Origin of the sequence: Streptomyces sp. NPDC020884 (assembly GCF_044333935.1) — a bacterium.
GTDB lineage: Bacteria > Actinomycetota > Actinomycetes > Streptomycetales > Streptomycetaceae > Streptomyces.
In genome coordinates, this window is sequence record NZ_JBIRRY010000001.1 from 957,363 (window position 1) to 1,015,033 (window position 57,671).

Annotated in this window: 45 protein-coding genes and 2 tRNA genes (2 of these 47 cut by a window edge); 7 read left to right on the forward strand and 40 right to left on the reverse strand. The window is 71.8% G+C overall.

Translation table 11 applies throughout. From position 1 onward, the window contains the following. On the forward strand, positions 1-22 hold the final stretch of the coding sequence (gene rpsT / locus ACH4UK_RS04455; protein ID WP_018961227.1) for a 30S ribosomal protein S20. Its footprint begins 245 nt before the window's first position; only the last 22 of its 267 coding nucleotides appear in the window; the start codon falls outside the window, past its left edge; the stop codon is at positions 20-22. A 437-nt stretch (positions 23-459) separates the two neighbouring features. On the opposite strand, the gene holA is transcribed toward rpsT, so the two are convergent. Next, positions 460-1,446, reverse strand: coding sequence for a DNA polymerase III subunit delta (holA, locus tag ACH4UK_RS04460; protein ID WP_164612057.1), 987 nt, complete (start codon positions 1,444-1,446; stop codon positions 460-462). A 77-nt stretch (positions 1,447-1,523) separates the two neighbouring features. Here holA and ACH4UK_RS04465 point away from each other — a divergent pair, with 77 nt between their 5' ends. Continuing rightward, positions 1,524-1,793, forward strand: coding sequence for a hypothetical protein (locus ACH4UK_RS04465; protein ID WP_398354474.1), 270 nt, complete (start codon positions 1,524-1,526; stop codon positions 1,791-1,793). A gap of 39 nt (positions 1,794-1,832) precedes the next feature. Here the strand turns inward: ACH4UK_RS04465 and ACH4UK_RS04470 are convergent, their stop codons facing one another. Next, positions 1,833-2,714 carry a YceI family protein gene (locus ACH4UK_RS04470; RefSeq protein ID WP_398354475.1) on the reverse strand — a complete coding sequence of 294 codons (882 nt, stop codon included), beginning with the start codon at positions 2,712-2,714 and terminating at the stop codon, positions 1,833-1,835. A 285-nt stretch (positions 2,715-2,999) separates the two neighbouring features. Next, positions 3,000-3,866 carry an arylamine N-acetyltransferase gene (locus ACH4UK_RS04475; RefSeq protein ID WP_398354476.1) on the reverse strand — a complete coding sequence of 289 codons (867 nt, stop codon included), beginning with the start codon at positions 3,864-3,866 and terminating at the stop codon, positions 3,000-3,002. 262 nt (positions 3,867-4,128) lie between these two features. Between ACH4UK_RS04475 and ACH4UK_RS04480 the strand changes: the two genes are divergently transcribed. Next, a complete protein-coding gene (locus ACH4UK_RS04480; protein ID WP_398354477.1) occupies positions 4,129-4,590 on the forward strand; it encodes a pyridoxamine 5'-phosphate oxidase in 462 nt (153 codons plus the stop codon). Positions 4,591-4,658: 68 nt separating this feature from the next. Here the strand turns inward: ACH4UK_RS04480 and ACH4UK_RS04485 are convergent, their stop codons facing one another. The 5 genes from ACH4UK_RS04485 to leuS all read right to left on the reverse strand — a co-directional run bounded on the left by ACH4UK_RS04485 (position 4,659) and on the right by leuS (position 13,511). Beyond that, the gene (locus ACH4UK_RS04485; protein WP_398354932.1) at positions 4,659-7,073 is read right to left on the reverse strand and encodes a ComEC/Rec2 family competence protein; all 2,415 of its coding nucleotides are present in this window, start codon (positions 7,071-7,073) and stop codon (positions 4,659-4,661) included. 278 nt (positions 7,074-7,351) lie between these two features. Further along, positions 7,352-8,578, reverse strand: coding sequence for a helix-hairpin-helix domain-containing protein (locus tag ACH4UK_RS04490; protein WP_398354478.1), 1,227 nt, complete (start codon positions 8,576-8,578; stop codon positions 7,352-7,354). A gap of 133 nt (positions 8,579-8,711) precedes the next feature. Continuing rightward, positions 8,712-9,557 (reverse strand): DegV family protein, encoded by an 846-nt coding sequence (locus ACH4UK_RS04495; protein WP_398354479.1) that lies wholly within the window; start codon positions 9,555-9,557, stop codon positions 8,712-8,714. A 122-nt stretch (positions 9,558-9,679) separates the two neighbouring features. After that, positions 9,680-10,465, reverse strand: coding sequence for a hypothetical protein (locus tag ACH4UK_RS04500; RefSeq protein WP_398354480.1), 786 nt, complete (start codon positions 10,463-10,465; stop codon positions 9,680-9,682). 172 nt (positions 10,466-10,637) lie between these two features. Continuing rightward, entirely contained in the window at positions 10,638-13,511 is a 2,874-nt protein-coding gene (gene leuS, locus ACH4UK_RS04505; RefSeq protein ID WP_398354481.1) for a leucine--tRNA ligase, read from the reverse strand. A gap of 534 nt (positions 13,512-14,045) precedes the next feature. On the opposite strand from leuS, the gene ACH4UK_RS04510 reads away from it, so the two are divergent. Both ACH4UK_RS04510 and ACH4UK_RS04515 read left to right on the forward strand, forming a co-directional pair. Further along, complete coding sequence (locus ACH4UK_RS04510; protein WP_398354482.1) at positions 14,046-15,563, forward strand: hypothetical protein; 1,518 nt, start codon at positions 14,046-14,048, stop codon at positions 15,561-15,563. Next, positions 15,560-17,137: an NADH-ubiquinone oxidoreductase-F iron-sulfur binding region domain-containing protein gene (locus ACH4UK_RS04515; protein ID WP_398354483.1), complete on the forward strand. Its 1,578-nt coding sequence runs from the start codon at positions 15,560-15,562 to the stop codon at positions 17,135-17,137. The genes ACH4UK_RS04510 and ACH4UK_RS04515 overlap by 4 nt, the downstream gene beginning before the upstream one ends. 91 nt (positions 17,138-17,228) lie before the next feature. Here ACH4UK_RS04515 and ACH4UK_RS04520 read toward each other — a convergent pair. The 10 genes from ACH4UK_RS04520 to ACH4UK_RS04565 all read right to left on the reverse strand — a co-directional run bounded on the left by ACH4UK_RS04520 (position 17,229) and on the right by ACH4UK_RS04565 (position 22,320). After that, positions 17,229-17,301: transfer RNA gene (locus tag ACH4UK_RS04520), tRNA-Ala, on the reverse strand. Positions 17,302-17,433: 132 nt separating this feature from the next. Next, positions 17,434-17,667 carry a hypothetical protein gene (locus ACH4UK_RS04525; protein ID WP_030585393.1) on the reverse strand — a complete coding sequence of 78 codons (234 nt, stop codon included), beginning with the start codon at positions 17,665-17,667 and terminating at the stop codon, positions 17,434-17,436. A gap of 3 nt (positions 17,668-17,670) precedes the next feature. Continuing rightward, the gene (locus ACH4UK_RS04530) at positions 17,671-17,859 is read right to left on the reverse strand and encodes a hypothetical protein (RefSeq protein WP_398354484.1); all 189 of its coding nucleotides are present in this window, start codon (positions 17,857-17,859) and stop codon (positions 17,671-17,673) included. Positions 17,860-17,991: 132 nt separating this feature from the next. After that, positions 17,992-18,064, reverse strand: a tRNA-Ala gene (locus ACH4UK_RS04535). 127 nt (positions 18,065-18,191) lie between these two features. Beyond that, the gene (locus tag ACH4UK_RS04540; RefSeq protein ID WP_398354933.1) at positions 18,192-18,848 is read right to left on the reverse strand and encodes a histidine phosphatase family protein; all 657 of its coding nucleotides are present in this window, start codon (positions 18,846-18,848) and stop codon (positions 18,192-18,194) included. Continuing rightward, positions 18,845-19,276 carry a ribosome silencing factor gene (gene rsfS / locus ACH4UK_RS04545; RefSeq protein WP_010062919.1) on the reverse strand — a complete coding sequence of 144 codons (432 nt, stop codon included), beginning with the start codon at positions 19,274-19,276 and terminating at the stop codon, positions 18,845-18,847. The genes ACH4UK_RS04540 and rsfS overlap by 4 nt, the downstream gene beginning before the upstream one ends. 161 nt (positions 19,277-19,437) lie before the next feature. Continuing rightward, positions 19,438-21,246 (reverse strand): LytR C-terminal domain-containing protein, encoded by a 1,809-nt coding sequence (locus ACH4UK_RS04550; RefSeq protein ID WP_398354485.1) that lies wholly within the window; start codon positions 21,244-21,246, stop codon positions 19,438-19,440. A 19-nt stretch (positions 21,247-21,265) separates the two neighbouring features. Continuing rightward, positions 21,266-21,883, reverse strand: a complete 618-nt coding sequence (gene nadD / locus ACH4UK_RS04555; RefSeq protein ID WP_398354486.1) for a nicotinate-nucleotide adenylyltransferase — start codon at positions 21,881-21,883, stop codon at positions 21,266-21,268. 38 nt (positions 21,884-21,921) lie between these two features. Further along, positions 21,922-22,083, reverse strand: a complete 162-nt coding sequence (locus ACH4UK_RS04560) for a hypothetical protein (RefSeq protein ID WP_018961242.1) — start codon at positions 22,081-22,083, stop codon at positions 21,922-21,924. 84 nt (positions 22,084-22,167) lie between these two features. Then, on the reverse strand, positions 22,168-22,320 hold the full coding sequence (locus tag ACH4UK_RS04565) for a hypothetical protein (RefSeq protein ID WP_032786343.1): 153 nt from the start codon (positions 22,318-22,320) through the stop codon (positions 22,168-22,170). A 111-nt stretch (positions 22,321-22,431) separates the two neighbouring features. Between ACH4UK_RS04565 and ACH4UK_RS04570 the strand changes: the two genes are divergently transcribed. Beyond that, entirely contained in the window at positions 22,432-23,577 is a 1,146-nt protein-coding gene (locus ACH4UK_RS04570) for a M48 family metallopeptidase (protein WP_398354487.1), read from the forward strand. On the opposite strand, the gene ACH4UK_RS04575 is transcribed toward ACH4UK_RS04570, so the two are convergent. The 12 genes from ACH4UK_RS04575 to rplU form a co-directional block, all read right to left on the reverse strand. Next, complete coding sequence (locus ACH4UK_RS04575; protein WP_398354488.1) at positions 23,495-24,643, reverse strand: hypothetical protein; 1,149 nt, start codon at positions 24,641-24,643, stop codon at positions 23,495-23,497. The genes ACH4UK_RS04570 and ACH4UK_RS04575 overlap by 83 nt on opposite strands. A gap of 200 nt (positions 24,644-24,843) precedes the next feature. Beyond that, positions 24,844-25,443: a hypothetical protein gene (locus tag ACH4UK_RS04580; protein ID WP_398354489.1), complete on the reverse strand. Its 600-nt coding sequence runs from the start codon at positions 25,441-25,443 to the stop codon at positions 24,844-24,846. A 158-nt stretch (positions 25,444-25,601) separates the two neighbouring features. Then, positions 25,602-26,885 (reverse strand): glutamate-5-semialdehyde dehydrogenase, encoded by a 1,284-nt coding sequence (locus ACH4UK_RS04585; protein ID WP_398354490.1) that lies wholly within the window; start codon positions 26,883-26,885, stop codon positions 25,602-25,604. An 88-nt stretch (positions 26,886-26,973) separates the two neighbouring features. Next, positions 26,974-27,465 carry a hypothetical protein gene (locus ACH4UK_RS04590; protein ID WP_398354491.1) on the reverse strand — a complete coding sequence of 164 codons (492 nt, stop codon included), beginning with the start codon at positions 27,463-27,465 and terminating at the stop codon, positions 26,974-26,976. A gap of 128 nt (positions 27,466-27,593) precedes the next feature. Next, positions 27,594-28,748, reverse strand: coding sequence for a glutamate 5-kinase (gene proB / locus ACH4UK_RS04595; RefSeq protein ID WP_398354492.1), 1,155 nt, complete (start codon positions 28,746-28,748; stop codon positions 27,594-27,596). Between the two features lie 190 nt (positions 28,749-28,938). Continuing rightward, entirely contained in the window at positions 28,939-31,707 is a 2,769-nt protein-coding gene (locus ACH4UK_RS04600; RefSeq protein WP_398354493.1) for a CDP-glycerol glycerophosphotransferase family protein, read from the reverse strand. 183 nt (positions 31,708-31,890) lie between these two features. Beyond that, positions 31,891-33,129 carry a glycosyltransferase family 2 protein gene (locus ACH4UK_RS04605; protein ID WP_398354494.1) on the reverse strand — a complete coding sequence of 413 codons (1,239 nt, stop codon included), beginning with the start codon at positions 33,127-33,129 and terminating at the stop codon, positions 31,891-31,893. A gap of 209 nt (positions 33,130-33,338) precedes the next feature. Then, entirely contained in the window at positions 33,339-35,456 is a 2,118-nt protein-coding gene (locus ACH4UK_RS04610; protein ID WP_398354495.1) for a hypothetical protein, read from the reverse strand. A gap of 225 nt (positions 35,457-35,681) precedes the next feature. Beyond that, positions 35,682-37,181, reverse strand: coding sequence for an SDR family NAD(P)-dependent oxidoreductase (locus ACH4UK_RS04615; RefSeq protein ID WP_398354496.1), 1,500 nt, complete (start codon positions 37,179-37,181; stop codon positions 35,682-35,684). Between the two features lie 492 nt (positions 37,182-37,673). Beyond that, the gene (gene obgE / locus ACH4UK_RS04620) at positions 37,674-39,110 is read right to left on the reverse strand and encodes a GTPase ObgE (protein ID WP_398354497.1); all 1,437 of its coding nucleotides are present in this window, start codon (positions 39,108-39,110) and stop codon (positions 37,674-37,676) included. 144 nt (positions 39,111-39,254) lie between these two features. After that, entirely contained in the window at positions 39,255-39,512 is a 258-nt protein-coding gene (rpmA, locus tag ACH4UK_RS04625; RefSeq protein WP_164612097.1) for a 50S ribosomal protein L27, read from the reverse strand. A 14-nt stretch (positions 39,513-39,526) separates the two neighbouring features. Further along, positions 39,527-39,847 (reverse strand): 50S ribosomal protein L21, encoded by a 321-nt coding sequence (gene rplU, locus ACH4UK_RS04630; RefSeq protein WP_003969204.1) that lies wholly within the window; start codon positions 39,845-39,847, stop codon positions 39,527-39,529. Between the two features lie 399 nt (positions 39,848-40,246). Between rplU and ACH4UK_RS04635 the strand changes: the two genes are divergently transcribed. Next, the gene (locus ACH4UK_RS04635) at positions 40,247-40,843 is read left to right on the forward strand and encodes an acyltransferase (protein ID WP_398354498.1); all 597 of its coding nucleotides are present in this window, start codon (positions 40,247-40,249) and stop codon (positions 40,841-40,843) included. Positions 40,844-40,910: 67 nt separating this feature from the next. On the opposite strand, the gene ACH4UK_RS04640 is transcribed toward ACH4UK_RS04635, so the two are convergent. The 10 genes from ACH4UK_RS04640 to ACH4UK_RS04685 form a co-directional block, all read right to left on the reverse strand. Beyond that, the gene (locus ACH4UK_RS04640; protein ID WP_398354499.1) at positions 40,911-42,194 is read right to left on the reverse strand and encodes a nucleotide sugar dehydrogenase; all 1,284 of its coding nucleotides are present in this window, start codon (positions 42,192-42,194) and stop codon (positions 40,911-40,913) included. Positions 42,195-42,198: 4 nt separating this feature from the next. Beyond that, entirely contained in the window at positions 42,199-43,815 is a 1,617-nt protein-coding gene (locus ACH4UK_RS04645) for a glycosyltransferase family 2 protein (protein WP_398354500.1), read from the reverse strand. Continuing rightward, positions 43,812-45,335 (reverse strand): glycosyltransferase family 4 protein, encoded by a 1,524-nt coding sequence (locus ACH4UK_RS04650; RefSeq protein ID WP_398354501.1) that lies wholly within the window; start codon positions 45,333-45,335, stop codon positions 43,812-43,814. The genes ACH4UK_RS04645 and ACH4UK_RS04650 overlap by 4 nt, the downstream gene beginning before the upstream one ends. A gap of 46 nt (positions 45,336-45,381) precedes the next feature. Further along, positions 45,382-46,401, reverse strand: a complete 1,020-nt coding sequence (locus tag ACH4UK_RS04655) for a Gfo/Idh/MocA family protein (RefSeq protein WP_398354502.1) — start codon at positions 46,399-46,401, stop codon at positions 45,382-45,384. After that, entirely contained in the window at positions 46,398-47,516 is a 1,119-nt protein-coding gene (locus ACH4UK_RS04660) for a DegT/DnrJ/EryC1/StrS family aminotransferase (protein ID WP_398354503.1), read from the reverse strand. Before ACH4UK_RS04660 ends, ACH4UK_RS04655 begins: the two co-directional genes overlap by 4 nt. A gap of 332 nt (positions 47,517-47,848) precedes the next feature. Continuing rightward, positions 47,849-52,075, reverse strand: coding sequence for an Rne/Rng family ribonuclease (locus ACH4UK_RS04665; RefSeq protein ID WP_398354504.1), 4,227 nt, complete (start codon positions 52,073-52,075; stop codon positions 47,849-47,851). Positions 52,076-52,303: 228 nt separating this feature from the next. Then, a complete protein-coding gene (locus ACH4UK_RS04670; RefSeq protein ID WP_398354505.1) occupies positions 52,304-53,086 on the reverse strand; it encodes a TIGR03936 family radical SAM-associated protein in 783 nt (260 codons plus the stop codon). Positions 53,087-53,207: 121 nt separating this feature from the next. After that, complete coding sequence (locus ACH4UK_RS04675; protein WP_398354506.1) at positions 53,208-54,476, reverse strand: hypothetical protein; 1,269 nt, start codon at positions 54,474-54,476, stop codon at positions 53,208-53,210. A 76-nt stretch (positions 54,477-54,552) separates the two neighbouring features. After that, positions 54,553-56,481 (reverse strand): TIGR03960 family B12-binding radical SAM protein, encoded by a 1,929-nt coding sequence (locus tag ACH4UK_RS04680; protein ID WP_398354507.1) that lies wholly within the window; start codon positions 56,479-56,481, stop codon positions 54,553-54,555. Between the two features lie 52 nt (positions 56,482-56,533). Next, a protein-coding gene (locus ACH4UK_RS04685; protein ID WP_398354508.1) for a CHAD domain-containing protein crosses the window boundary here: on the reverse strand, positions 56,534-57,671 show its 3' portion. Its footprint extends 392 nt past the window's final position; the window shows 1,138 of its 1,530 coding nt (coding positions 393-1,530); its start codon lies off the right edge, out of view; it ends in the stop codon at positions 56,534-56,536.

Sequence of the window (57,671 nt, forward strand, 5' to 3'; positions counted from 1 at the left end):
GGTTGCCGCCCTGCAGGCCTGAGCTTCTTCCCGAAGCTCACTGATGTGATCGCCGGAACCGGACCAGCGGGCCCTCTCTCCCGCCCCGGACCGGCACCCCGCGCCGCACACCGAACCTGCGTTCGCCACGCGGGTGCGGCGCACACCAAGCGTGACCCGGAAGCCCCGCCTCCTCGCTCTCCCCAGACCGAGAAGACGGGGCTTCCGTGCACCCGGAAGCGCATTCAGCCCGTCCGGGGACACATCCGGCCCGTCCAGCGGCACACTCAGCCCGTCCGGCGTTTGAGGACGGAACCGGCACTCACACGAGACCCCGCACCCTCCCAGCCTGCCAGCGGCACATCCGGCCCGCCCAGCGGCACATCCAAGCCGTCGAGGGCCACATCCAGCCCGTCCGGCGCTTGAGGACAGAACCGCCGACCACAGGCCCCCACACCCGGCGGCAAACCACCGCCCCGCCTACCGCCCCGCCCGAGCCGCACGGGCGACAACGACGACGGCCTTCTCCAGCGCGTACTCAGGGTCGTCCCCCCCACCCTTCACCCCCGCATCCGCCGCAGCCACGGCCCGCAGGGCCACCGCGACCCCGTCCGGCGTCCACCCCCGCATCTGCTGCCGCACCCGGTCGATCTTCCACGGCGGCATCCCCAGCTCCCGGGCCAGATCCGCCGGCCGCCCGCCCCTCGCAGAGGACAGCTTCCCGATCGCCCGCACCCCCTGCGCCAGCGCACTGGTGATCAGCACGGGCGCGACCCCGGTCGACAACGACCACCGCAGCGCCTCCAGCGCCTCCGCCGCCCGCCCCTCGACCGCCCGGTCGGCGACGGTGAACGACGAGGCCTCCGCCCGCCCGGTGTAATAGCGCCCCACGACCGCCTCGTCGATCGTCCCCTCGACGTCCGCGATCAACTGGGACACCGCACTCGCCAGCTCCCGCAGATCGCTGCCGATGGAGTCGACCAGCGCCTGGCACGCCTCGGGCGTCGCGGACCGCCCGTGGGTCCGGAACTCCGACCGTACGAAGGAGAGCCGCTCGGCGGGCTTGGTGGTCTTCGGGCAGGCGACCTCCCGCGCCCCGGCCTTGCGCGCCGCGTCCAGCAGCCCCTTGCCCTTGGCTCCGCCCGCGTGCAGCAGGACGAGCGTGATCTCCTCGACCGGCGCGCCGAGATACGCCTTCACGTCCTTGACCGTGTCGGCCGAGAGGTCCTGCGCGTTGCGCACGATCACGACCTTGCGCTCGGCGAAGAGCGAGGGGCTGGTGAGCTCGGCGAGCGTGCCGGGCTGCAACTGGTCGGACGCCAGATCCCGTACGTCCGTGTCGGCATCGGCGGCACGGGCGGCCGCCACCACCTGCTGCACCGCACGGTCCAGGAGGAGGTCCTCCTGGCCCACGGCGAGCGTGAGGGGGGCGAGCGGATCGTCGGTGGAATTCTTCCTGGTGGCCATCGCGATCCAGCATCCCACGCCCCACTGACAGCCCGGACGGCCCGGACAGTCCGGCCACCCCGGGGCGTGGGGCGCGGATGCCCGTACCGGAGAATGACCGGGTGAGCGACGTGAGACATGTACTGGTGCTGCCCGACCGCGACGCCGCGGAGGAGGTGGCAGGGGAACTGGCGGACCGCTTCGGGGTCGCCGAGGAGCCTCAGCTCGTACGGGACGCACTGGCCGGCGAGGACGACGCCGAGGACGCCCAGTGGCTGGTGGTCGTGGAGGACGCGGCCGCGCGCCTGGACCCGGCCGCGCTCGACGCGTTCGCCGCGGAGTACGAAGGCTGGCTGGAGAAGCCCTAGCGCCCGGCAGGCCCGGCTCTCCGGAACGATCCGGCCGGCTCAGCCCTTGGGAACGATCTGGATGTCCAGGTCGATGACGATGCTGGGCCCCACCACGGCGATCCCGCGCGCCAGCATGGTCTGCCAGGTGAGGGTGAAGTCCTCACGGTGCAGCTCGGTGGTGGCCCGGCAGGCGGCGCGCGTCTCGCCCTCGAGGCCGTTGCCGATACCGAGGTACTGGGTGTCCAGCGTCACCGTACGACTGACGCCGTGCAGGGTCAGCGCACCGGTGACACCCCAGCGGCTGCCGCCCCGGTGGACGAAGCGTTCGCTGTAGAACTCCAGCGTCGGGTACCGGCCGACGTCGAGGAAGTCGCCGGAGCGCAGGTGGTCGTCGCGCATCTGCACATTGGTGTCGATCGACGCCGCGTCGATGATCACGTGCATGGCGGAATCCTCCATGCGGTCGGCGATCCGGACCGCCCCGGCGAAGGTGTTGAACCTGCCGTGGATGCGGGCCAGGCCGATGTGCCGGGCGGTGAAGCCGATCTGTGAGTGGTTCGGCTCGATGTCCCAGTCGCCGGGGTCGGGCAGCTGCGGGGGCTGCACCACCTGAAGGGTGATGTCGCCCAGGGTGGCGTGCGCCCCCTCGGACACCGTCGCCGCCCCGTGGAACGGGGTGAAGCCCTCGGCCGTGACCGCCAGCCGGTAGTCGCCGGCCGGGACCGTGGCCAGAACGCTGCCGAACGGATCCGTCTCGCCGCCCGTCACCCTGCGACCCACGCTGTCGGTCACGACGAACTCGGCCTGCTGCACCGGTTCGTTGACCGGGTCCAGCACCCGGCAGCTGAGGACGCCCGCGGTGCGGGGTACCTGGAATCCGGCGAGGGCCCCACCGCGCCCACCCGCCTGGCCTCTGTTTCCCAGCCAACGGCCGAACATCTCTTACGTACCCCCAGGGGCGCTTCGCTCTTCGGGGCCCCTGACAGGTGGACGTCGTTGTCGGAGCAGCGGCCTACTGACGAGCATGCATTCGATCACTGTTGCGACGTTCGAGGCAAACAGAGCACCTCGGAAGGTGTTGTACGGAGGTATCACGAGGTGGACCGAGGTGAGCTGAGGTGTGACGAGGTGAGGTGAGCTGTGACGAGCTGTGCACAGGTGTTACCGAAGGTCCGAATTAACCGTTCCGCTTGTGCGGATCGGTCATCCGGGACGTTCCCGGGGTCACCTGCGGGTGCCGCTCCCCGGCAAGGCGCCTGCCTCCCGGACCTCGGGAACCCGGGAGAGCCGCACCCCGAAGTGGTCCCGGTAGGCGGCGAGCACCTCCTCGTCGGTGGCCAGCTCCGTACGGTGCCGCTCCCCACCGACCGTGGTGACCAGGGCCCGTCCGCTCAACGTCACCCGCCCGGTCTCCGTGTACCGGGAGCACACCAGGCTCCGGGTGAAGTGCGAGTCCGGCGAGGTGCGGTGGTACCAGGCCCCGCCCCGGAACTCCGGCAGCGTCCGCGGCCTCGGATCGAGCCGGAACTGCCGCGAGCCACCGCGCAGCAGATCCAGATCCCCCTGCGGCGCCTCGCGGAACCGGAACACGCCCCGGGGGTCCTCCTGCTCCGTCCGGTCGTCGAGCGCCAGGGGCCGCAGCGCGTGGTCGCCGAAACCGACGTCGGCCAGCCACGGCCCCGTGCCGTCCTCGGTCTCCACCCGCAGCGCCATGTGGTCGTACGGAATGCCCAGACGGCCACCGTCGCCGAAGACCCGGGCCTGGAGCAGGGTCACCCGGAAGCCGAGGGCACGGAGCAACGCCCCGAACGCGCCGTTCAGTTCGTAGCAGAAGCCGCCGCGCCCGCCGATCACCTTGTCCAGGAGCGCCCGTTCCTCCAGCACGATGTCCTCGCCCAGATGGACCGAGAGGTTCTCGAAGGGAACAGCGAGCAGATGCCGGTGCTGCAGGTCGCGCAGCGCCCCGGCATCGGCCCGCAGCGGCCGGTCCACGCCGATCCGGGTGAGGTAGGCGTCGACGACGGCGTCGGTGATGCCGCCATCGGGCTCCGGGACGGAGGCACCGGACGTCGTGGGCGTCTGCGAGGTCATGGGCCCAGTCTGCGCCCGTTCCCGCCGCGAGGCCCACCGCCCCCGCACCCCGCCGTCGATCCACCGCCGCCCGGCAAGCTGCACGCGGCACGCGGCACCCGGCAGGCGGCAGGCGGCAGTCGGCACCCGGCTGACAGCAGGCGGCAGGCGGCAGGCGGCACCCGGCTGACGGCAGGCGGCAGTTGGCCGCAGGTCCTAGGACTCCTGCCCGAGGCCCCTTGGCCGAGGCGCGGCGCGGTGATCCCCGTCTAGCGTGTCGGGCATGACCAAGCCCGATCCCGCGCGCAGCCGGGAACAGCGCAAGCTGGACGTCCTGGACCATCTGCGACAGGACGAGGACGCATGGGTGGCGACGGCTTCCCCGGACGGCGTCCCCACTCTCGTGCCGCTGTCGTTCCTCTGGGACGAAGCCGGCGGCGCCCTGGTGATGTCGACCCGGCGGTCCAACCCGACCGCCGTCAACGTGACCTCCGGCGGCCCGATCAGAGTCACCCTCGGCCCCACCCGTGACGTGGTGCTGATCGAGGGCGAGGCGGGCCTCGTGGAGGGGACGGACCTTCCCGCCGCGGTGGCGGACGCCTTCGCGGCGAAGCTCGAGTGGGATCCTCGCAACCGCCCCCGCTGGGTGTTCCTGCACATCACCCCCCACACCGTGCGCGCCTGGCGCGAGGTCAACGAACTCGCCGAACGCGACCTGATGCTCGCCGGGGAGTGGCTGGTCTGACCCGCACGATCCGGCCCCCGGAAGTGGCGGAGGGCAGCGACGGGCGGGCGGGACGGACTCCGGCGAGGTCATGACCGGCCCACCGCCCGCAGCTCCTTCCCGGCGCCCGTCACCGCGATCGGGCCGTCGGTGTCGGTGCGCAGGACCCGGGCCCCGGCCGCCCTGAGGGCGTCCACCGTGCGGGCCGAGGGGTGGCCGTACGGGTTGTCCGCGCCGCAGGAGATGAGCGCCAACCTCGGCCGTACGCTGTGGAGCAGCCCGGCGTCCTGGAACGCCGAGCCGTGGTGGGCCACCTTGAGGACGTCCACCGGGCCCGACGCCTCCCGCCCCCGCAACAACTCCCGCTGGGCCGACGGTTCGAGGTCCCCGAGGAGCAACAGCGTCAGCCCACCGGCCGCCCGTACGCGCAGGGTGACGCTGGAGTCGTTCGGCTCCCGCACCGCCACCGCTCCCCCGGGCCCGTCGCGCGGCCAGAGGACCCGCCAGTCGACCGGGCCCGCCCGCCGGTGCTCGCCGACCACGGCCCGTACCGTGGCGACCTGAGCCGCGGCCGCCGTCCGCCGCACGAACGCGGCCTGTTCGGGCGGCTCTTCGAGGCTCGTCGTCTGGATCGCGCCCACCGCCCTGCCCCGGAGCACGCCCGGCAGCCCGCGCACATGGTCGGCGTGGAAGTGGGTGAGGACCACGAGCGGCACCCGGGTCACTCCGAGGTCGCGCAGGCAGCGGTCGACCGCGCGCGGGTCGGGTCCGGCGTCGACGACCACCCCCGAGTCCTCGCCCACCGAGAGCACCATCGCATCGCCCTGCCCCACGTCGCAGAGCGCGAACGCCCAGTCCGGCGGCGGCCATCCGGTCATGATCCGGGTCAGCGGAACCGGCCGCAGCACCGCCAGCACGAGAAGCAGCCCGGTGGCCGCGCAGATCCAGGGGCGGCGGGCCAGCCCCGGGGCCAGCAGCACGGCGAGGACCGTCAGGCCGGCCAGCAGGGCGGCGCCGGGCCACCCGCCGGGCCACTGCGCCTCCGCCCCGGGCAGGCCCGCCCCCGTACGGGCGACCGTGGCGATCCATCTGACCGGCCAGCCCGCGATCCCGGCCAGCAGCTCGGCCACCGGCGGAGCGACCGGGGCGGTGGCCAGGGCCGCGAAGCCGAGCACGGTCGCCGGCGCCACCGCGAACTCCGCCAGCAGATTGCAGGGGACCGCCACCAGGCTGACCCGCGAGGCCAGGACCACCACCACGGGTGCGCACACGGCCTGTGCGGCCGCCGCAGCGGCCAGCACCTCGGCGAGCCTGCCCGGCACCCGCCGCGCCTGCAGGGCCACGCTCCACCGCGGCGCGAGGGTCAACAGCGCACCGGTGGCCAGGACCGACAGCAGGAAACCGTAGCTCCGGGCGAGCCAGGGGTCGTACAGCACCAGGAGGACGACTGCCGCCGCCAGGGCGGGAATCAAAGACCTCCGGCGGCCCGTCCCGATCGCGAGGAGCGTGATGAGTCCGCAGGCTGCCGCGCGGAGCACGCTCGGTTCCGGACGGCACACGACGATGAACGCGAGCGTCAGCGCACCGCCGATCAACGCGGTCCCCCGCAAGGAAAGGCCCAACAATGGTGCCAGACCACGCCGTTCCGCGCTCAGCGCCGCCCCCGGCGGGCCGATGAGGAGAAAGAGCAGCACCGAGAGGTTGGCCCCGGAAACAGCCAGCAAATGCGTCAGGTCAGTGGCCTTGAAGGCGTCGTGCAGGTCGGCCGGGACCCTGGAGGTGTCACCGACCACCAACCCCGGCAGCAGCGCCCGCGCATCCGGGGCGAGATCGTCCGTCGCCTCCCGCAACCCGGAGCGCAGCTCCCCCGCCGCGCGCTGGATCCACGTCGGGGGCCCGATGATCCGGGGTGCTCCCTCGCCGTCCACCCGCAGGACCGCGGCGAGGCGTTCACCCTCGTGTGCGGGAGGCGACAGCCGGCCGCCGAGCCGGAGCCGGGTGGACGGCAGCAGCTTCTGCCAGTCCGCCCGGTCGTCGCCTGCCGTGACCATGAGCAGCACCGGCGTACGGACCCGGGTGCTCCGGCCGTCCGGCGTCCGGGTCTCCATGATCTCGGCGTCGAGCAGGAGGAGGGCGGGGGTGCTGTGGTTGCCCCGGACCGCCGGTCCGGCCGTCCGGGGATCCGAGGTCACCCGTACGTCTGCTTCGATCCGCGCGTACTCCCGCGCCAGTCCGGGGACCGGGCCGCGCCGCACGTCGGCCCCGTGGAGCCCGGCCACGGCCGCACCCGCCGCCGCGCACAACAGCACGGCTCCCCCGGCGGCGGCGACGGCGCGGGATCGTCCGGCGGCCCTCCCTTCCCGAGAAGTGCGCGCGGCCGTCACCAGCAGAACGAGCGCCGGAACGGCACAGGCGACGGCCACTGCGGCCGCCCACCGCCCCGGCAGCCCCAGCACCGACGCCGCAGCCGCCCAGACCGCCAGGGCCGGAGGAACAAGCCGCAGGTCCGTGGGCCCCTCCCGCCACGCCCCGGCCTCCCCCGACGCACCCGAGTCACCCGAGTCACCCGGCGCACCCGGCGCACCCGAGTCACCCGACGATCCCGAAGTGCCTGGTGTACCCGCCCTACACGGTGGACCCGAGTCACTCGAAGTACCCGCCAAACCGCCCCCACCGTCTCCCCCGCTTCCCGCGGTGCCCCTGTCCCCGTACGCGTCCCTGCCCCTCTCCCTCTCCCCGCCCCTGTCCGTGCCCCGAGGTTCGAGCCGGGCCTCTCGGCTACTCATGGCCGTACGAGCGGCTGGAGGTCGGCGAAGCGGCGGTCGCCGATCCCGTTGACCTGCCGCAGCTCGTCGACGGACCGGAATCCGCCGTTCTCGGTGCGGTAGTCGATCATGTGCTGGGCCAGCACGGGCCCGACCCCCGGCAGGGTTTCGAGCTGCTCCGCGGTCGCCGTGTTCAGGCTCAGCGACACCGAGGCCCCGGGCCCGCCCGGTGCACCAGGCCGGCCGGTGGTGCCGCCTCCCACACCGGCCGCCCCGGGGGCCGACGGGACGGGCGGAAGACCCACGACGACCTGCTCACCGTCCATCAGGACCCGCGCCCGATTGAGCCCCGTCACATCCGAGCCGTCGCGCACACCGCCCGCCGCCTCCAGCGCGTCCGCCACCCGCGAGCCCGCCGGGAGCCGACGGACCCCCGGCCGGTGCACCTTGCCGCTCACATCGACGACGATCTGCCCGCTCCCGGCCCCGCCCCCGCTCCCGGCCGCGATCGGCGGCTCCCCGGCGGTCGGACGGGGCACCGGACCGGAGGCGCCGGACCGTAACGGATCCGGCGGCAACGCGGGTGCCGCCGCTTCGTCCGCGACTGGTTCCGGCGCACGCACGGTCTGCGGGCGCACGGACCAGAAGTGGAACGCGGCGACGGCCACGGCGGCGAGCAGCACCAGGCCGAGCACCACCGGCGTCCGCGGTGCGAGCCCGCAGCGGAGCCGCACCCACAACGGCAACCGCTCCCGGACGGCCGACACGAGAAGGCGCAGCCTGGACGCCCCACCGGACACCTCCCCCACAGCCCCACGCACGGATGCAGGCGCAGGCGCAGACACAGGCGCGGGTGCCGGCTCGGGTACGGGGACAGGCTCACGTACCGGTGCGGGTGCGCCATCGTCCCCCGACCCCGAGACGCCCGCCATCAGCGCATCCGCCCGACGACGCGCGGCCGCCGCGGCAAGGGCAGCACGCCCCCGAGCGGACCGCCGCCCACCGTGGCGGGCACCGGAACGAGCCCCCGGCCCCGCCCCCGCCCGGCCCCTCGGGCGCGTGCCGGAACCGTGCCGCGGCCGTACGGGCCCAGGCCCGGACAACAGATCGGACGGAGGCGGAATCGTGGACGTAGATGTGGACGATGACGTGGACGCGCACGCCGACGTGGACGATGAATCGGACGACGACGCGGAGACGGAAAGAGCATCGGGAACCGACGCCCGAGGAGATCGAAGGGCCATGCCTCACGACGTTAGGCACATCCGCCCGAACCTGCTGATCAGCATCAATTCCTGTGGACAGCACGGCAGTTGTGGACAACTCGGCCACTCCTCAGAGTGAATCCGCAGAGTGAATCCGCACACCGCAGCGGAATCACCTCAGCGAGATCACCGCACCGAGCAGCCCCGGCCCGGTATGCGCCCCGATCACCGCGCCGACCTCGCTGACGTGGAGGTCGACCAGCCCGGGAACGCGTTCGCGCAGCCGCTCGGCCAGGCGCTCCGCGCGCTCCGGGGCGGCGAGATGGTGGACGGCGATGTCCACCGGGGCCGTGCCCGCACACTCGGCGACGATCTCTTCCAGGCGGGCGATGGCCTTGGACGCCGTCCGCACCTTCTCCCGCATCTCGATCCGCCCCCCGTCGAGCTCCAGGATCGGCTTCACCGCCAGCGCGGACCCCAGCAGGGCCTGTGCCGTGCCGATGCGGCCGCCCCGCCGCAGATAGTCGAGAGTGTCGACATAGAAATACGCCGAGGTGCCGGCGGCCCGCTTCTCCGCGGCCGTCACCGCTTCGTCCAGGCCGCCGCCCGCCTCGGCGGTCTCCGCCGCCGCGAGAGCGCAGAATCCCAGAGCCATGGCCACCATGCCGGTGTCCACCACGCGTACCGGAACGGGGGCGTCCTTCGCCGCGAGCAGCGCGGCGTCGTAGGTGCCCGAGAACTCCGACGACAGGTGCAGCGACACCACGGCGTCCGCCCCGCCCTCGGCCGCCGCCCGGTAAGCCGCGGCGAAGATCTCGGGGCTGGGGCGGGAGGTGGTCACGGAGTGGCGTTTCTGCAGAGCCAGGGCGAGCGAACGGGCCGAGATCTCCGTGCCCTCCTCCAGCGCCTGGTCGCCCAGGACGACGGTCAGCGGCACCGCGGTGATGCCGTGCCGTTCCATCGTCGGGCGCGGCAGGTAGGCCGTGGAATCGGTGACGATAGCGACATGGCGGGACATGAGCCGGAGGTTACCTGGCGTGGTGGGCGTGCGGCAGCCCGGCCCCGGCCCTCTGATCGTTCATGGCCGCTTAGGAGCGTATCCGGCCGGGTCGTGGATGCGCCGGAGCCGTCGCGTGTGCGTCAGTTCGTCGTTTCCGGCCGGGTGGACTTCTGCCAGGGGTAGGTCGTGCGCAGCCGCGGGTCCGGGGCGGTGATCGCCTGCGGGCTCTCCTCGCGGGCCGGTCCGGACCACGCCTGGTCGGCCGTGCTGCTGGTCCCGGCCGACGGGTCCGCCGAGGCGGCCGGCTCGGGCCAGTCCGTCCCGGGGCCCCGGCCCGGTGCCGAGGCGGTCGCCCCCGGGCCGGATGCCTGCGACGACTCCTCGACGGTCCAGTGCCGCAGCGCGCCGGCCTCGATGTCGATCTGCGCGTTCAGCGCGTCCAGGTCGTCGTCGGCGAACTGCCGCGCCCGGTCCCGCGCCGCCCAGCGCAGCGACTCCGCCGAGTGCGTGATGCGCTGCGTGCGCTCCCTCAGCTTGGGCAGCAGGCCCGCGACCGTCGCCCGGTCCGGCTCGCGCTCCAGCCGCTTCAGCTCGTCGTCCAGTTCGAGGCCGTGCTCGCTCAGCCTCCGGAACAGTGCCACCGACTCGGCCAGGGACGCGTCCTCGGCGGCACCCGCGTGCAGGGCGTCCTGCGTGGCGCGCATGGAGGTGCGCAGGGCCAGCCGGAGCTGTGCCAGCTCACCGGCGACACCGGTCTGCCCGAAGCTCTTGGCCCGGAGCGTGGTGTCCTCCACGGTGCGCCGGGCCTGCGTGATCGTGCGGTCCACGCCTCGCTTGGCCGCGCCGACGGCCTTCACGGTCACGTAGACGCCCAGCGCGACGAACGCGACCAAGAGCAACGCCAGGATCGTGATCGCGGCTTCCATGAGTGCCCCTCGATATCTCGATGCGGCCGCCGATACCGGTCGCCCCCTCCACCGTAAACGGAACGGGCAGGCCGAGGGTTCCTTCGGAACCCCCAACCTGCCCGTAGGGGATGGCCCTCACCGTTCAGCGAGACGGTTCAAAGACACGGTCTGGAGGGACATCGAGGGAACGTCACGCGGGGACGATGTTCACCAGCTTCGGCGCGCGCACGATCACCTTGCGGATCCCCGCCCCGCCCAGGGCCGCGACGACCGCCTCGTCGGCCAGGGCCAGCGCCTCCAGCTCCTCGTCCGTGATGGAGGGCGAGATCTCCAGGCGGGCCCGGACCTTGCCCTTGATCTGGACGACGCAGGTGACGGTCTCGTCCACGACGTACGCCGGGTCCGCCACCGGGAAGTCCTGGTGGACGACCGACTCGGTGTGGCCCAGCCGCCGCCACAGCTCCTCCGCGATGTGCGGGGCCAGCGGGGCGACCAGCAGGACCAGCCGTTCGGCGACCGAGCGCGACAGCGGGCCGCCGGCCTTCGTCAGGTGGTTGTTCAGCTCGGTGACCTTGGCGATGGCGGTGTTGAACCGCATCCCCGCCATGTCCTGGCCGACCCCGTCGATGGCCTTGTGCAGGGCGCGCAGCGTGTCCTCGCCGGGCTCCGTGTCCACGACGGTGACCCCGCCGGTCTCCTCGTCGACCACGTTGCGCCACAGGCGCTGCAGCAGCCGGTACTGGCCGACCACGGCCCGGGTGTCCCAGGGGCGCGAGACGTCCAGGGGACCCATCGCCATCTCGTACAGGCGCAGGGTGTCCGCACCGTACTCGGCGCAGATCTCGTCCGGCGTGACCGCGTTCTTCAGGGACTTGCCCATCTTGCCCAGGACGCGGCTGACCTTTTCGCCCTCGTAGTAGAACGCGCCGTCGCGCTCCTCCACCTCGGCGGCGGGGACGGCGATGCCCCGGCTGTCGCGGTAGACGAAGGCCTGGATCATGCCCTGGTTGTACAGCTTGTGGAACGGCTCGGCGGAGGAGATGTGGCCCAGGTCGTGCAGCACCTTGGACCAGAAACGCGCGTACAGCAGGTGCAGCACGGCGTGCTCGGCGCCGCCGACGTACAGGTCGACGCCGCCGGTGGGCTGACCCTCGCGCGGGCCCATCCAGTACTGCTCGATCGCCGGGTCGACCAGCTGCCGGTCATTGGTCGGGTCCAGGTAGCGCAGCTCGTACCAGCAGGAACCGGCCCAGTTGGGCATGGTGTTGGTCTCGCGGCGGTACTTGCGCGGACCCTTGCCGTCGCCCAGGTCCAGCGTGACGTTGACCCAGTCGGCGTTGCGCGACAGCGGGGTCTCGGGCTGGGCGGTCGCGTCCTCCGGGTCGAAGGTGCGCGGGGAGTAGTCCTCGACCTCGGGCAGCTCCAGCGGCAGCATCGACTCGGGCAGCGGGTGGGCGATGCCCTCCTCGTCGTACACGATCGGGAAGGGCTCGCCCCAGTAGCGCTGCCGGCTGAACAGCCAGTCGCGCAGCCGGAAGTTGACGGTGCCCTCGCCGACACCGTGCTCCTTCAGCCAGTCGGTGATCCTCGCCTTGGCCTCGACGACGCCCAGGCCGTCCAGCGAGATCTCCTCGTTCGCGGAGTTGACCAGCTTCGCGTCGTACGAGCCGAAGGCGTCGTCCCACACGGAGGGGTCGGTTCCGCGGTCGTCCGACGGCTGGACGACACAACGCATCGGCAGCTCGAAAGCGCGCGCGAAGGCGAAGTCGCGGGCGTCGTGCGCCGGTACGGCCATGATCGCGCCGGTGCCGTAGCCCATCAGGACGTAGTCGGCGATGAAGACGGGGACCTTGTCGCCGCTGACCGGGTTGGTCGCGTACGCGCCGGTGAAGACGCCGGTCTTGTCCTTGGCCTCGGCCTGCCGCTCGACGTCGGACTTGGCCGCGGCCTGCTTGCGGTACGCGGTGACGGCCTCGGCCGGGCTCGCGTGGCCGCCGGTCCACACCGGGTGGGTGCCCTCGGGCCAGGCGGCCGGGATGATCCGCTCGACCATCTCGTGCTCGGGCGCCAGCACCATGTACGTCGCGCCGAACAGGGTGTCCTGGCGGGTGGTGAAGACGGTGATGCCGCCCGCGGTGTCCACCGGGAACTCGACCCGGGCGCCCTCGGAGCGGCCGATCCAGTTGCGCTGCTGCAGCTTGATGGCCTCGGGCCAGTCCAGCCCGTCCAGGTCGTTCAGCAGCCGGTCGGCGTAGGAGGTGATGCGCATGTTCCACTGGCGCAGCTTGGCCTTGAAGACGGGGAAGTTGCCGCGCTCGGAGCGGCCGTCGGCGGTGACCTCCTCGTTGGCCAGCACGGTGCCCAGGCCGGGCGACCAGTTCACCGGGGCGTCGGATGCGTACGCCAGGCGGTACTCGCTCAGCAGGTCGGCGCGCTCGCCGGCGCTCAGCGCGCTCCACTCACGGCCGTCGGGGGTCGCCCGCGCGGCGCTCTCGAACTGCTCGACCAGCTCGGCGATCGGACGGGCCCGGTCGGCCTCGGCGTCGTACCAGGAGTTGAAGATCTGCAGGAAGATCCACTGCGTCCACTTGTAGTACTCGGCCTCGATCGTCGCGAAGGAGCGGCGGTTGTCGTGGCCCAGGCCCAGCCGGCGCAGCTGGGCCTTCATGTTCACCATGTTGGCCTCGGTGGAGACCCGGGGGTGGGTGCCCGTCTGGACCGCGTACTGCTCGGCGGGCAGGCCGAAGGCGTCGAAGCCCAGGGTGTGCAGCACGTTGTGGCCGCTCATCCGCTGGTGGCGGGCGTAGACGTCGGTGGCGATGTAGCCCAGCGGGTGGCCCACGTGCAGGCCCGCACCCGAGGGGTACGGGAACATGTCCATGATGAACTTCTTCGGCTTGGCGGCCAGCTCCGGGTCACCCGCCAGGTCCCCGGTGGGGTTGGGCGCCTCGTACGTCCCCTCGGCGTCCCAGAAGTCCTGCCAGCGTGCCTCGATGTCGGCGGCCATCGCCGCCGTGTAGCGGTGCGGCGCGGCCGTCTCGGCTGCGGAATTCGTCTCGCTCATGATCCTCAAAGCTCCATCGATCGTCATCTGCCGGGAAACGAAAAATCCCCTCGCACAGGAGGGGACGCCGCGCTGACTCCGACCAGGCGTTCTCACCGGTCGAGACTGTTCAGCGCGGCTCGCTAAGCAGAAGGCGTACGGCACGCATGGCGTCAGGGTACCGCACGGCCCCGGAGGGGAGCGGGGAGTAACCGGCGGGCGGACATCACGCGCGCGAGGCCCGAACCGCGCCGCCCCATCGTCGCTCTCCGTAGTCGAGAACGTGACGCTTCCGTGGGGGGTAGGTGTGCGTACGGCGACCTTCTCGTGAGCTTTTCGCGAAGCTCCGGGGCTGCTCCCGGGGTGGGGAGAATGCCCGGGAAGCGGGGGTTACTCCGCGTACCGACCTCTTTCGGGGCAACCGAGCAAAGCTCGTACCGGTTGGTATGGGGCGTCCTAGCATGCGGCAACGGGACCGCTTTGCCGAACTATTCGGAGTCGCCCCCCATGAACCCTCATCGCAAGATCCGCGTATCCCCCAGCATGAGCCCCGGAATGAGTCGGCCGGTACAGGGCGGCCTGACTGTCGTCGCATTGGTTTTCGTCCCTCTGCTCGCCGTCGCGGGGAGCGACGAACTGCGTGCCACCCTCGATTTCACCACCGGCGTCCTGTCGCTGGTGTCGCTCAGCGCCTCCGTCGCCTGGGGCCTGCTGGCCACCGACCGGCTGTTCCTCTCCACCCGTCAGCGCATCGTCTGCCAGGGCATCCACCGGGCCACCGCCGTGGCCTCGCTCGGCTTCCTGCTGCTGCACGGAACCGTGAAGGTGGCCCTCGGGCATGTGGCCCTGATCGGCGCCCTCATACCCTTCGGCCTCGGGGTGACCGGCACGGCGGGGCTGATCGGCTTCGGCTCGCTGGCCGGGCTGCTCATGGTCGTCACGGCCGCGACCGGCGCTCTGCGCAGCGCCTTCGCGCAGCCCTCCCCCAAGGCCGCCCGGATCGGGCAGTCGCTGGGGTCGCCCCGGGACACGGGCGGGATCGCGGGCCGGTGGCGCACCCTGCACGCGCTGGCCTATCCGGCCTGGTGCGCCGCGCTGGTCCACGGCCTGTACGCCGGGCGCGCGCCCGCCACCTGGGTGGTCGTGCTGTACGGCCTCTGCCTCGTCGGAGTCGCCGGCGCGCTGTGCCTGCGACTGCTGCCGCGCCCGACGCAGCGGCGGATCGCCGACCTGATCTCCGAACTGCTGGGCCAGGGACCCCCTGCGGCCCCGGATCCGGTCCTGCGCGAGTCCCCCTCGTCCGGTGCGGAGCCCTGGTCCGATCCGGCCGGCTGGAGCGAGCCGGACCGGGATGTACGGGGCACGCCGGTGCGCCCGCGCACGCTGTCGCCGATACCACCGGCGGCGCCCCCTCCCACGGCGATCCCCGGCGCGCTGCACGAAGCGCCGACACAGACGGTGTACGGGGGCCGGCCGCCCCTGTACGAGCCCCCGCCCCGCAGCGCCGACCGCCTCGCCTTCGGCCCCCCGGAGAACCCGCCGGACGGCGGACGGCGGAAAGCGCCGGGCCCGGGGCCGGGGATAGCGGCCGGATACCGCGCCGTCTCGCTCGGCGGCGGCCCGTCCCTCGCCCCGGAGAGCCGCTGGCCCTCCCCGTCGCCCGCGCCGCCCGCACAGGCGCACCACGGCCCGCCCCGGCAGGAGCCCCCCGCGCGCACCACACCGGAGCACACGTACGCGACACCGCCCTACGGGTCACCGGAGCCCGGCACACCGGCGTACGGCACACCCGGGCACGGCACACCGGCGTACGTGCCCCCGGAGCGCAGCGACACATCGGGGCACGGCGGCACACCGGCCGACTACGACAGCGCCCCGGCCGCGTACACCTCCCCCTCCCCGCCCTCCCGCGAGGCCTCCCGCGAACCGGCGCCCGTCGCCGGGCCGGACAGCACCGTCACCGCTCCCTTCGCCTCCCCCATCGCCGCGCCCCGCGCCGAACCGCAGGCCGGGCCGTTCACCGCGCCCCCGGCCGGCGAGCCCTGGCACGCACCCGCAGGAGACCGACCGTGAACGTCCCCCTCCCCGATGTGCCCGAGGTCCGCGTCGTCGGACTGCCGCAACTGACCACCGGTTTCGACCTGGTGGAGCGGCTCGACCTCGCCATGCACCTCAAGGTGCACGGACCGCTGGAGCCGATGACCGGCGAGCGGCTGGCCGAACTGGCCGAAGCGATCTCCCTGCGCGGCAGGGGCGGCGCCGGATTCCCGTTCGGCAAGAAGCTGCGAGCGGTGGCGAAGGCATCCATCCGGCGCGGGGTCCGGCCCGTCGTGGTGATCAACGGCAGTGAGGGCGAACCCGCCTGCCGCAAGGACACCGTCCTGCTCAACCGCGCCCCGCATCTGATCCTGGACGGTGCGCTGCTGGCCGCGGAGGCGCTCGGCGCGCGCACCCTGGTCGTGGCCGTCACCCGCAACTCCACGGAGCTCTCCCTCCGGGCGGCCCTCGCCGAACGCGGTCTCTCCGACCGGCGCGGCCAGCCATTGCGCGCCCGTGTGGTCCGCACTCCCGAACGCATGGTCTCGGGCGAGGCGTCCTCGGTGATCCGGGCGGCGAACGGCGGGCCCGCCCTGCCGCCCGGCCGACGCGAGCGGGCTGCCGAGACCGGGGTGGGCGGCGCCCCGACGCTGCTGTCGAACGCGGAGACGTACGCCCAGCTCGCCGTCGCCGCCCGGATCGGGCCCCGCCGCTACGGGCACACCGGCCTGCCGAGCGAGCCGGGCACCGTCCTGCTCACCGTCTCCGGCGCGGTGGCCCGGCCCATGGTCATCGAGGTGCCGACCGGGGTGCCGCTGCGGTACATCCTGCAACTGGCCGGGGCCCCGCCGCTCCCCCAGGGAGTACTGACCGGCGGCTACCACGGCAACTGGATCGACGCGGTCGCCTCGCACAACGCCGTGGTCTCCCGCGAGTCCCTGGCCACCGTGGGGGGCGCGCTCGGGGCAGGGGCCATCCTGCCGATCGGGCCGGACACCTGCCCGCTCGGCGAGTCCCTCCGGATAGCCAACTGGCTGGCCGCCGAGACCGCCGGGCAGTGCGGTCCGTGCAAGCTGGGGCTCCCCGCCGCCGCGGGCGGGCTCTCCGACGTGCTGAACGGCGGCGGTCCGGCCGCCCTGGAGGCCCTGCGCGAGGTCACCCAGGCGGTGAAGGGCCGGGGGGCCTGCAAACACCCGGACGGTTCCGCCCGGTTCCTGCTCTCGACCCTCTCGGCGTTCACGGACGACCTCGCCGCGCACGTCCTGGACGGAGGCTGCGGCCGGGAGACAGCCGGGGTGCTGCCCCTGCCCGCACCCGGCTACCAGGACCTGGAGGAGTCGATTCCGAGCGGCGAGAAACTGGCGGTCGACTGGACGCTGTGCCAGGGCCACGGCCTGTGCGCGGACATCGTCCCCGAGCTCATCCGGCTGGGCCCGGACGGCTATCCGGCGCTGGCGGACGCCGCCGTTCCGATGCATCTGCGCGGGCGCGCCCAGCGGGCCGTACGGCGCTGCCCCGCCCTGGCCCTGCGGATCGAGCAGCCGCCGGCCGAGCAGCGCCCCGCCCTGCCGGCCACGGGCCGACGTGCGCTGGGCAGCGGGCGCGGCTGATCCGGGCCGCAGCCGATCCGGACGGAGCCGATCCGAACTAAAGAAGCGGGCCACCCGATCCGGGTGACCCGCTTCTTGACTGTCGATCTTGTGGAGCTAAGGAGAATTGAACTCCTGACCTCCTGCATGCCATGCAGGCGCTCTACCAACTGAGCTATAGCCCCTCGCTGTGCGCCGCCCGGTTTCCCTTGGCGACATCGAGAACATTACACGGTCCCCCCGGTGCTTCACCAAATCGTTTCCGGTCCACACCGATTTGCCCGAATCATCCTGCTTGTTGGATCATCCGTCGCAGGTCAGGCGGTCGCGAAGGAGTAGAAGCGCTTGAGCGTGCAGTGCTCCTCCAGGAGCCGCCCGTAGATCGGCTCCCCCTCCAGCTCCCGATAGGTCTCGATGGGGTCGCCTTTTATGATCAGTGCCTGCGCGCATTCCTCGCACCAGTACTGATACTCCGCGTTGACCGGGTCCATGTCCCTGACGATCGGCGTACCGCTGCCGCACCAGTCGCACTTACGCCTGTGTGCACCCATCAGTCAGCTCCAGCTGTGGCCGCAGGCCGTGCACACGTAGGAGACCCCTCCGTTGTCACCCAGAACCTGGGCCACATGGGACGAACCGCAGGACGGACAGCCGAGACGGGATCGATCATCGGACGTTACGGGACCGGGGAGCGAGGTGGCCACAAGGGGCTGGTCGGGGACGTGTTCGCGACTCGCAGGCATCGCGCTCCCTCCCGATCGGTACGTCGCCCCCTCCGGCGTTCCGATTCTGCCATGACCCCGCAAGGGGGTCAGCCCGCTCGGTGCCCCCTATGCAGAAGATCCCGCCCCCAGATGGGGACGGGATCCTGATTGTGGAGCTAAGGAGAATTGAACTCCTGACCTCCTGCATGCCATGCAGGCGCTCTACCAACTGAGCTATAGCCCCGCTGTTCGCTGTGTTTCCCTGCGTTTCCGCGCTGCGAACAAGAAGAACTTTAGCCTGCGACCTGCCGGAAAGCGAAATCCGGCCCGAGCCGCCCGAGAGCGGCCCGCGAACGGCTCCTCGACGGCGTCTAGTCGTCGTCGCCGAGGACCGGCTCCGGCAGCGTGCCGGCGTTGTGTTCCAGCAGACGCCAACCCCGCGCGCCCTCCCCGAGGACGGACCAGCAGCAGTTGGACAGCCCGCCGAGCCCTTCCCAGTGGTGCGCCTCCAGGCCCAGCAGTCGGCCGATCGTCGTCCTGATCGTGCCGCCGTGGCTGATCACGACGAGCGTGCCGTTCTCCGGGAGCTTCTCGGCGTGCTCCAGGACGACCGGGGCCGCCCGGTCGGCGACCTCGGTCTCCAGCTCGCCGCCGCCGCGGCGCACGGGCTCCCCGCGCTTCCACGCCGCGTACTGCTCGCCGAACCGCTCGACGATCTCCTGGTGGGTCAGCCCCTGCCAGGCGCCCGCGTACGTCTCACGGAGTGCGGCGTCGTGGGCGACGGTGAGACCGCTGACGGCGGAGAGCTCGGCGGCCGTGGCCGCCGCCCGCCGCAGGTCGGAGGCCACGAGGGCGTCCGGCTTCAGCGAGGCGAGCAGCCGGGCGGCGCGGCGGGCCTGCCCGACACCGGTCTCGGTGAGCTCGATGTCCGTGGAGCCCTGGAAGCGACGCTCCAGGTTCCACGCCGTCTGGCCGTGGCGCCAGAGAACGATTCTGCGGCCCCTGCCGCTGCTGCCGCTGCTGTTCAGCTCTGGTCACCTTCCGTGCCGCCGTTGAGCTGTGCGTGCTCCTCGGCCTTGCCGCGGGTCTTGATCGCGTCCTCGGGGAGGGCGATCTCCGGGCAGTCCTTCCACAGGCGCTCCAGCGCGTAGAAGACGCGCTCCTCGCTGTGCTGGACATGGATGACGATGTCGACGTAGTCGAGGAGGATCCAGCGGGCGTCGCGGTCGCCCTCGCGGCGCACCGGCTTGGCGCCGAGCTCCTTCTGGAGCCGCTCCTCGATCTCGTCGACGATCGACTTGACCTGGCGGTCGTTGGGGGCCGAGGCCAGCAGGAAGGCGTCGGTGATCGACAGCACGTCGCTGACGTCGTAGGCGATGATGTCGTGCGCGAGCCGGTCGGCGGCCGCCTGAGCGGCGGCGTTGATGAGCTCGATGGAGCGGTCCGTGGCGGTCACATGCAGGCTTTCGTCGGCGGTCGGATGCAACCTCTAGGGTCTCACGGACCGCCGACAGCGCCTTACTGCGTTTCCCCGGCCGCCTTCGCGGCGGTCACCGGCCGACTTCACCCCGGTCGGCGGCCGACGCCTGAGCGCGTCGGCCGCCGACCGCGAGCGGATCACTGGACCTTGTAGTCCTGACCGAGGACGGCGGACACATCGGCGTTGGCGGCCGGCTCGCCCTTCTTCACATCACCCGCGGAAAGACCCAGGGTCTTGGCCACCTCGACGGCCTTCTCCTTGTCCTCGGCGGACCGGTAGAGCACGAAGGACGACGCCTCGGCCCCTGCCTTGCCGCTGTCCACGAAGGCGTAACCACCGTTGACCAGCTGGACCCGGGCGGCCTCTGCGGCCTTGCCGTTGCCGGTGGCGTTGCGGACGGCGACCCGGAGCGGAGCACCGGCCTCGGGGGCCTTCACCGTGCCGCCGAGGATGTCCTTGACGACGCTGCGGGTGTCCGCCTCGGTGAGCGTGCCGTCCTGCTGGACCGGCAGCAGGGCCGTCTTGTAGTCGCCGACCTTGGCCCGCGAGGCAAGCTTGGCGAGCGAGATACCGAGGTCCTTCTCGGGCAGTGACGGGTCCAGCACCTGCAACAGCGTCTCGATGGTGACGGTCGCGGCCTTCGGGTCCTCGGAGACCTTGCGCAGGGTGGCCCGCATGACCTCGCCGAACCGCGTCAGCTGCTTGGCCTCCGGCTCGCCCGGCGCACGGTAGGTGGCGTACGCGACGGCCATCGGGCCGCTGAGCGTCTGGCCCTCGCCCTTGTTCACCAGGGGCGATTCGCCCTTCTTCGCGTCGGGCACATCGGTGTCGGTGTCGACCTCGATATTGCCGACCAGCTCGACGAGGTTCTCCAGATACGGGGTGTCCAGCCGCCAGGTGCCGGTGATCCGGGTGCCCAGGAGGGTGTCGATCGACTCCCGGGTGCCGGTCCTGCCGTCGTCCTCGACGGACTTGCCGAGGGTGGTGGTGGTCCCGTCGTCGGAGGCGACGGCGAGGGAGTTGGGCAGCAGGACGGTGGTGCCCTGCTTGGTGGTGGCGTTGTCGACGAGCAGCGCCGTCGAGGTGCCGCCCTTCTTCGTGTCGTGCAGGTGCACCACGATCATGTCGCGCTGCTGGGCCCCGGCGGCCACGGCCTTCTTCTCGTCCGATCCGGACAGACCCGGGATCATGTCGGCGGACCAGAGGTAGCCCGCCCCACCGACGACGACGAGAACGGCGACGACGATCAGCGCGACCATGCGGTTGCGGCCCTTGCGCCGCGCCTCCTCGCGCCGCTCGCTGCGGCTCTCGGTGAACTTCAGCCAGTCGATGACGTCTTCGGAGTCCTCGTCGGGCTCCTCGATGAACGAGAACTGCTCGGTGCGGTAGTCGGGGGCGGTACGGCGCTGGCCAGGAAGCGCGGGCTCCGCCTCCGCTGCCTGCGGTGACTGCTGCGCGGGGGCCTGCTGGGGGGCCTGCTGGGGGGCCTGTTCCGGTGCGGGGGCGGCGCCCTGCTGCGGGATGATCCAGTGCTGGCCGGTGTCGACCGCTGCGGGCTGCTGCCCGGTGGCGTAGCCGTAGTCGGTGTAGGAGCCGTAGCCGTACCCCTGATCGGCGCCCTGGCCCTGGGGCATCTGGGGCGTCTGGGGCGCCTGGCCCGGGTGCTGGCCGGCGTAGGGGTCGTAACTCTGGGGCTGCTGCTGGGGGTTGCCGTACGCGTCGTAGCCGTAGCCGGGGTCCGGGGTCTGCTGTCCCTGACCGGGCTGGGCGGCGTAGGGGTCGTAGCTCTGCCCCTGCCGGCCCTGCGGGTCGTACGGCTGGTGGCCGCCCTGCTGCTGCCCCTGCCGCTGTTCCGGCTGTTGGTAGACCGGCTGCCCGTACGCGTCGTAGCCGACGATCTGCGGCTCCTGGTAGTACGGGTCGTACGGGTTCTGTCGGTCGTTCACCGGTGCCCCTCTCCGTGGCTCATTCGCCGCGGTACAGCTGGCGCTTGTCGATGTAGCGGACCACGCCGTCCGGCACCAGGTACCAGACCGGCTCCCCCTGCGCGACCCTCTCACGGCAGTCCGTGGACGAGATCGCCAGCGCGGGCACCTCCACGAGGGAGACACCGCCCTCGGGCAGTCCGTCGTCCGTGAGCACGTGACCCGGGCGGGTCACTCCGATGAAGTGGGAGAGCGAGAACAGCTCCTCCGCGTCCCGCCAGGTGAGGATCTGGGACAGCGCGTCGGCGCCGGTGATGAAGAAGAGGTCCGCCTCGCCGTGGACCTCACGCAGGTCCCGCAGCGTATCGATGGTGTACGTCGGTCCGCCACGGTCGATGTCACTGCGGCTGACGGAGAACTGCGGGTTGGACGCGGTGGCGATGACCGTCATCAGATAGCGGTCCTCGGCCGGGGAGACGCTCTTGTGGCTCTTCTGCCACGGCTGCCCGGTCGGGACGAAGACGACCTCGTCGAGATGGAACTGGGCGGCCACTTCACTGGCCGCCACCAGGTGTCCATGGTGGATCGGGTCGAATGTCCCGCCCATCACGCCGATACGGCGCTTGCCGGGGCCGGTAGGCACTTCCTGCTCTCCCATGCGTGCAGAGCCTACTGGCACAGCTGTACGCCCCTGACTCAGCGGTCGCGGTTGAAGCGGGTGGTGACCCACAGCAGGAACATCAGCGCGAGGAAGGCCCCGGCACCGACGAAGTAGGGGTTGAGGCTTTCGTGGTTGCCGCCCTCGCCGCCTTCGGAGGCGAGAGTGACCAGCTGGTGTGCGGTGCTCGTGAGGCTCATCTTCGGCAGGACCTATCGATCGTGAATCGGAAGGAAGACGTCGGGCCCATCGTATGCGGGACCCCCGGGCACGCTCACGGCGACTCAGTCGTTGTTGTCGTCGTTGCGGTATCCACGCAGCAGGAACCAGGCGAGCAGCACCGCTCCGAGGATCGAGACGAGCAGCACGATCCGGAGTGTGTCACCCGGTCCCTGCTCCTCGGACACGGCGGCGAGCAGTACGGCGGTGTGCGGCATTTCGGGCGCTCCTCATAGTTATCCACAGCCCCCCGCACACCGTAGCGCCAGCGCATACGCTGGGTTTTGTCCGGGGGACGAGCAACGTCTCGTACGAACAGGGGGCCATCCATGACCGACAACAGTCACGAGAACGTGCCGAGCAGGCAGCGCCGACGATTCCCCGGGATCTCCTCCCGGGCCTACGAGCACCCCGCCGACCGCTCGGCCCTGGTGGCCCTGCGCAAGCTGACCGGGTTCGACACCGTGTTCAAGGCGCTCAGCGGACTGCTCCCGGAGCGCAGCCTGCGGCTGCTCTTCCTCTCCGACTCCGTCCGCGTGAGCGACGCGCAGTTCGCCCACCTCAACGACATGCTGCGCGACGCGTGTTACATCCTGGACCTGGAGAAGGTCCCGCCGATGTACGTGAAGCAGGACCCGCAGCCCAACGCCATGTGCATCGGGCTCGACGAGCCGATCATCGTGGTCACCACCGGCCTGGTCGAGCTGCTCGACGAGGAGGAGATGCGGGCGGTGGTGGGCCACGAGGTGGGCCACGCGCTCTCCGGCCACTCGGTGTACCGGACGATACTGCTGTTCCTGACCAACCTCGCCGTGAAGGTCGCCTGGATCCCGCTGGGCAATGTGGCGATCATGGCGATAGTGACGGCGCTGCGCGAGTGGTTCCGCAAGTCGGAGCTGTCCGCGGACCGGGCCGGGCTGCTGGTCGGGCAGGACATCACGGCCTCCATGCGGGGTCTGATGAAGATCGCGGGCGGCAATCACCTCCACGAGATGAACGTGGACGCCTTCCTCGCCCAGGCCGACGAGTACGAGAAGGGCGGCGACCTCCGCGACTCCGTCCTCAAGATCCTCAATGTGCTGCCCCGGACGCACCCCTTCACCACCGTGCGGGCAGCCGAGCTGAAGAAGTGGTCGGAGACCCGCGAGTTCCAGCGGGTCATGGACGGGCACTACCCGCGGCGGGACGAGGACAAGGACACCTCGGTGACCGACTCGTTCCGGGAGTCCGCCTCGCACTACGCGGACACGGTGCGCACCAGCAAGGACCCGCTGATGAAGCTCGTGGGCGACATCGCCGGGGGCGCGGGAGACCTCGGCGGGAAGCTGCGCGACCGGTTCACCGGGGCCGGGGGCGCGAAGGACGGGGCGCAGGGCCCGGCCGGCGGTTCCGCTACGGACGGGGACGAGGCGTCCGGTCGGCCTCAGGACCCGGAGGAGGGGAGCTCGGGGACTTCGGGGCCGTCGGGGAGCTGACGGCCGCCAGGGTCCCGCACAGCGCCGCCGTGGGCCGGCCCGTGGCGTACGGGTCGGTGGCGGCGGGGCCGCGGACGTCCGCCCGCTCCCCGGCCAGGAGCGGGCGGAGCATCCCGGTCGCGTCGGCCGAGCAGGACTGCGGCCCTGCCTGGACGTAGGCGGTGCGCATCTCCAGGCGGTGCAGTCGCAGGTCCTCCCGGTCGAAGCGGAAGTGGAGCTCGCGCCGCACGGTGAACAGGGAGGCGCCGTCGTCCCGGTGCGGCCCGTCCACCGGGCGCAGGGCGTAGGTGAAGGTGTGGTCCGAGACGACGCCGAGGACGCCGGCCGCCTCCTCCTCGTAGCGGAGGGTGCCCTGGACCCGGATCTGCGGGTCCGCGAGCTCCACCCGCTCCGGGTCGAAGCGCACCAGCCAGCCGGTGGCGGCGTGGCTCCCGTCGTCCGCCGGGCTGCTCAGACTCCGTTCGAACTGGGCGCGCTGGTCCGGGTCGAGGAGGTGCTCGACGGGGCGGCGTACGGCCCCGGTGAGGACGTCGGGGTTCAGGGACGACTCCACCAGGTAGTCCTTGACCGTGGCGAGAGCGGCGGTGATCTGGCTGTCGGAGAAGTTCTGCGTGCGCTGCACGGTGGGGAAGTTGATGCCTTTGGCACCTGTGCGGAATCCGGAGACCGGCTCGGCCGCGTACAGCCGCTCGGGTGATCCGCCCGGCACGGCGCCCCGGGGGGCCAGGGGGACGACGGTGGTCCGCAGGGGTTCGGCGCGTCGGGTGGCCGGCTGGGGGTACGGGCTCCGGAATCCGATGTAGACGGCCACGGCGAAGGCCAGGGCGATGAGGACGACCAGGGCTATGGCGGCCCTGGAACCCCCGCCGCCGCTGCGTGCGGTGGCCCCCGGCTCGGGCAGCGTTCGGACGGCGCGGGCGTGCTCGCCCATCCGTTCCCGCGCGGAGAACTCCTGCATCCGGGCAGCCTGGATGAACGATTCGTCGAAGACGAGCGAGCGGTATTCGTCCTCGCCGCCCGCGGGGTTCTCGGGCGGGCCGTCCGGCGGTTCTGAGCGGCCTGTCATGACTTCTCTCCCGATCTCCACACCGGTCGGTTCGGTGCAAAACGGTCTGCTTCGGCCGAGTGGCGTCCGGCAGCGAGAAGCCCCCCTGGGTGCGAGGGGTCACATCTTCAGGGTAGGTCGATTACCGTCCGCGTAAACGCGGAGACCGCCGGGAACTGCGGGGGCGGCCGTCGGCGAACGGGTGACGCTCAGGGGTGGGCTCAGGGCATCCGGGGCTCGGCGGAGACCGCGGGGCGGGAGTAGTCGGCGGAGGCCGACGGGGCGGCCCCGGGCTTGTCGACACCGCTGGTGACGGGCGGCGGCACCTGGTCCTGGCGGTTGTTCGCGGAGCCCCGGTAGACCGCGGTGAAGGCCAGGGCGACCATGCCGACGCCCATCACCAGGGCCAGCAGCCAGGCGACCGGCCGGTGCCAGCGGGCGGAGTTGCGGTAGGGGCGCAGGAAGCCGCCGCGCCGGCCGTAGGGGCCCGGGGCGAAGCCGTCGTCCTCGTCGTCGCCGTGATCCGGGTCGTAGTCGAGGTCCTGGGGGTCGTGGTAGCCCCGGGAGCGGCCGTAGGGGTCGTATGCGCCATAGGGGTCGTCGTCCGCGCGACGGCTGCGGCGGGCGCGGGCCGCGTCGGCCTCGGCGCGGGCCTCGGCGGCGGCGAGCAGGCGCTCCACGGCGGTGGGCTCGTGGACGGGCGCCGACCGGACGAATTCCTCGTCGAACACCACGGAGGCGAAGTCCTCGTCCGCGCCCCCGCGGTCGTCGTCGGGCTCCCAGCCGTCCGGAAACGGCTTGCCCCCCACGTCGTCCGGCACGGATTCAGCGTAGCCCTGTCGGGACCTTTTGGGCAGGGACCCCGCAAACTCCCCCGGATCGCCGGAGGGGAACATGCGGTCGGCCCCTCCCGCGAGGGGGCGGCACGCTCCCGCCCTCGGCCGGTGGCCCGGTCCGGGGGCGGGCGGCGCGGGAGGGTCTAGCGGATGTGTCCGTCGCCCGTGACGATGTATTTCGTCGAGGTCAGCTCGGGCAGGCCCATGGGTCCGCGGGCGTGCAGCTTCTGCGTGGAGATGCCGATCTCGGCGCCGAAGCCGAACTGCCCGCCGTCCGTGAAGCGGGTCGAGGCGTTCACGGCGACCGTGGTCGAATCGACCAGTTGGGTGAACCGGCGGGCGGCGGCCTGCGAGGTGGTGACGATCGCCTCGGTGTGGCCGGAGGACCAGAGCCGGATGTGGGTGACCGCCGCGTCCAGGGAGTCGACGACCGCGGCGGCGATGTCGTGGGAGAGGTACTCGGTCTCCCAGTCCTCGGTCGTCGCCGGGACCACCGTGGCCTTGGTGGACTCGGCGTGGGCGAGCACCCGCTCGTCGCCGTGGACGGTGACCCCGGCCCCGGCCAGCGCGTCCAGGGCGAGCGGCAGGAAGGCGTCGGCGATGTCCTTGTGGACGAGGAGGGTCTCGGCCGCGTTGCAGACGCTGGGGCGCTGCGCCTTGGAGTTGATCAGGATGCCGACGGCCATGGCGAGGTCCGTCTGCGCGTCGACGTAGACGTGGCAGTTGCCGGTGCCGGTCTCGATGACGGGGACGGTGGACTCCTCGACGACCGTGCGGATCAGCGAGGCGCCGCCACGCGGGATGAGGACGTCGACCAGGCCGCGGGCGCGCATCAGCTCCGTCACGGAGTCGCGGCTCTCGCCCGGGACGAGCTGCACCGCGTCGGCCGGCAGGCCGGAGCCGCCGACCGCGTCGCGCAGCACCCGGACGAGGGCGGTGTTGGAGGCGTAGGCGGAGGAGGAGCCGCGCAGCAGGACCGCGTTGCCGGACTTCAGGCAGAGCGCGGCGGCGTCGACGGTGACGTTGGGGCGCGCCTCGTAGATGATGCCGACCACGCCGAGCGGGACGCGGACCTGACGGAGGTCGATGCCGTTGGGCAGGGTCGAGCCGCGCACCACCTCGCCGACCGGGTCGGGCAGGGCCGCGACGTCGCGTACGTCGGCGGCGATGGCGCGGATGCGTTCCGGGGTGAGGGTGAGGCGGTCGATGATGCCTTCGCTCGTCCCGGCCTCGCGGGCGCGCTCGATGTCCTTCGCGTTGGCCTCGACGATCTCGCTCGTACGCACTTCGAGGGCGTCGGCGATGGCCAGCAGCGCGTCGTCCTTGGCCGCGCGCGGCAGTGGCGCGATGTCGGCGGCGGCGGAACGGGCCCGGTAGGCGGCCTGCGCGACCGGGGAGAGATTGTCGTAGGGCGAGAGCGTGGTCATGCCCGCAGAGTAATGCGCACTCTGCGGGCATCCGTCACCTATCCCGTGATGCGAGACGGCCGGACCGAGGAACGGTCGCGCCGGCGGGTCAGTAGGGGTGCACGCCCACCGGGGCCGCGGGCGGCGGTCCGTAGCCCTCGGCGATCCGCAGGTGGTAGGTCTCGCGGTCGATGACCTCGAGGCCGACGATCTCCCAGGGCGGGAGCCGGGCGCTGGAGCGGTGCTCGCCCCACAGCCGCAGCGCGACCGCGGCCGCGTCGTGCAGATCGCGGGCCTCTTCCCAGTAGCGGATCTCCGCGTGGTCGTTGGCGTAGCGGCTGGTCAGCAGGAAGGGATGGTCGTGCGCGAGCTGCTCCAGGCCGCGTCTGACCTCCCCCAGCGGAATCTCGGCGCCCGAGACGCTCAGGGTGATGTGCCAGAGCTTCGACTGCGGGGACTCCTCCTTCGCCGTCGATACCGGCTCCCGTTCGACCGTGTCCGTCGGGAGCGAATTCCGGTCGAAATCCGCCCCCGCTCCGACGCTCGTCAGGGCGCGGTTGGCCGTGCCTCGGGGCGGCGCCCCCGGGCGCGCTCGTCTCACCGGCGGCCTCCTGTGATGTGTTGCTGTGCGGTACCCCTGTTTCCCCATTACAAAGTGGACCAGTCCACAGCCGGGCGTGGGGTGGTTTTGGTAAAGGTCCCTGCCGGAGAGCGGGACTTTCCGTCGGTTCAGGGGGTGAGGCGCGGCACGAGGATGACCAGATCGTCCCTGTGTACGACCTCGCGCTCGTAGGCGGGCCCCAGCTCACGGGCCAGATCCCGGGTGGAGCGGCCGAGCAGCTGGGGGATCTCCTTCGCGTCGAAGTTGACGAGTCCGCGGGCGACCGGGGCGCCGTGCGGGTCGCGCAGTTCGACCGGGTCGCCGGCGCTGAACTCGCCCTCGACGGCGGAGATTCCGGCGGGCAGCAGCGAGGTGCGCCGCTCCACCACGGCCCGTACGGCGCCTTCGTCGAGGGTGAGCGCGCCCTGCGGGGTGGAGGCGTGGGCCAGCCACAGAAGCCGGTCGGCGGAGCGGCGGCCGGTGCGGTGGAAGTAGGTACCGGTGTCGCGGCCGGCGAGGGCGTCGGCGGCCCGGCTGGCGGAGGTGAGAACGACGGGGACTCCGGCGGCGGTGGCGATGCGGGCGGCCTCGACCTTGGTGACCATGCCGCCGGTGCCGACGCCCGCCTTCCCGGCGCTGCCGATGGTGACGCCCGCCAGGTCCTCTGGGCCGGTGACCTCGGCGATCCGGGAGGCTCCGGGGGTGCCGGGCGGCCCGTCGTAGAGGCCGTCCACGTCGGAGAGCAGGACCAGCAGGTCGGCGTGGACGAGGTGGGCGACGAGGGCGGCGAGCCGGTCGTTGTCGCCGAAGCGGATCTCGTCGGTGGCGACGGTGTCGTTCTCGTTGACGACGGGGACGGCGCCCATCTCCAGGAGCTTGTCCAGGGTGCTGTAGGCGTTGCGGTAGTGGCCGCGGCGGCTGGTGTCGTCGGCGGTGAGGAGCACCTGGCCGACGCGGACGCCGTAGCGCGCGAACGAGGCGGTGTAGCGGGCCACGAGGAGGCCCTGGCCGACGCTGGCGGCGGCCTGCTGGCGGGCCAGGTCCTTGGGCCTGCGGACAAGGCCGAGCGGGGCGAGTCCGGCGGCGATGGCTCCGCTGGAGACGAGGACGACCTCGCGTTCGCCGCCGCCCCTGACCTTGGCCAGGACGTCGACGAGGGCGTCGACCCGGTCGGCGTCGAGGCCGCCGGATGCGGTGGTGAGCGAGGAGGAGCCGACCTTCACCACGACCCTGCGGGCGTCGGTCACTTCGGACCGGTGGTCCGACGGCCTGTGCTCTGCCACGTGGTTGCTTCCTCGCTCTGTTCGCCCCGGACGCGGTGGGGAACGTGCCGCCGTACGCGGTCGTGGCACGACCGGCCCCCGCACAGCACAGTACGCGAGCGGCCGCCCCCGTCGTCCGCCCGTTCCGCTCGGTGGACGCCCGGGGGCGGCCGGTGAGCGGGGGTGCGGACGGCGGGGGCGGCCGGTGTGCTCAGCTCTGCTGCTCGTCCTTGACGGCGAGCATCCGGTCGACGACCCGGGCGGCGGCGCGGCCGTCGGAGGGCTCGCAGAAGTCGACCCGGAACTGGGCGTACTTCTCCTTGTACTCCTCGCTCACCTCGTCGATGTTCCGGATCGCGGAGACCAGATCCTCGGAGGTCTTGATCAGCGGCCCGGGGGCGCGGGAGGTGAAGTCGAAGTAGAAGCCGCGCAGGGTGTCGCGGTAGTGCTCCAGGTCGTACGTGAAGAAGAGCATCGGCCGCCCGGAGTGCGCGAAGTCGAACAGCACCGAGGAGTAGTCCGTGATCATCACGTCGGCGATCAGGTAGAGGTCGGCGATGTCCGGGTAGTACGTGACGTCGTAGACGAAGCCCTGTCCGGCGCCGGGGATGGAGTCGAGGACCTTGTGGTGCTTGCGGTAGAGCAGCACGTGGTCCTCGCCCAGCTCGCGGCGGGCGGCCTCGACGTCGATCTTGTTGTCGAGCTTGAAGCGGCGTCCGCCGTAGCGCTGGTCGTCGCGCCAGGTGGGCGCGTACAGCACGACCTTCTTGCCCGCGGGGATGCCGAGCTTCTCCCGTACGGCCGCGGCGCGCTTGACGCGGTCGGGGGCGTGGAAGACGTCGTTGCGCGGGTAGCCCGCTTCCAGGACCTCGCACTGGAGGCGGAAGGAGTTGGTCATGATCGGGGTGGTGAAGGAGTTCGGCGTGATGAACAGGCTGTACTGGCGCGAGCGCTGCGGGAGGCTCGCGATGTAGGCCAGGTTCGCCTTCGGGGTGCCGAGCAGGTCGGCGCCGATGCGCTTGAGCGGGGTGCCGTGCCAGGTCTGGACGACGACCTGGCCCTCGCGGCGGACGAACCACTCGCGGATGCCGCCGTTGGTGACGACGTACCGGCTGCGGGCCAGCGCCTCGTACCACTCCCTGCTGCCCCACTCGACGCCCCGGACGCCGGGCGGCAGCACGACCTGCTGGTCGTGGACCATCGCGATGTGCTCGACCTCGGTGCCGCGGCGCTTGAGCTCCTCGTAGACCGCGCGGGGCGAGTCGGAGAACTGCTTGCCGCCGAAGCTGTTGTAGAGCACGGCCTCGCGCAGCGGCAGCTTGCGCTGCTCGGGGGTGTAGACGTCGCGCATCAGGCGCTGGCGGTAGGCGCCGCGCAGCTCGGGGTCGAGGACCGGGCCGGACTCCACGAAGATCCGGTCGAAGTCGAGCCGGTCGACGGTGTACGTACGGTGCTCGCCCCGGTGGGCCAGCGGCAGCGTGCCCACGAGGTCGGGGCGGAGCGTGACGGGGAGGTCGCGAGTGTGGTCCCACTCGGTGCGCAGGCGCAGGCGCGGCATCCAGCGGCCGGCGCGCAGCGGCACGGTGCCCTCGTAGGTGGGCATGGTGTCCGGGCGCAGACGGGCGGTGAAACGGCCGTCGGCGAACTCGACGGGCAGCGGCCGGTCCTCGTTGCGGCCGGTGTGGCGCAGGACCATCTTCATCTGCTCGGCCGGGCCGGTGTAGACGCCGGAGAGGACCAGTTCGCCCTCGGCGCTCCACTCGACGCTGTCGACGAGGGGCTGGACGGTGCGCACCTGCGGGGTGAAGTTGCCCGCGCCGTCGGTGAGGATCGCGAACTCGCGTCCCTCGGGCAGCGGGTGGACTCCGGTGACGGGCTCGGTGCCGCCCGTGGCACGGCGGGTGGTGCCGTCGGCGAAGACGATCAGCGCGCGGTACTTGCGGGGCTTGCCGGGCCCGACGCCGTCCAGGGGCAGGTCCGCGAAGTCCAGGCGGGCGGTGTGGCGGAGCCAGCCGTCGGCGCCGGTCTCGCCCTGCTGGAGCGGGAGGTCGGTGGCGAAGCCGCTCGGCTCGTGGTCGATCCGCAGGGCGGTGGGGTACTTGCCCGCGGGGGTGGTGACGCGGGAGCGCAGGGTGACGGTGAGGGTCTCGCCGTCGGCTTCCTGGGCGATGACCTCGGCGGGGACGACGTCCACGGAGAGCTTGAGCCGGTTGCGGTCGAAGCCGGCGACGAGGCGGACCCCGTCGTCGAGGACCCGGGTGTAGCTGTGTCCGGCGGCGCCCGCGTTGTTCTTGGTGATGCTGCCCACGGACATGCCGCCGGGGCGCGGGATGCCGATGCCCAGGCGCCAGGTGCCGGGCTGCCACTGGCCGCGTACCCGCAGCCGGGACGGGTCGATGCCGATCTCGAAGCCGGACCAGTCGTAGGAGTGCAGGGCGCCCTTGGCCTCGGTGGTGGCGCGGGGCTCCTGGACGGTGCGCATCCGCAGCGGGAGGGTGGAACGGCTGCCCTGGCGGCGGAGCACGGCGACGCGCAGCGAGCGCTTGCCGGTGGCCGAGGGGACGTTGGGGATGTAGGCGTACCCCTTGACGTGGAGCTTGCCGTCCTCCCAGCCCAGGTCCAGGAGCTTGCCGCGTACGGGAAGCTCGCTCCGGTTGAAGTTGCGCACCGAGGAGGGGAGCGAGGAGCTCTCGACGCCGGGCAGCTCAATGCGGGCGCGCCGCAGGCCGCGGACGGAGAAGGCTCCCGGGTTCTCGCGCTCGTAGTGCAGGAGGTCGACCAGCTCGTCGCCGCGCCCGCTGGCCGCCAGGTGCCACTTGACCCGGGCCATCGGGGAGAACTGCCGCACGACCTTGGGGGCGGCGCGGGCCAGGAAGTCCTTGGCCGCCCGGTGGAATTCGGGGCGCTCCTCGACCGGAGTCTCCGGGAAGTACTTCATGAGCCGGCTGAGCTCGTCGGGGATCGCTTCGAGGGACGCCACGGGTGGAGGGCCTTTCCGGGGGGACGTGCAGATGATGAACCCCAGGAGGACGGGGCGTTAATAAGACGCCTCCAACCGTCTCATGGTTGCCCCACAGTATGACGTGACACCTCTCACAGGACGAACCCGCCCCGGACGTCACCGGGGCGGGCAGGGGGCCCGGGGCTCCCCGGGGCGATCCGGTCAGACGCGGTGCGCCCCGGGGGTGCGCAGGGCGCCGAACACCGTGCGGCGGGCCTTGCGGACCACGCGTCGGGCGAAGGAGACGCGGGGTCCGTCCTGCGGGGCCTCGATCCGGCGGCCGCCGACCCATTCGGTGACGGTCACCGCGTAGGCCCGGTCGGGCAGGACGGAGCTCTCGCCGAAGTGCGGGTAGACGAGGTGGGGACGAGGCGGGCTCCCCCGGCGGACGAGCTCGGGCTCCTTCTTGTCGCGCAGGAACCCCGCGATGTCCAGGAGCAGATCGAGCCGGCCCTCGGCGAGACACATCAGCCGCAGCCGTTCGTTCACCTTGAGGTTGCGGCCGAGCTCCGGCGTCCAGTACGCCTTCATCAGGGGGGCGGCGAGCGCCATCTTCCGGTCGCGGACCTCGGCCTTCTGCTTCACCAGTCCGGGGCCGAACTGGGGCAGCAGGGTGATGACGAAGGGCCGCACCATCAGGGCGTCGCGCCGGGGGCCCGGGGGCACGTGCTCGGCGATGAGCCCCATGAGGGCGCGGGCCGAGTCGAAACGGCGCCGGTAACTGCCCTTCTTGGTCATCTGGTTGCGGTCCTCGCGGCCCACCAGGTAGTAGCAGGTGTAGTCGGCGACGACGGAGATCCCGTTGCCGCGCAGATACGCCTCCATGGTGAACAGGGCGTCCTCGCCGGTCTTCAGCTTCTCGTCGAACCTCATGCCCAGGCGTACGAGGAGGTCGCGCCGGAACAGTTTCTGCGCGCTCAGGGTGAATTTGACGTTGGAGGAATACAGGTCGGCGCGCTCGACGGTCTCTTTCCACATCGACTTCGCGGCACCGCGATTGACACCGACGATCTTCCCGAGCACCACGTCCGTGCCCGCCCGGTCTCCCATGGCGACCATGCGCTCCAGGGCTTCCTCGCCGAAATAGTCGTCCGCGTCGAGAAAGAAGACGTACCGGCCGCGGGCGAGATCGAGGCCCCGGTTGCGCGGGCCGCTGGGTCCGCCGGAATTCTCCTGTCGGACGACTCTCACGGGAATCGCGGTCCGGGCGGCGAACTCCTCCAGGCAGGCGCCGGTGCCGTCGGTGGAGCCGTCGTCGACCGCGACGACCTCCATGCGGCCCGCGCCGATGGTCTGCGCCTCGACGGACTCCAGGCACCGGACCAGGTAGGGCATCGCGTCATAAGCTCCGATGATCACACTGACATCGGGCTCGTCGTTCTTCCGGGGCATGTCGGCCATGTGCACCTGTCGATTTGATCACGAAAGAAGGCGGAGTGCCCGACTCTGCACCTTCTGTGCACTTACATGCCGAACGACCCGTACATCCCTCCCGAAGGAGAGACGTACGGATCGCGATCGGGGTTGCCTGCTTTTCAGCCAGTTCGATCAGATGTGCGTCGCCCGGATGTACGACGCACAGCGCGTGGACGAGCTCCCTCGCGCGGCGCTCAGCGCACGGACGAGGTCCCCTCGCTGAGGGCGCTTTCCGCCTCCGCCTCGGCCTCGGCCCTCGGCGCGGCGGGAGCGTCCGGGTCCGCCGTGGCGTCGACCTCGGCGTCCGCCTGCGGGTCGCCGGTCCCGACACCACTGGTGACGGCCTCCGCGTCCGGCACCGCCACGGCCTGCTCGCCGATCCGCTGGGCGACGCCCAGATTCCGGGCCTCGGCCTGGGCGGCCAGCGCCCGTACGGCGTCGTTGAACTGCTCCATGGAGGTCGGCTCGTCCGGCCCCAGGAGGTAGGTCTTCAGCTCGCGACGGGCGTCCGCCAGCGTGTCCGCCGCCGGGTCGGCCACCGCGGCCAGCAGCTCGTCGAGCTCATCGGCCGCGTTGGACAGGATGACCGCGGCGCGCACCGCGGTGTTCTGCCGCCTGAACTCCTCGGCGCCGAGCGCGGCGGAGTCGGTGACCGCGTACGGCTTGCCGCTCGCGATGAAGTCGGAGACCACGCTGGAGATGTCCGAAACCATGGCGTCGGACTCGTTGAAGCAGTCGTACAGCTTGGGCTGCGCGCCGGTCACCGTACGGTGCTCCCACCAGCCGAAGGAGCGCCAGTAGGCGTCGTTCCACTCGGCCCGCAGCCGTGCGGTCTCCGCCTCGCGGGCGGGGTCGGCGAGCGAGATCCGCGACTCCTCCGCGTCGTCGCCGCCCGAGCGGCCGGGGGCCGCGAGCTGCGCGAGCCGCGCCTCGATCCTGGCCAGCTCGGCCTGGGCGGCGCTCTGCCCGGCGGCGGCCGATGAGGCCTCCTTCGCCCAGCGGGGTTCGGCGGCGCGCTCGGCGGCGGCCTTCTCCAGCATCGCCCCGATCCGGGCGTTGACGGCCTTGGCCTTGGCGCTGCGGATGCCGGTGAAGGGGTGCGGCTTGTAGATGATCCGGACCGGGTCGGCGGCGTTCAGGAGCCGGCGCACGATGTTCTCGCCCGCCAGCAGCAGGGAGGTGTTGCCCGGGTTGTCGTCCCAGCCCTCCCAGGTGGGCGCGTACAGCACGGTCGGGACGGGGTTCTTGACGGCGCCCGTCCAGCTCTTGATGGGCTCCAGTTGCGGACGGCCGACCTCGACGATGTCCTGGTCGCGGACGCCCACGTCGGCCAGCGCGTAGCGGTCGCGGCCGGCCCGGCCCGCGGTCCAGACCTCGTCGTAGACCTTGGAGTACGGGTTGACGCTGGCGAGCTTGTCGCTGTCGCCGTGGCCGATGAAGACGTGCTTCATCGTCGGGACGCGCAGGATGTGGATGTTCTTGCCGACGTTGGCGGGATACAGGCAGACCCGGACGGTCGAGAGGTCCAGGTTCATCAGGTGGGTGCCGGCCGGAACGCAGAGGACCGGGACGGAGGTCTCGGCCAGCTGCGGGACGAGACCGCGCTCCCGCATGATGATCAGCGGCCGGCCCTCGACCCGGGCCATGGTCTCCAGCCACATGTTGCCCTGGTAGGCGGACTCGTTGGAGCCGGAGAAGTAGAGCACCACGGTCGGCTGGTACTCGCGCAGCCAGCTGTCGACGGCCTTGAGCACGGCGGGGGCCGGAGGCGCCAGCCGGCCGCGGCGGACGTAGGGGAAGAGCGCCCCGAGGTAGAGCAGGGCCAGCAGCAGCGTCAGAGCGACGCCCGCGTAGCCGATGGCGTCCTCACCGGTCCCGGAGGCGATCAGGATGCCCACCACGGCCGGGATGTCGAGGTGCAGCATCTTCTCGGCGGAGCGCCGCAGCAGCATGCCGGGCGGGGCGTCGGGGATGCGGACCGCGTGCAGGTCCACGTTGCGGGTGACGACCGGCATGGTCCGGCGGATCCGGATCAGGGTCGTCAACGCGCCGTGCGGCGCCTGCAGACCGTAGAAGAGCAGGAAGCAGGCCACCGCCGAGTAGAACAGCGGCTCCTCGGCGAGATCCAGCCGGGCCAGCAGCAGGATGACCATCAACTGCCGCAGCAGGAAGCGGATCGACAGCCCGGCCCGCACCTTGCCCAGGCGGTTGACCAGATAACTCCCCCGCTGGTGCAGATACCAGTCGGCGGCATACGTGACCGCGGTGGCCGCCGCGAAGAACCAGATGTGGGGAATGAGCGCGGCAAGCATGACGCAGGGATATCCCAGCCCCATCAACAACGCTGCCGCCAGTTCCGACCTGCTGCCCACACGGGCCAGGCGAATGGCTGTCGAGATCACGAAGAACCTGCTCCAGGGGGTGCCGGTTGATTCACGTATTGGCGGAAATGTGAAGGTGCTGCTTCACGCATTCGGGCCTCTGCTATCGCGCAAAGCGACAACAGAGGCCCGGAAAAGAACATTTGTCAAGAATTATTACACATCTGCTTGACGGTCCAGCACCGAGGCGAGTGCCTGCTCGAAGCCGGAGGAATCGGCGGCGCCCGCTGTCGGGTCCTGCTGCCGTACGTCGATGACGTGACCGGTCAGCGCGGAGAGCAGGACGTCCAGCGAGGTGCGCGCCACGGCCTCCGAGGAGAGCAGCGAGCCCTCGGGCTCCTGGCCGAACGCCTTGGTGCGCATCGGGGTCGCGGTGCGCTCCGGGTTCACGCAGTTGACCCGGATCCCCTCGCCCGCCCACTCGTCGGCGAGCGCCTGGGTGAGGTTGACCATGGCGGCCTTGGTGGAGGAGTAGAGGCTGTACTCGGCGCGGCCGCGGGTGTAGCTGCTGGAGGTGTAGAGCAGCAGCTGGCCCTGGGTCTCGGCGAGGTACTTGTACGAGGCGCGGGCGATCTGGACGGGCGCCAGGTAGTTGACGTTCAGGGCTTCCTGGATCGTCGTGTTGTCGGTCTCGGCCAGCTTGCCGATCCGCAGCACGCCCGCGGTGTTGATGACGTAGTCGATGCGGCCGGTCTCGCCGTACGCCTTGGAGAGCGCGTCGTCCACGTGCTCCGGGTTCTCCACGTGCGTACCGGTGGTGGAGCGGCCCAGCGCGTAGACGTGCGCACCGTAGCCCTCGGCCAGGGAGGCGATGTCGGCGCCGATGCCGTACGAACCGCCGAAGACGACGAGGGTCTTGCCGGTGAGGAGCTCCCGGTAGGCGGCCTCGTCGGCCTGGCGCGGGGCGGCGGTGGAGGCCAGCTGGAAGAGCTTGTCGGTGATGAAGACGTCGACCGGCTGGGTCACCTTCATGTTGTACTCGTCGCCCGCGACCACGTAGATCGGCACGTCGGGGAGGTACTTGAGGACCACCGAACAGTCGTCGGTGGCCTGGAAGTTGGGGTCGCCCGCCGCGACCTCGTACGCCCTGCGGATGGTGGAGAGCTTGAAGGCCTGCGGCGTCTGGCCGCGGCGCAGCCGCGAGCGGTCGGGCACCTCGGTGATGAACTCGCCGTCCTCGCCATGCGTGCGGGTCACGATGATCGTGTCCGCCGACGGGATGGCGACGTCGACGGCCTGGTACCGGTCCAGTGCGTCGACGCAGTCCGTGATCACTCGCTGTGACAGAAGAGGGCGCACCGCGTCATGGAAGAGGACGTTGCGGTCCTCACCCTCGGCGAGGCCTTCCCCGAGGGCCGCGATGGCACGCTCGGTGGTCTCGTTGCGGGTGTTGCCGCCCTCGATGATCCGGGTGACCTTGGTCAGTCCGGCCTTGGCGACGATCTTCTCGACGTCGGGCACGAAACCGGGCGCCATGAGCACGATGACGTCGTCGATGCCCTCGGCGTTCTCGAAGATGGTCAGCGTGTGCTCGATGACGGCCTTGCCGGCGATCTTCAGCAGCTGCTTGGGGATCGAGAGGCCCACGCGCTGGCCGGTCCCACCGGCGAGCACGACCGCTGTGGTCCGGGGCTTGGCTTCATGCGGCACAGACACAGACGACCTACCTTGCTATGACGGGGGAACAGTGTGATGGTCGCACTCTCCGTGACCGTCTCGCAAGGTGGACGTCGTCCGCCGCTCGTCCTGCGGATACCCGCAGTTCACCCTCTGGCCAGGGAGGTTGGGCGCTGCCGGGGTGATGCCCGGGGTGACCGACCCCACAGATGTGTTGCTCAATCCGCACATCTGCAGCACGTGCACCCGGCGTGACCGGCGGAAACCGCCGGTGCCCGGCCCCGAGGCTACCGGACGGCACGCCTCCGGAGAGACGTGCCGTCCGGCCGCCCTTTCCCGACCGGCCCGGAAACAGGCCTAGGGCCTGTCGTCAAACTGCCGTCGTCGCCCGAAGGGCGGCCGGGCGGCGCATGGTGCGTGCGATCGCAAGGCGCCGGAATGGTCTCGTAGCGGAGCTACTAGGGCATTTCGGCAACGCCGCGAGCGTGCGTGCCGGGCGTCGCCCGGCAGACGGCAGTTTGACGACAGGTCCTAGAAGGGGTCGAACTCGTCGTACTCCTTCTCCGCGTCGTCACGCTCGGAGTCGCGGTCCCGGCGGCGCTGCGCGGCGGGGCGCGGCTCCTCCAGGCGGTGGTCCTCGCCACGGCGGCCGAGCATCTCGGCGCCGGCGGTCACGGTCGGCTCCCAGTCGAAGACGACCGCGTTCTCCTCGGGGCCGATCGCGACGCCGTCGCCGGCCTTGGCCCCCGCCTTCATCAGGGAGGCCTCGACGCCGAGGCGGTTGAGCCGGTCGGCGAGGTAGCCGACGGCCTCGTCGTTGTTGAAGTCGGTCTGGCGCACCCAGCGCTCGGGCTTCTCGCCGCGCACCCGGTAGATGCCCTCGTCGTCCAGGGTGACGGTGAAGCCCGCGTCGTCGACGGCCTTGGGGCGGATGACGATGCGGGTCGCCTCCTCCTTCGGCTTGGCGGCGCGTGCCTCGGCGATGATCCCGGCCAGCGCGTAGGACAGCTCGTTGAGGCCCTTGTGCGCGATGGCGGAGACCTCGAAGACGCGGTAGCCGCGGGCCTCCAGGTCGGGGCGGATCATGTCGGCCAGGTCCTGGCCGTCCGGGATGTCGATCTTGTTGAGGGCGACGATGCGGGGCCGGTTCTCCAGGCCGCCGTACAGCCGCAGCTCCTCCTCGATCATGTCGAGGTCGGAGACGGGGTCGCGGTCGGACTCCAGGGTGGCGGTGTCCAGGACGTGCACGAGCACCGAGCAGCGCTCGACATGCCGCAGGAACTCCAGGCCGAGGCCCTTGCCCTGGCTGGCGCCGGGGATGAGCCCGGGGACGTCCGCGACGGTGTAGACGGTCGAGCCGGCGGTGACGACGCCGAGGTTCGGCACGAGGGTGGTGAACGGGTAGTCCGCGATCTTCGGCTTGGCCGCGGAGAGCACCGAGATCAGCGAGGACTTGCCCGCGCTCGGGTACCCCACGAGGGCCACGTCGGCGACGGTCTTGAGCTCCAGGACGATGTCCCGGCTCTCCCCCGGCTCGCCGAACAGCGCGAAGCCCGGGGCCTTGCGGCGGGCCGAGGCCAGCGCCGCGTTGCCGAGGCCGCCGCGGCCGCCCTGACCGGCCACGAAGGTGGTGCCGTGGCCGACGAGGTCGGCCAGCACGTTCCCGGCCGTGTCGAGCACCACGGTGCCGTCCGGCACGGGCAGGATCATGTCCTGGCCGTCCTTGCCGGAGCGGTTGTCGCCGGCGCCGGGCTGGCCGTTGGTGGCCTTGCGGTGGGGGCTGTGGTGGTAGTCCAGCAGCGTGGTCACGGACTGCTCGACGACGAGGATCACATCGCCGCCGCGTCCGCCGTTGCCCCCGTCGGGGCCTCCCAGCGGCTTGAACTTCTCACGGTGGACGGAGGCGCAGCCGTGGCCTCCGTTACCCGCGGCGGCATGCAGCTCGACGCGGTCCACGAAGGTGGTCATGGTTGGTGCCTCCAGGTACAGCAGGAAAATACGGAATTGTCTCTGTCGTAACACGCCGAGGGCGGACCCGCTTCCCCGTTCGCCGGGAAAGCTGAGATCCGCCCTCGGAAGGTGCTGTGTGTCGTTCTGCGCGCGTCGGGAAACTCAGACGGCGAGCGGAACGATGTTCACGACCTTGCGGCCACGGTGCGTGCCGAACTCCACCGCACCGGCAGTCAGCGCGAACAGCGTGTCGTCGCCGCCACGGCCGACGCCCGAGCCGGGGTGGAAGTGGGTGCCGCGCTGGCGGACCAGGATCTCACCGGCGTTGACGGCCTGACCGCCGAAGCGCTTCACGCCGAGCCGCTGAGCATTGGAATCGCGCCCGTTCCGAGTGGAAGATGCGCCCTTCTTGTGTGCCATGTGTTCTCAGTCCCTTACTTCGCAGCCGCGGGGATGCCGGTGACCTTGATCGCCGTGTACTGCTGGCGGTGACCCTGGCGACGGCGGTAACCGGTCTTGTTCTTGTAGCGAAGGATGTCGATCTTCGCGCCCTTGTGGTGGTCCACGATCTCGGCCGTGACCTTGATGCCGTCCAGCACCCACGGGTCGCTGGTGACCGCGTCACCGTCGACAACGAGCAGGGTCGAGAGCTCGACCGTGTCGCCAACCTTGGCAGTGGAAATCTTGTCAACCTCAACGATGTCGCCGACAGCTACCTTGTGCTGGCGACCACCGCTGCGCACGATGGCGTACACGCGGATCTCTCTCTCGCTCGGAACGGATCCCCTGATGCCAGCCGCTCGCACGGGCCGGGGCCCGGGACGATCCGGAAGGATGAGCGGCCTCTCCTGGCGGCGGCGCGAACACCGACCGTGACCGGGAGGGATGTGCTCAGGGGTAGGCGCGTTAAGGAAACACACCGAGGGTCAAGGTTACGGGGCGGGGGTGTGGGGGTCAAACCGAGTCCGGTCACCCCCAGGGCGTGGCATTCCCCCTGCACACCTGGCCGTCGCACGCGCCACCGGCTCCGGCGACACGGGTGCCTGTCGTGCGGCGCCCCCACCACTGCCCACACCGAAAGAGGCGGGATCCCGGCGTGGTCGTATGCTCGCCGGACAGAACGGATCAGGTGTATCTCCCGGAAGGCGCCGTACGTGAACTACAGGGTCCAGCCCACCGCCCAGGTCGACGAGACCGCCGAGATCGGGGCCGGCTCCAGCGTCTGGGAGCTGGCCCAGATCCGCGAGGGGGCCAAGCTCGGTGAAGGCTGTGTCGTCGGCCGGGGCGCGTACGTCGGCACCGGTGTGCGCATCGGCGACAACGTGAAGCTGCAGAACTACGCCCTCGTGTACGAGCCCGCAGAGCTCGGCGACGGCGTCTTCGTCGGCCCCGCCGTCGTCCTCACCAACGACCACAACCCCCGCTCGGTCGCCCCGGACGGCAAGCAGAAGCGCGGCGGCGACTGGGAGGCCGTGGGGGTGAAGGTCGCCGAGGGCGCCTCGCTCGGCGCCCGCTCGGTCTGTGTCGCGCCGGTCCGGATCGGCCGGTGGGCCATGGTCGCGGCCGGCGCCGTCGTCACCAAGGACGTCCCGGACTTCGCCCTGGTCGTCGGCGTGCCCGCCCGGCAGATCGGCTGGGTCGGCCACAGCGGGGTCCGCCTGGTCGCGCGCGAGGGCGAGCCGGGGGTGTGGGAGTGCCCGCAGAGCGGGGTGCTGTACGAGGAGAAGGACGGGGTGCTGTCCGAGCGCTGAGCGTCGTCCGGTGAGGGCGGGCACCCTGCCGGGTGCCCGCCCTCACCTCACTTCACTTCCGGACGGCTCAGCCGCCGATGACGACGCGGCGTACGCCGGCCCAGTTGGCCGGGTCCGTGGTGCGGCGGCCGTCGACCAGGACGCGGACGTCCGGGAGGTCGGCGGCGGACAGCTCGCGGTACTCGGCGTGGTCGGCCTGGAGCACCGCGGCGGTGACGGCCTGGCTCTCGTGCGGGACGAGGCCGAGGGCGGTCAGCTCCTCGGGGGTGTACATCGGGTCCGAGACAAACGGCACCGCGCCGCGCGCCTTCAGGGACTCGACGACGCCGAAGACGCCGGAGAACGCGGTCTCCTTGACGCCGCCGCGGTAGGCCGCGCCCAGCACCAGGACCCCGACGCCGTCCAGGTCGCCGTAGGCGGCGGCCAGCAGGTCGACGGCGTACGCGGGCATCGCGGCGTTGGCCTCGCGGGCCGAGCGCACGACGGTCGCCTCCGGGTCGTTCCACAGGTACATCCGCGGATAGATCGGGATGCAGTGGCCGCCGACGGCGATGCCGGGCTGGTGGATGTGGCTGTAGGGCTGGCTGTTGCAGGCCTCGATGACCTTCTTGACGTCGATGTCGTTCTGGTCGGCGAACCGGGCGAACTGGTTGGCCAGGCCGATGTTGACGTCGCGGTAGGTGGTCTCGGCGAGCTTCGCCAGCTCGGAGGCCTCCGCCGTGCCGAGGTCCCAGACGCCGTTGGGGCGGGGCAGGTCCTCGCGCTCGTCGAAGTCGAGAACGGCCTCGTAGAAGGCGACGCCGCGCTCGGCGGACGCCTCGTCGATGCCGCCGACGAGCTTGGGGTAGCGGCGCAGGTCGGCGAAGACCCGGCCGGTGAGGACCCGCTCCGGGGAGAAGACCAGGTGGAAGTCCTCGCCGGGGGTCAGGCCCGAGCCCTCGGCCAGCATCGGCGCCCAGCGGGTACGGGTCGTGCCGACCGGCAGCGTGGTCTCGTAGCTCACCAGGGTGCCGGGCTTCAGGCCTGCCGCGATGGCCTTGGTCGCGGCGTCCATCCAGCCGAAGTCGGGGGTGCCCTCGGCGTCCACGAAGAGCGGGACGACGACCACGACGGCGTCGGACGCGGCGACCGCGGCGGTGGTGTCCGTCGTGGCGGAGAGCAGGCCCGCGCCGACGGTCTCCTTGAGCTTGACGTCGAGGTCGTGCTCACCGGGGAACGGCTCGGTGGCCGCGTTGACGAGTTCGACGACCTTCTCGTTGACGTCCGCGCCGATGACCTTGTGGCCCTTGGCGGCGAACTGCACGGCGAGCGGAAGTCCGATCTTGCCGAGCGCGACTACACAGATATTCATCGGGTTACTTCCTCTTCGACCTGGACAGCGTGCGGCGCAGCCGTGCACCCACGCCGGACTTCGGTTCCCGCAGTGGGGCCGTCGTGATCACGAGTCGGCCCTTGCCGTTGGTGTTCGCCGCCACGCGGTGGGGGTCGGCACTCCCCCAGCGGCGCGCCAGCGGCATCGGCTGCCCCTCGGTGCGGACCGGGATCTCGTACGGGGAGCCCGCCACGTCCACGTAGAGGCGGACGCCCCTCTTGGCCCGCGCGGGTGCGAGCGGGATACGGGCGGTCAGCAGGGTGCCGCCGTCCTCGGCCGCGTCGGCGGTGAGCGTGCCGCTGCGCTTCGGGCGAGCGGCGTCCGCCGGGAGCTTGCGCGCGCCGGCCTTGTCCGCGCTCTCCGGCATGGCGCCCTGGGCCAGGGCGACGACGGCCGAGGACGTGTCGCCGCTGACGCCGACGCGCAGCCTCACGACGCAGGACAGCTCCGTGCCGTGCTGCTCCCAGTCGGCCGACTCCAGTCGCGTACCGGCGGAGAGGCGGCCCGACACCGTCTCGCCGAGCACCTCGTAGTACCGGTCGTCGAGGCCGACGGCCGCGTCACGGAATCCGGGGTAGGCGGCGAAGGCCCGGTCGCCCTCCAGCAGGAAGGGCGGCGCCCCGTGCTCGGTCTCCTCCGCGATGGCGCGGGTGAGCTCCTCGACGGCGCCGCTGCGGGCGAGACCGAAGCGCACCCGGCGCTTGACCCCGGTGCCGTCGCGCAGGCCGTCGGTGAAGTGGGCGTCCACCAGCGCGCCGACGCCCTCACACACCCGGCGGCGGGTGTCGAGGTCGAGGGCGGGGAAGTCCTTCTGCAGGAGCTTGGTGAGCTCCCAGTCGAAGTGCCGCTTGAGCACGGCGTCGCGCTTCGGACCGGCGGGGATCAGGTCGGCGGTGTGCTGCACGATCCGCTCGACGCAGTGGAGCCTGGCCAGGTGGTTCGCCCGGTAGGTGATGTTGCTGGCGTCGCCGCGCTTGACCGCGTAGTAGCAGGTGTAGTCGGAGATCACGGAGATCTTCCGGGCCCGGACGCACGCTTCGATCGTGAACGGCTGGTCGCTGCCGACCGGCATGTCCTCGGGAAAGCGGAGCCCGTGCTTCTCCACCAGCTCCCGGCGGAAGAGCTTGGTGTTGGCCAGGGTGAAGGGCAGCTCGGAGTCGTCGAGGGTGACGTCCCGGTTGCCGGTGTACAGCTTCTGGTGGACGTAGCGCCCGTTCGTGCCGACCATCTTGCCGACGACCACGTCGGACTCGTTGGCGTCGGCGCAGGCGACCATCCGCTCCAGTGCCTCTTCGCCGAGGTAGTCGTCCGCGCCTATGAAGTAGACGAAGCGGCCGGTGGCCACGTCCAGCGCCCGGTTACTGGGTGCGGCGGGTCCCCCGGAGTTCGGCTGGTGGATCACCCTCACCACGTCGGGGTGGAGACCGGCGAACCGGTCCAGCTCCGCACCGCTGCCGTCGGTCGATCCGTCGTCGACGGCCACGACTTCCAGGCGGTCCGGCCCGATGCTCTGCTGGACCAGGGAGTTCAGGCACTCCGTCAGGTAGGGCATCGTGTTGTAGACCGCGACGACGACGGTGACATCGGGCTCTCGGGTCATGCCATCACCTGGGAGCTCGGCTTCTCCGTCTTCACCGGCATCGCTCCGGCGAGCCGCGTGTAGACGCCGTCCAGGACCTCGGCCTGAGCCTCCCAGGTCCACTGCTCCAGCAGCCCCTCGCGTTCGTAGGCGGCACGGTACTTCACCGGTTCGGCAAGCACGGACTTGACCGCCCGTACGTAGTCGGAGACATCCTCCGCGGTGAACACCTCGCCCTGACCGGTCCGGGCGACCATCTCCCCCATCGTCTTGACGTCGCTCACCACGAACGGCAGACGGGCGTGGGAGTACTCGAAGAACTTGGTGATCAGGGCGATCTCGTGGTTCGGCCAGTGGTGGATGGGAATGACGCCCACGTCCGCCGCGGACAGGAAGGGGACCACCTGGTAGTGCGGAACGTACGGCAGGATGTGCAGCCGTTCGGTGACGCCCAGGTCGGCGGCGCGCTCCTTGAGTTCCTGCATGTACGCCGAGTTCGGCCGCAGGACGACGAAGGCCACGTGCGTATCGGGGAGCTGGGGAAGTGCCTCGATCATGATGTCGAGGCCGCGCTGCGGCGCCGCGGCGCCGCTGTAGACCGCGAGCGGGACGTCCGGACCGATGCCGCACAGCTCTCGCAGGTCGGGCACCGGCTCGGCGGCCTGCTCCGGCGAGATCTCGGCGTCCGGTGCGTTGAGCACCACCTCCGGCAGCGCCTTCAGGCCGTGGCCCTCGACCAGCATCTCGGCCAGGGTGCTGGAGACCGTGGTGACGGCGTCGGCGTACCGCGCGTACTCCCGCTCGTGCCCGCACTGCGCGATGTGCCAGCGCGGGTGGGGGTTCCACGGCTTGATACCGGGCAGGAACTCGTGCACGTCCCAGAGGAGTTTGACCTTGCGTCCCTTGGATTCGGCACGCAGCTTCGCCCGCGCGGCCACGCCGAGCATGCGGAAGTCGTTGGCGTGGATCACGTCCGGTTCGAGTCGATCGATGACCTTCCCATAGGCCAACTCGAAGTCCCACAGGGCCGGGTCGAGGCGTCGCCAGGCCCGGTCGCCCATGGTCCGGACCCAGAAGGCCGTGGTGAAACGGTCCAGGGGCGATTCCATGCTCTTGCGACGCTGTGCCAGCGCCTCGGTGCGGCCTGCCCGGAAGTGCACCCACTTGTTCAGCGCCTTCGCCAGCAGGCGCGGCGGCACCAGACGCGCGGCGCCCAGCGACGACTTGCCGCGCTTGGCCTCGACGCTCCGGACGTTCAACTCGGCGCGCCATGCCTTCATCCGCTGCTTGCGGTACTCCGCGAGCGGACCGGGCGGGTACGCGAGAGGTGAACGCAGCAAGGCCCTGCGGTACTCGTGACGGCGGCGATGCAGGGGCGTCGGCACACTCAGCAGGCGGACCTCGGCGGCACCGAGCCACCACTTCTGGCTCTTCTTGGTGGGCGACTTACCCAGGAGCACCACGTCCCAGCCGGCCTCCGCCGCCGAGCGGGCTTCCTTCTGCACCCGGGAATCGCCATTGACGCCGTTGTCGACGAGCATGACGATCTTTCCCCGGGAACTGCGCTCCGGCCTAGCGGCCGAGCTGTCAATCGCCATGACGAGCGGGCTCTCCTGTCTCGAATACGACGGTCCGGCCGCGGTTGGCCGAGTCGAGCAGCGATGTCGCCACCTCGACCGTACGAAGCCCCTGGCGGAGCGTGCAAATGTCGGCGGGCTTGCCCTGCACAGCGTCGCGGAAGAGCTCGTGCTCGACAAGCAACGGCTCGCGCTTGGGGATGGCGTAACGAATCATGTCGCCCTCGGAGACCCCGCGGAAGGCGCGCAGCGCCTCCCACTCGGTGGTGACCGCGGCGTTGGAGTGGAAAGTGAGGTCGGCGGTGAGGGTGTCGGCGATGAAGCAGCCGCGCTCGCCGGTGACCGAGGTGAACCGCTCCTTGAGCGGGCTCAGCCAGTTGACCAGGTGGTTGACCATCGTGCCGTCGGACAGCTGGCCCACGGCGGAGACCATGTCCTCGTGCTTGCGGCCGGACTTGGAGACGGTGTGGGCGGCGATCGAGGTGTACGTCTGGCCGGTGACCCAGCCCGTCAGGTCGATGTCGTGGGTGGCGAGGTCCTTGACCACGCCGACGTCGGCGATCCGGTGCGGGAAGGGGCCCTGGCGGCGGGTGACGACCTGGTAGACGTCGCCCAGCTCGCCGGCCTCCAGGCGGGCGCGGAGCGAGAGCAGGGCCGGGTTGCAGCGTTCGATGTGGCCGACGCCGGCCACCAGGCCGCGCGACTCGAACGCGTCGACGAGGCGGCGGGCGCCCTCGACGGTGTCGGCGAGCGGCTTCTCGATCAGGGCGCTGACGCCGGCGTCGGCGAGCTGGAGGCCGACCTGCTCGTGCAGCCCGGTCGGGCAGGCCACGACGGCGTAGTCGATGCCGAGGGCGAGGAGCTCCTCGACGGTGGCGAGGACGGGGGCGCCCTGGGCCCAGCCGTTCTTGTCGCCCATCGGGTCGACGACGCCGACCAGGTCGACGCCCTCCAGGCTCGCGAGGACGCGGGCGTGGTGGCGGCCCATGGAGCCGAGGCCGATGAGCCCGGCCTTCAGTGCGGCGCTCACAGGTTCTCCCCCAGGGAGTTCACGGCGGCGGCGATGCGCGCCAGGTCGCCCTCGGTGAGCGAGGGGTGGACGGGGAGCGAGACGACCTCGGCGGCGGCCCGCTCGGTCTCGGGCAGGTCCCAGGTGCGGCCGGCCTTCTGGTCCGGCTCCCAGTAGGGCTTGAGCCGGTGGATCGGCGTCGGGTAGTAGACCGCATTGCCGATGCCCGCCTCGGTGAGCTTCGCCATCGCGGCGTCCCGGTCACCGCTGATCCGCACGGTGTACTGGTGGTAGACGTGCCGGGCGCCCTCGGCCACCGGCGGCGTGGTGACGGCCGGGGCGGTGATGTGCGCGTCGAGGTACGCGGCGTTGGCACGGCGCTGCTCGGTCCAGCCCTCGACCTTGCCGAGCTGTACGCGGCCGACGGCGGCGGACACGTCGGTCATCCGCATGTTGGCGCCGACGATCTCGTTGGCGTAGCGCTGCTCCATGCCCTGGTTGCGCAGCAGGCGCAGGGTGCGGGCCAGTTCGGCGTCGGCCGTGCTGACCATGCCGCCCTCGAGGGAGTGCATGTTCTTGGTCGGGTAGAAGCTGAAGGTACCGCCCGCGCCGAACGCGCCGACGGGGGTGCCGTTCAGCGCCGCGGCGTGGGCCTGGCAGGCGTCCTCGACCACGGCGAGCTTGTGCCGGTCCGCGATGGGCATGAGCTTGTCCATCGCCGCGGGGTGGCCGTAGAGGTGCACCGGCATGATCGCGGCGGTGCGCGGCGTGATCGCGGCTTCGACCGCCGCCGGGTCGAGGCCGAAGCTGCCCGGCTCGATGTCGGCGAACACCACGTCGGCACCGACGAGGCGGACCGCGTTCGCGGAGGCCGCGAAGGAGAACGAGGGGACGATCACCTCGTCGCCGGGGCCGACTCCCAGGGCGAGCAGCAGCAGGTGAAGGGCCGATGTGCCCGAGTTGACGGCGACACAGTGCCGGTCGTCGACCAGGCGCGAGAAGCCTTCCTCGAAAGCCGCGACTTCCGGGCCCTGGACGACGCGACCGCTGCGCAGCACGCGTACCGCGGCCTCGATCTCGTCTTCCCCGATGACGGGGCGGGCAGCAGGAATCGGCTGCTCGTTGATGCTCGTCATGAACGTCCTCCTTGAACACCGCAAGAGCTCGTTACCAGGCAGAGCTCCGAGGTGCGGGACGTCTTACCGAGGTCGCGCGTAACCCCACCGGCACAATGCCGACGCCCTGCCGAGGAATCCGACCCGGTCGGTATCGTCGCCGGGCCTTGTCACCAACCGTAGTTTCGTGAAGAACGCTCACACGCATGGCAACCGTCGTCACATTATCAGGGATTTCTCGACCCATTTCGGGCTCGTTAACCGGCTCTTGCATCAGTTCTGAAACAAAGCAGGTGTCCCGCCCCCGACGTGCTCGGAGCGGGACACCCGATGATGAACAACCGGTTACGGATTCATCGGTTTGCCGGCGGCTCGCCCTCCGTGGAGGACGTGGAGGCCGTCACGGACGGCGACGACTGCTCGGCGGCGACGGTCTTCTTCGTCGCCTTCTTCGCGGTCGCTTTCGCCGTCGTCTTCTTGGCTGCGGTCTTCTTCGCGACGGTCTTCTTGGCCGCCGCCTTCTTTGCCGGAGCCTTCTTGGCGGCGGCCTTGCGGGCCGTCTTCTTCGCCGGGGCCGGCTCGGCGGATTCCGTCGTTCCGGTGGATTCCGCTGATCCCTCGGGGGCCTGGCCGTCGGAATCCGGAGCCTTCTCCTCCGGTGCCGACGCGACCACGACGGTCCCCGCGTCGTCCGACCCGGTGGGCGAGCCCGCCGGAGCCGTGACCTTGCGGGTCGCCCGGCGCCGGGCACGCGGCGGTGCGGCCACGGGGGCCTCGGCCTCGGGGGCCTTCTCCTCCGGGACCTCGGGGGCGGGCGCCTCGACGACCGGGTCCTCGACCGCGACCGGGTCCGTGGTGGGCTCGGCCGGCTGGACCGGCTCCGGGGCCTCGGCCTGCTTCGGCGAACCCGCCGGGGCGGTCGCCTTACGGGTGGCCCGGCGGCGCGGGCGCCCTTGGGGCGCGGCCTCGACCGGAGCCTCGGGGGCTTCCGCGACCGGGATCTCGGCGGGCGTGTCGAGGACCGGCTCGGGCCGGGTCTCGACGACGGGGGCCTCGACGGCCGGGGCGGGCGCCTCGGCCTTCGGAGCGCCGGCCGGGGCCGACGCCTTGCGGGAGGCCCGACGGCGGCCGCGGCCGCGCGTGGCGGCCGCCTCGGCCTCGGCGGGGCTGCTGTAGAACTCGTCGTCGGCGACCGGCTCCAGGTCCGCCAGGGACACCGGAGCGGCGACCTCGGCGGCCAGCTCGGCCTCGGTCTCGGTCTCGACGGGCTCGGCCGCATGGTCGTCGGAGCCGTGACCGTGGTCGTGCTCGTGACCGTGCTCGTGGTCCTGGCCCGCGCCGCCGCGGCCGCGCTTCTTGGACTTCTTGCCGCCGCCACCGCCACCGCCACCGCCGCCGACGGACGTCGGCTGCTCCATGTGGACGATGACACCGCGCCCGTTGCAGTGGACACAGGTCTCGGAGAAGGACTCCAGCAGCCCCTGGCCCACCCGCTTGCGGGTCATCTGGACCAGGCCCAGCGAGGTGACCTCGGCGACCTGGTGCTTGGTGCGGTCGCGGCCCAGGCACTCCAGGAGCCGCCGCAGCACCAGGTCCCGGTTGGACTCGAGCACCATGTCGATGAAGTCGACGACGACGATGCCGCCGAGGTCGCGCAGCCGCAGCTGACGCACGATCTCCTCGGCCGCCTCCAGGTTGTTCTTGGTGACGGTCTCCTCCAGGTTGCCGCCCTGGCCGGTGAACTTGCCGGTGTTGACGTCGACGACGACCATCGCCTCGGTCTTGTCGATCACCAGCGAACCGCCGCTGGGCAGGTAGACCTTGCGGTCCAGCGCCTTCATCAGCTGCTCGTCGATGCGGTACGTCGCGAAGACGTCGACCTCGGAGGTCCAGCGCGACAGCCGCTCCGTCAGGTCGGGCGCGACGTGCGCCACGTAACCGTGGATGGTCTCCCACGCCTCGTCGCCACTGACGATGACCTTGGAGAAGTCCTCGTTGAAGATGTCGCGGACGACCCGGACGGTCATGTCCGGCTCGCCGTAGAGCAGCGTCGGCGCGTTGGAGCCGCTGGTGCCCTTCGCCTTCTTCTGGATGTCCTCCCACTGCCCCTGGAGCCGCTCGACGTCACGGCGCAGCTCGTCCTCGCTCGCGCCCTCGGCGGCGGTGCGCACGATGACGCCCGCGTCCTCGGGGACGATCTTCTTGAGGATGGCCTTGAGGCGCGAGCGCTCGGTGTCGGGCAGCTTGCGGCTGATCCCGGTCATCGAGCCCTCGGGCACGTAGACGAGGTAGCGGCCGGGCAGCGAGACCTGGCTGGTCAGCCGCGCGCCCTTGTGGCCGATCGGGTCCTTGGTCACCTGGACCAGGACCGACTGGCCGGACTTGAGCGCGGTCTCGATGCGGCGCGGCCCGTGGGCCATGCCGAGCGCCTCGAAGTTGACCTCACCGGCGTACAGGACGGCGTTGCGGCCCTTGCCGATGTCGACGAAGGCGGCCTCCATGGACGGCAGCACGTTCTGGACCTTGCCCAGGTAGACGTTGCCGACGTAGCTGGTGGCCTGCTCCTTGTTGACGTAGTGCTCGACGAGCACGTTGTCCTCGAGGACGCCGATCTGGGTGCGCTCGCCGTTCTGGCGGACGACCATCACGCGCTCGACGGCCTCGCGGCGGGCGAGGAACTCCGCCTCGGTGATGATCGGGACCCGGCGGCGGCCCTGCTCGCGGCCCTCGCGGCGGCGCTGCTTCTTGGCCTCCATACGGGTCGAGCCCTTGATGGACTGGACCTCGTCGAAGCCGGTGCCCGGCTCGCGCTCCTCCTTCTTGCGGGGCTCGCGGACCTTGACGACCGTGCGCTCCGGGTCGTCGGTGGTGCCCTGGTCGGCCTCGGCGGCGGCGTCACCGCTGCGGCGACGGCGACGGCGGCGACGGCGGCTGCTGCTCGACCCGGATGCCGAGGAGTCGTCGTCCTCGTCGCCCTCGTCGGCGGCGTCCGGGGTCTCGTCCTCGGAGCGGGGCTCATCGGAGCGGGACGGCGCGGGCGCCTCGTCGGCGTTCTGCTCGTCGTCCGTGTCGTTGGCCTCGCCACGACGGCGGCGGCGGCCGCCACGGCGACGGCGGCGCGAGGGCCGGTCGCCGTACTCGTCGGTGTCCTCGCCCTCGTGCTCGTCCGCCTCGGCCTCGGGGGCCTCCTCGACGGGCTGCTCGGCAGGGGCCTCCACAGGGGCGGCGGGCTCGGCGGCCTGCTCGGTCCCGTCGGCCTCGCCACGGCGGCGGCGACGGCGACGCGAGCCGCCCTGCGGCGCGGCCTCGGCGGGCGCGGGGGCCTGCTCGGCCTCGGCGGTCTGCTGCTCCTCGGCCTCCTCGACCTCGTCGTACGCGGAGGAGGAACCGACCGCGGCAGCGGCGGCGGCCGCGGTCTCGGGGGTCTGGAACATCGGCTCGGCGAAGACCGGGGCCTGGAAGACGGCGACGGCGGGGCGCGACGCGCGCCGGCCCTTGCGGGTCGGCTCCTCGGTCTTCGCGGTGAACTCGGGGCGGCCGGCGGCGGCGGTGGCCCGGCGGCGCTGGCGGCCGCGCGGGGCGGCCTCCTCGACCTCGTCCACCTCGGCGGCGAGCTCCTCGGCGACGGCGGCGGGCAGGCTCTCGCCGGTCCCGACGGGCTCCGCCGCGAGGTCGGCGGACGCGAGCGGCTCGGCGGGCTGCGGCGTGCCGGCGGGCGCGGTCGCCTTGCGGGACGCGCGGCGGCGGCTGCGCGGGGCCGGGGACTCCTCCGCGGCCTCCGCCTCGGCGGGCGCGGCGGCGGCCGGCTCGGCCGCCGGCTCGGTGACGGGCTGGGCGGTCTGCGGCGTACCGGCCGGGGCCGAAGCACGGCGGCGGGCACGGCCGCGGGGGGCCTCCACGGGCTCCGCCGCGGTGACGGCGGCGGGCTCCTCGACGGGCTCGGCGGCCTTGGCGGGCTCGACCACGACGGCGGCCTCGGCGGCCTCCGGGGCGCCCGCGGGGGCGGTGGCCTTGCGGGAGGCGCGACGGCGGCGGGGCGCCGGGGCCTCGTCGGGGATCTCCACGGCGACCTCGGTCTCTTCCTCGGGGTCGGACTCGGGGGCGGCCTCGGCCGGGGCCTCGACGACCGGGGCGGGGGCCTCGGCGGCCTCCGGCGCACCGGCCGGGGCGGTCGCCTTGCGGACCGCGCGGCGACGGGTGCGCGGCGCGGGTGCGGCGGGCTCCTCCTCGGCTGCGGGCTGCTCGGCGACCGGGGTGGCCTCGGTGGCCTGGGCGGGCTCGGTGTTCTCCACCGGCTCCGGGGCGCCTGCGGGCGCGGTGGCCTTACGCACGGCGCGGCGGCGCGTACGGGCGGGCGGGGCGGTCCCGGTGACCGCTTCTCCGGGCGTGTCGTCCGCGGCCTGGGCGGCGGACTCTTCGGCCGGTATGGCCGGCGTGACGTCCTCGGCGGGGGCTACGGCCGCGCCGGGCGGGCCCGCCGGGCGGGAGGCCGCGCGGCGCCGGCGGCGCGGGGGAAGCTTGTCCCCGGGGGTGTTGTCTTCGTTGTTCCCGGTCGTGCCGGGTTCGTTCGGCTGAGGCATGCGGGCGGTTCTCCCGTCGTGCTCCCGGGCGCCGCGTCTGATTCCGGTCCGGCACGGTCCGCAGTGGTGCGATACCGCCGTCCGGGGCGCGGGCGCCGCACGGGAACTGATGTCTGGCTCGCCGGTTCCGTATGCGGTGTGCGTACGGCCTGGCGAAAGTCTTGTGGGTCAGTGCGCGGCCCGACCCAGGTGGCTCCCGAGTCGGAGGGCTGCGCTACAACGACCGCCTTACGCGGAACCTGCACCTTCCGGCGCCGTCGCGACGGCTGCCCCGGCGACCGCGGAATGTGCGGTCGGGGCGGCCTCGCGGTCGGGCGCGAGCGGGTCGGTCACCGTGCCGGACTCCTCGTCGAAGAGCCCCTGCGCCAGCCTCGTCACCGCAGCGGGGACGGGCGGCGCCAGGTCGGCCACAGCTCGGAGACCGGACAGGACGTCGTCGGGTCGCACGGCAGGTGTCACGTGCCGAACAACCAGGCGCAGTATCGCACAGGGCCGCTCGCCCGGCCTATCGGCCGGATCGTCGACGACCCTCAGGTCGGCGACCGCGGCACGGGCGTCGAACGTCCGGATGCCGTTCTTGGCCTTGCGCTGGACCTCCACGGTCTCGGCGTCGTTGAAGGCGGCCACGGCCGCGCGGACGTCCTCGGGGTCGACGCCGTCCAGGCGCATCTCCCAGACGGAGGCGGTGAGCCGCTCGGCGAGGCCCGAGGTGCGGGCCTCCACCGCGTCGATGATGTCGAGGCCGTCCGGCAGCGAGTCGTCGAGCAGTTCGCGCAGGACGCCGGGGTCCCGCGCCTCGGTGAGGGCGATCTCCAGGAACTCCGCCTCGCTGCCCGTGCCGGTGGGTGCGGCATTGGCGTAGGAGACCTTGGGGTGGGGGGTGAAGCCCGCCGAATACGCCATCGGCACCTCGGAGCGGCGCAGTGCCCGCTCGAAGGCCCGCTGGAAGTCTCGGTGGCTGGTGAACCGGAGGCGGCCGCGCTTGGTGTAGCGCAGGCGGATGCGCTGCACTGCCGGTGCGGGCGGCGGGCCTTCGGGCTGTCGCTTGCCCAGTGGTTCTTCTCCTCGGTGCGGGGCGGGCGCGGTGGCGCGCCGCCCACGAAATTCGGGTGGCCCCGGGTGCCGCTCCGGCTCACCCCTGCTTGACGAGTTTCTCGCCGACCAGAGGGGTCTCGGACGCCTGCGCCGCGCTGGGGACAGTCGTTGTACTACCCAGAGTACGCGCAGGGACCCCCAGCGGTTCCCGCGACCGTGCGCCGTCCGCGCCGCCGACCAGCGCCCGCCAGGCGTCACGGCGGGCCTGCCGCACGGTTTCCCGGGCGGTCGCGAGGGCCGCGCGGGCGGCCCGGCCCGCCTCGGCGGCGGCGCGCCGGGCCGGGGCCCACACGGAGTCGCGCACGAAGTGGCCGAGGGGGGTGCACACGGTGCGGTACGCCCAGGAGACGGGAGCGCCGACGAGGTACCAGGCGATCGTGGCGAGGGCCCGGCCGACGGCCCGGGAGACGTATCCGGCGACCCGCCAGGCGACCTCGAACGCGGCGGCGATCTCCCGGCCGACCGGGGCGAGGATCCGGCGGTACGCCCAGGAGGCGGGGGCCACGAGCAGCGTCATCACCAGCCAGGCGACCGCGATGCCCAGGCCGCGCCCGGTGGCCGCGATCCCCCGCCAGACCTGGCCCAGGACCCAGGCCGTGCCCCGCCACAGCACGTCGAGGACCCAGGCCGTGCCCTGCCACAAGGTGCCGAGGACCCAGGTGGTCCCCCGCCACAGCGTGTTCAGGACCCAGGCCGTGCCGCGGCCGACCGGGGTGAGGACGGTCTCGTACAGCCACACCAGCGGGACGATCAGGCCGTAGCGCACCACCGGGACGATCACGAAGCGCCACAGGCCCGCCACCGGCCGGACGGCGAGCGTGTTCAGCAGCAGGACCAGGCCGGTCCCGAGGCCGCGCGCCGCCGGGGCGAGCAGGGCGGTGCCGATCCACCGCAGTCCGTGGCCCAGCGGGGTGAGGACGTTTCCGTACAGCCATACCGCCGGCGCCGCGATGCCGTAGCGGGCGACGGGGACGACGACGTACCGCCACAGGCCGACCCAGGGCCAGAGGAGAAGGGCGACGGCCAGCCAGGCGGCGGCCTTGCCGAGGGGGACCAGGACCCAGGTGTACAGCCAACCGAGCGGGGTCAGCACGAGCGTGTCGAGGAGCCGGGCCAGGGCCCGGCCCAGCGGGCGCAGCAGGATGCGGTCGGCGGCGTGCCAGCCGGCCGCGAGCACGTCCCAGACCATCCGGACGGGCAGCACCACGACCAGGACCACGATCCGCACCGGAATCCTGATCAGCGTGGTCAGAATGGCCTCGCCGGGCTCGTACCCCTGGGGGGCCTGGTGCTTGCCGTAGTCCATGCCGTCAAGGACGCGTCAGCCCCGGTCCGGGTTGCCGGACCGGGGCTGACGTCACCGTGTCGTCACATGGAGCGGGCTACTTGTTCACCACGCTGAGCGGCAGGAGCTTCTTGCCGGTCGGGCCGATCTGGATGTCCAGGTCGAGCTGCGGGCAGACGCCGCAGTCGAAGCAGGGGGTCCAGCGGCAGTCCTCGACCTCGGTCTCGTCGAGCGCGTCCTGCCAGTCCTCCCAGAGCCAGTCCTTGTCCAGGCCGGAGTCGAGGTGGTCCCAGGGCAGGACCTCCTCGTAGGTGCGCTCGCGGGTGGTGTACCAGTCGACGTCGACCCCGAACTCGGGCAGCGTCTTCTCGGCGCAGTTCATCCAGAGGTCGTAGCTGAAGTGCTCGCGCCAGCCGTCGAAGCGGCCGCCGGACTCGTAGACCGCGCGGATGACGGAGCCGACGCGGCGGTCGCCGCGCGAGAGGAGGCCCTCGACGATGCCGGGCTTGCCGTCGTGGTAGCGGAAGCCGATGGAGCGGCCGTACTTCTTGTCGCCGCGGATCTTGTCCCGGAGCTTCTTCAGCCGGGCGTCGGTGTCCTCGGCGCTGAGCTGCGGGGCCCACTGGAAGGGGGTGTGCGGCTTGGGCACGAAGCCGCCGATGGAGACCGTGGCGCGGATGTCGTTCTGGCCGGAGACCTCGCGGCCCTTGGCGATGACGTTGACCGCCATGTCGCCGATCTGCAGGACGTCCTCGTCGGTCTCGGTGGGCAGGCCGCACATGAAGTACAGCTTCACCTGACGCCAGCCGTTGCCGTAGGCCGTGGCGACCGTGCGGATCAGGTCCTCCTCCGAGACCATCTTGTTGATGACCTTGCGCATGCGCTCGGAGCCGCCCTCGGGGGCGAAGGTGAGGCCGGAGCGACGGCCGTTGCGGGTCAGCTCGTTGGCCAGGTCGACGTTGAACGCGTCGACGCGGGTCGAGGGCAGCGAGAGGCCGACCTTGTCCTCCGTGTAGCGGTCGGCCAGGCCCTTGGCGATGTCGCCGATCTCGCTGTGGTCGGCGGAGGAGAGCGAGAGCAGGCCGACCTCCTCGAAGCCGGTCGCCTTGAGACCCTTCTCGACCATCTCGCCGATGCCGGTGATGCTTCGCTCCCGCACGGGGCGCGTGATCATGCCGGCCTGGCAGAAGCGGCAGCCGCGGGTGCAGCCGCGGAAGATCTCCACGGACATCCGCTCGTGCACGGTCTCCGCGAGCGGGACGAGGGGCTGCTTGGGGTAGGGCCACTCGTCGAGGTCCATCACCGTGTGCTTGGAGACCCGCCACGGCACGCCGGACCGGTTGGGCACGACGCGGCCGATGCGGCCGTCGGGGAGGTACTCGACGTCGTAGAAGCGCGGGACGTAGACGCCGCCGGTCTTCGAGAGCCGGAAGAGCACCTCCTCGCGGCCGCCGGGGCGGCCCTCGGCCTTCCAGGCGCGGATGATCTCGGTGATCTCCAGGACGGCCTGCTCGCCGTCGCCGACGACCGCGCAGTCGATGAAGTCCGCGATCGGCTCGGGGTTGAACGCGGCATGGCCGCCCGCGAGGACGATCGGGTGGTCCACCGTGCGGTCCTTGGACTCCAGCGGGATGCCCGCCAGGTCCAGGGCGGTGAGCATGTTGGTGTAGCCGAGCTCGGTGGCGAAACTCAGCCCAAAGACGTCGAACGCGCCGACGGGGCGGTGGCTGTCCACGGTGAACTGCGGCACGTTGTGCTCGCGCATCAGCTCTTCGAGGTCGGGCCAGACGCTGTACGTGCGCTCGGCAAGGACGCCCTCGCGTTCGTTCAGCACCTCGTAAAGGATCATGACGCCCTGGTTGGGGAGTCCGACCTCGTAGGCGTCGGGGTACATGAGGGTCCAGCGGACGTCGCAGCTGTCCCACTCCTTGACGGTGGAGTTCAGCTCACCGCCGACGTACTGGATGGGCTTCTGCACATGCGGGAGCAGAGCTTCGAGCTGTGGGAAGACCGATGCGGCAGACATCTCGCGAACCTTCGTGAGCCGGCAGGGGTGACCATCCAGCGTACCCCGGTACTCAGTGCCCCAGATCCGCGCGCAGTCCGGGGGCGCCGGCGCGGGCCCACACCGCGGGCAACTCGCGCTCCCGGGCCTCGGCGGCGGCCTCCTCCTGCCCGTAGAGGAGTCCCCAGGTGAACGCGGTCTCTCCCGCCGCGTGCGACTGGATCGCGAGCGCGCGCAGGGCCTCGCGGGCGACGACGCTGTCCTGGTGGTCGCCGAGGACGGTCTGCACGGCCTTCACGCGTCGGGTGAGGCGCTTGGCGGGCTTGCCGAGCGCGGGGCGGGCCGCCTCGCCCGCGTACCGGGCCCGCTTGGCGGCCTTGCGGGCCTCGTGCAGCGCCGTGTCGCGCTCCGGTCCGGGCGGCAGGTCCAGGGCGTGGCCGACGCGGGCGGCGAGGCGGTCGTAGTCCCTGAGCACCGCTCGGGTCAGGGCCTTCTCCGGTGCGCGGCCTGCGGCGGGGCACAGGGGCGGGTCGGCGCTCAGCGTGTCGAGGGCGTCGAGGAGGTCCAGATACCGCTTCCCGTCCAGTACGCCGATGATCCGGCGGCGCGATCCGGTGCGGTGGGCGGCCGACCAGGCGCGGAGCCGGCCGCGCACCGGGCCGAGGGCCAGGGGGGCGGGCAGCGCCTCGACGCGGGCGCCGAGGCGTTCGTCCAGGACCTCCTGGTCGCGGTCGACGCCGAGTTCGGCGGCGAGCCACTTGAGCTCCGCGCCGAGGGGGTCGGTGACCTCGCGGTCGAGGAGCCTGCGGTGGGTCTTGAAGGTGCTGCGCAGCCGTCGGGTGGCGACGCGCATCGCGTGCACGGAGTCGGGCAGGTCGCGGCGGACGGCGGGGTCGAGGTCGACGATCGTCCGGATCTGTCTGCGTACGTAGGCCAGGACGTGGTCGCCGGCGGTCTTCGGCCGGTCCTTGTGTCCCGGCCGCTTCCGCTGCCCTTCGGGGGTCGTCTCGGCGAGGGCGCGGGCGAGCTTGGAGGAGGAGTGCGCGGGGTGCACCCCGGCCTTGCGCAGCCGTCGCTCCACGGCGTCCAGGATGGCGGGGTCGCCGCCGTCGGCGAGCTCGACCTCGATCTCGGTCCAGGCGGCCGTGGTGCCGGTCCCCTCCCCCGCGAGCCGCTCGGCGCGCACCCGGTCGACGCTGACCTCGGCGAGG

Excerpts from the sequence above, each read along its gene's own strand:
- holA (WP_164612057.1), bottom strand. The coding sequence starts at position 1,446 with ATGGCCACCAGGAAGAATTCCACCGACGATCCGCTCGCCCCCCTCACG.
- ACH4UK_RS04465 (WP_398354474.1), top strand. The coding sequence starts at position 1,524 with ATGCCCGTACCGGAGAATGACCGGGTGAGCGACGTGAGACATGTACTG.
- ACH4UK_RS04470 (WP_398354475.1), bottom strand. The coding sequence starts at position 2,714 with ATGTTCGGCCGTTGGCTGGGAAACAGAGGCCAGGCGGGTGGGCGCGGT.
- ACH4UK_RS04475 (WP_398354476.1), bottom strand. The coding sequence starts at position 3,866 with ATGACCTCGCAGACGCCCACGACGTCCGGTGCCTCCGTCCCGGAGCCC.
- ACH4UK_RS04480 (WP_398354477.1), top strand. The coding sequence starts at position 4,129 with ATGACCAAGCCCGATCCCGCGCGCAGCCGGGAACAGCGCAAGCTGGAC.
- ACH4UK_RS04490 (WP_398354478.1), bottom strand. The coding sequence starts at position 8,578 with ATGGCCCTTCGATCTCCTCGGGCGTCGGTTCCCGATGCTCTTTCCGTC.
- ACH4UK_RS04495 (WP_398354479.1), bottom strand. The coding sequence starts at position 9,557 with ATGTCCCGCCATGTCGCTATCGTCACCGATTCCACGGCCTACCTGCCG.
- ACH4UK_RS04500 (WP_398354480.1), bottom strand. The coding sequence starts at position 10,465 with ATGGAAGCCGCGATCACGATCCTGGCGTTGCTCTTGGTCGCGTTCGTC.
- leuS (WP_398354481.1), bottom strand. The coding sequence starts at position 13,511 with ATGAGCGAGACGAATTCCGCAGCCGAGACGGCCGCGCCGCACCGCTAC.
- ACH4UK_RS04510 (WP_398354482.1), top strand. The coding sequence starts at position 14,046 with ATGAGTCGGCCGGTACAGGGCGGCCTGACTGTCGTCGCATTGGTTTTC.
- ACH4UK_RS04525 (WP_030585393.1), bottom strand. The coding sequence starts at position 17,667 with ATGGGTGCACACAGGCGTAAGTGCGACTGGTGCGGCAGCGGTACGCCG.
- ACH4UK_RS04530 (WP_398354484.1), bottom strand. The coding sequence starts at position 17,859 with ATGCCTGCGAGTCGCGAACACGTCCCCGACCAGCCCCTTGTGGCCACC.
- nadD (WP_398354486.1), bottom strand. The coding sequence starts at position 21,883 with ATGGGAGAGCAGGAAGTGCCTACCGGCCCCGGCAAGCGCCGTATCGGC.
- ACH4UK_RS04560 (WP_018961242.1), bottom strand. The coding sequence starts at position 22,083 with ATGAGCCTCACGAGCACCGCACACCAGCTGGTCACTCTCGCCTCCGAA.
- ACH4UK_RS04565 (WP_032786343.1), bottom strand. The coding sequence starts at position 22,320 with ATGCCGCACACCGCCGTACTGCTCGCCGCCGTGTCCGAGGAGCAGGGA.
- ACH4UK_RS04570 (WP_398354487.1), top strand. The coding sequence starts at position 22,432 with ATGACCGACAACAGTCACGAGAACGTGCCGAGCAGGCAGCGCCGACGA.
- ACH4UK_RS04575 (WP_398354488.1), bottom strand. The coding sequence starts at position 24,643 with ATGACAGGCCGCTCAGAACCGCCGGACGGCCCGCCCGAGAACCCCGCG.
- ACH4UK_RS04585 (WP_398354490.1), bottom strand. The coding sequence starts at position 26,885 with ATGACCACGCTCTCGCCCTACGACAATCTCTCCCCGGTCGCGCAGGCC.
- ACH4UK_RS04605 (WP_398354494.1), bottom strand. The coding sequence starts at position 33,129 with ATGGCCGACATGCCCCGGAAGAACGACGAGCCCGATGTCAGTGTGATC.
- ACH4UK_RS04610 (WP_398354495.1), bottom strand. The coding sequence starts at position 35,456 with ATGCTTGCCGCGCTCATTCCCCACATCTGGTTCTTCGCGGCGGCCACC.
- obgE (WP_398354497.1), bottom strand. The coding sequence starts at position 39,110 with ATGACCACCTTCGTGGACCGCGTCGAGCTGCATGCCGCCGCGGGTAAC.
- rpmA (WP_164612097.1), bottom strand. The coding sequence starts at position 39,512 with ATGGCACACAAGAAGGGCGCATCTTCCACTCGGAACGGGCGCGATTCC.
- ACH4UK_RS04640 (WP_398354499.1), bottom strand. The coding sequence starts at position 42,194 with ATGAATATCTGTGTAGTCGCGCTCGGCAAGATCGGACTTCCGCTCGCC.
- ACH4UK_RS04645 (WP_398354500.1), bottom strand. The coding sequence starts at position 43,815 with ATGACCCGAGAGCCCGATGTCACCGTCGTCGTCGCGGTCTACAACACG.
- ACH4UK_RS04650 (WP_398354501.1), bottom strand. The coding sequence starts at position 45,335 with ATGCTCGTCGACAACGGCGTCAATGGCGATTCCCGGGTGCAGAAGGAA.
- ACH4UK_RS04660 (WP_398354503.1), bottom strand. The coding sequence starts at position 47,516 with ATGACGAGCATCAACGAGCAGCCGATTCCTGCTGCCCGCCCCGTCATC.
- ACH4UK_RS04665 (WP_398354504.1), bottom strand. The coding sequence starts at position 52,075 with ATGCCTCAGCCGAACGAACCCGGCACGACCGGGAACAACGAAGACAAC.
- ACH4UK_RS04675 (WP_398354506.1), bottom strand. The coding sequence starts at position 54,476 with ATGGACTACGGCAAGCACCAGGCCCCCCAGGGGTACGAGCCCGGCGAG.
- ACH4UK_RS04680 (WP_398354507.1), bottom strand. The coding sequence starts at position 56,481 with ATGTCTGCCGCATCGGTCTTCCCACAGCTCGAAGCTCTGCTCCCGCAT.